This is a genomic window from Methylobacterium nigriterrae (genome assembly GCF_037106235.1).
GTDB classification, from domain to species: Bacteria; Pseudomonadota; Alphaproteobacteria; order Rhizobiales; family Beijerinckiaceae; genus Methylobacterium; species Methylobacterium nigriterrae.
The window spans coordinates 1-55,919 of sequence record NZ_JBAWTG010000024.1; the positions used below are offsets into that span (position 1 = coordinate 1).

The following is a 55,919-nucleotide window of genomic DNA, read 5'->3' on the forward strand; positions in this document are numbered from 1 at the left end:
CCTCAAGTTATGATCCGATTAACCTCACCATCTGGTAAGATCATCTTGTGTTAAGTGTGTCTGTTGAGGTGTCGCCTCGTTAACTGAACGAGTGGTTACACGACAGCGCCACGTCCCAGCTCAGCCAATCGAGGCCCGCAAAGCCAGATGCGGCACCAAGCGGGACACGGTCGAGCGCCGCCAAACGCATCCAGCCGCGAGACTGCCGCGCCGGCAGACGTGCAGGGCGCACGAGGCGTCGTGGCGGCCGTCGGGATCGGGCAACGATTCGATGCGGCGAAACTTTCGTCAGCGCGGGCTCGTATGGCCGCGTTCGAGGACCACCGGAGCACTTGGCATGAGCTTCATCGTTCGTGCGATCCGCGCAGAGCTCACGGTCATGAATGGGTGCACGTGCGCGAGCGCGGCCCTGCGCCTTGTCGCGGAGCGCCGCGCGACAGGATTTCAGGAGGTGCAGGTGCGCGCGCCGGATGGGCGGCCGCTCGACGAGGCCCTGCTAAGGGCGATGGTCGGTTTCTCGGAACCTCCTCTCGCCGAGGCTGCCGTCCGCGGGAGCGGGGGGCGTCTGGTGCTCAGAGTGTAATACCAATTCTCATTGATCAGCACTCGTGAGCCCAGTCGCGCCGCCCGGTCGGATCAGATCAGATGGCTCTCACGCGAGGTGCCAGCCGAGTTCGATCTCGCTCACGTGGTACATCCGAGCCTCGGTGCTCTCACCAATGGCAATCGCGACGGCCGCACGTGAGGCGCCGTGCTCGAATTGGTTTGTCCAATATGTCAGACTCGCGGCTTCCATATGCCGCCCTAAGGCATTCCCGTAGATCATGTCCACGTACTGCGCGTTGGCCAGGCTTCCCGTCTTCGCCTGTACTTCGGGCGCGGTCAGAAAGGCTTGGGCCACCGCGTCGAGGGACGCCCCCTGTTTCACCTGGTTGGTCCATGTGCTGAGGCCAACCGCGTCGGGTGCGCGATCCAAGACGGCGTAGTAGAGGCGTGCCACGTTCGCGGTGTTCGCGTCGGGCACGAAGACGCCCGCGTTGAGCGCACTCTGAACATTGACCACATGCTCGGGCGAGAAGGCGAAGCCGAGCGCCACAGCGGCCCGAGAGGCACCTTGAACGAGTTGACCGGTCCAGTAGCTCAGGCCAGCCACATCCGAGTGCCGATGCAGGGTCGCGCCGTAGAGTTGCTCGACGAAAGCGGTGCTGTCGAGAGCGCCCGCGCGCGCTTGGCCTTCCGGGGAGGCGAGAAGCGCCTGAGCCAGATCGCGGGTCGAGCTGCCGGTCTGGAGGCTCGCTGTCCAGCCCTCTAGGCCGAGAGGATCCGGCGCGCGCCCGAGCAGTGCATCGTAGAGCGTATAGACCTGACCGCCAGGGCTCGTGGTGTCGTGGACAACCGTGCCGAATGTGGCTGCGCTGCGGACGACCGCCGGCACGCCAAGATCCTGCAGCATCGCGACGTCGAGTCGTGAGATCGCACGGGTCTGCCCTGTCAGCAGACCTGTCCCTCCGAGAAGATCTTGGGCTGCGGCGTCCGCACTGGAGTTGCCGACGTGGTAATATTGCTCGCCGTTCTTCACCGTCGTGACAGGAACGGGGCCGCCGTAGACAGCCTGGGCATGCGCGCCGGTGAAGACAGCGCTTCCGTCTGGGCGCACGGTGACGAGTTGATCCCACGTCGATTCCGTGGTGGCTGCAAGTGCGCCGGTGGTCGAGTCGCGGCTCCCGACGATCCCGAAGCCATGCGCGATTTCGTGGGTGAGCACCGTGATCGCGTCGTAGCGGCCCGCCGGGACTGTCGAGGGCTGGGAGGGGTCAGGATTGAGATAGAAGCTGCTCGTCAGCAGGGTGCTGTTGACATCGATGGTGATGTCGGGCGCGCTCCCGTTCGGATCGATGCCGCTGATGAGTTCGGCAACGGCGCCGCTCTGGACGATCGTGCGCGCCCCATCGGTGCCAGCGAACGCCATGGTCCCGGGCCCGCTTTGCGCGAGGATTCCTGCGCCGAGTGACACAACGTTGACTGCGACTTCGACGGAACCTTCGCCGTCGATGTACTGAGACCAGGTATTGAGCGCAGCCTGAACATTGCTTAGCAGCAGCACATCCTGCGAGCGCTGCTGTGGGTCGTTCAGCGTGACCGTGTAGGTGAAAGACATGCTTCGCGCTCGCGCCGGGAGACGCGTCTGACGTCTCTCGAATCGGCAAGCCTGTCAATTCGAATGTCCGGCGACATACAATGCCGGCGTTCGCCCATTCGGCCTCGGATTGGTTCATGATGAAGGTGGTGCGGGTAGGGCGACGAGTTCGATTTGCGCGGGCTGCCTCGAAGCACAACCCGGTCGGCAGGCGCAGAGCTGCCACAAGCCCCTCAGCGAGCGCGTGGATGAGGATTAGGCCCCCGCAATCCATCGGCGGACCTGCGCGAGGCAGTGACGCCGGCTCCGCCCAGCCGCCCTTGCGGCAGGCGAGCAGAATGGCGGCAGCAACATGAGGATCGTTCGTCGAAAGGGGAGCAAACCTGCCCGGTCGCTCGCAATCACAGGGAATTGCTTTTGGCCGAAGGGCGGTGTCAGTTAGATAGCTCGGCTGCAGTCATCCCGGGGGCGACCCGATCCGCGTGTTAAGGCCAAGGCCCATCCCGAGCCTCGTGTTCGTCCTGCTGGCGCTTCTCGCTGCTCTGGACGGCTACGTCGGTCTCCAATTCCCGAGCATCAGCTCCCAGGCTGCTTACGAGCGGGGCTCGGGGGAGGGGCCTTGGTTTGCGGTGCTCAACGTTGCGTTGAGCGACGATGACGAGGATCGGCTAGATCTCGGCTTCGGCCCGCAGGATGCAAGTCCAACCATCTTACCCGCCGAGGCGCCAAGGCTTGATCTTGGACCGGATGTCTTACACAGAGTTGGCAGCGCCGATGCGTGTCGGTGTGTAGGCCACGGCATCGTCTCTGCCGGTCCGCGTGGGCCGCCTGAGGACCTCAGACTGACCTCTCGCACATCCTGACGCCCCTCAGGCGCTGCGTGGCCAGGGCTGCCATTCGCGGCGCGGTTTGGAGCAGACACATGCAGAAGCTCTCTGACGATGCGCATAGCGTTGCGCTCATCTCCCTCACCAATATGGTTCGGCTGCTCAGCGCCGAGCTGGTCGCTGGAACGCATCGCGATGACGTTCGCCGGCTTGAACAGGCGATCCGCGCGAAAGTCGGCCGCATCGACACGACTGCCTTCACGCCCGAAGCGGCGGACAAGGGGCTTGCTGAAGCCCGTATGCTGATCGAGCAGGTGCTCACTCAGGTGCGCGCGCAAGCCGCTGCGGCGAGACGAAAGGTTGCCATCCGCTCGCCCGAGCGGCCCTTGGCGACAACGCTTCACTGAAGCTCGCAAGTCGGTCAAAGTCCCTCATTGGCCGTCTCCTGACGGCGGCCTCCATGGGCCGCCGCTTTTCCTGGGTGACACACCGATCTTGGGCTGTCGCCTCGCCAGGCTCATCGCGCCGTTTCAAGCCGGGCGAGGCATGCAGGGAGCCTTTCCCACTTACGAAGCGGCGAAGACGAGGGATGCGAGCAGGCCAACGGTCAGCGTGTGGCTCACCCACAAGGGAACCGCAGCACAGGCGGGCGAGGCGGCACCTCCAGAGGGGCGCAACGCCCCGCCGTCGGGGCTGCCGGAAGTCTTGGTCTTGAGCGGGGCGCATGGAAGAGTCACGCGGTTTGCTAAACCTGATCAGCGCTTGGCCGGCGCATTAAGGAGCCGTTTGCCGAGGTGCTCCAGACTGCGCAGTATGGAAAGCCTGCTGCTGTTCGACGAGGGTGATGGTGTGTTTGATTTCGGCGCCAGCGCGCCGTTGCAACCGGCTGTTCGGTTCCCGGCGGCAGGTGCTGCGGCTCTCACTCTCGATCCTCTCACGACCGGTGAGTTCCAGCGGGCTGCGCTGTGGTGGGCACAGGGCGGGCAGGATGACGCTGCGTTCGAAGCTCCGGAGCTCGGCGCTGGCCCGCTGCCGGGCGGTTGATAGCCCGAGATTGAACCTGGGCGGTCTGACCGAGGTATGGTGAGGATCACGATCAGTGGCTTTAATGAGGTGGCTGGTCCCCGCAGGCAATTCCGATGCCCTTCACCATCATCGCGGACGTGCGAGGCGTCCAGATCATCAACCTGAAGAACACTGCGCGCGATACGCTCTCGCTCGCTTGGGCGCGGCGTAAAGAGGGGGCGGAGCGCGTCCAGGTCTATGACGCGAGCTCTGCCTTCGTGAGCGCGACGGCACTGACCCATGCCGTGCGTCTGGAAATCGGAGAGGCCGGTCAGAAGGCCGTCGAGGAGGCTCTCGGAGACCTGTCCTGGCTCGACGAAGCCTTGGCGGGCGATGAGGAACTCGCCAACCTGCCTCGTGCGGATGGGATCTTCCCGAACCCGCAATAGGCGGGGGTTCGTCCGGGGACTCAGGTCAGACCGATCCGCGCGGGGCCTGCGCGGACGAGCGCATCACAGGCTGCAAACCGTGCACCCTCGGTCGGCGGCTGATTCGCCTGTGTAAAGCGGGGTCGACTACGCACCGGAGGAAAGGTTAAAAGTGCGCTAACGGAAGCTCGACGGTAAGCTTGGCCGCTTCCTCGTAAGCCAAGGAGTCGCTCGCATGTTCAAGATCGCCGCCGAGATCCATGGCGTTGACAGCTCGGTGCAGCGGGATTCCGCGCGCGAGGCGCTGTTCCTGGCTTGGTCCCTCCGGAAGGAGGGCGCCGCGCGCATCTCCGTCTCGGCAGAGGATGGCTCGATCGTGAGCGCTGCTGCTCTGGCCGAGGCCTTCCAGCATGACGTCGGTCGGTTGGAGCGGCGGGCGATCAAACAGGCCTTGCGGGAGCTCGATTCATGCGACCGGCCGGAACTGACCGCGCCGAGTGGCCGCGCTTTTCGGCTGTCGTGAGAACAACTCGCGCAATCGCGGCTCCCCCGTTTATACCACGCGTCCAAGGCCGTTGAGGCCCGTCTGAACGGGGTGGCGGCGTACAGTCTCGCAAGACTCGGGAGTTGCGAAAATGCCATAGCTGTCGCGCGAGAGAGGCGCGATAACGAGGCGATCTGTGGGCTCCAGGATCGGCGATGGCTATCTACTTTGCCAGCTTTGACATGAAGGCGATGGCTCATGATTACAGCGGTCTGCTGAGGCACCTGAGTCAGATCGGTGCGCATCGGGCGCAATCGTCGGCGTGGTTGATCGACAGCGACCGCGAGGTGAAGGTTCTGAGCGATTGCCTTCTGGGGTTCCTCGACCGCGGCGACAGCTTGTTTCTGCTCGAGGTGCAGTCCACCACGCCTTGGGCGGCAACACGGTTAGCGCCTGGAACGGGTGAGTGGCTGAAGCAGCGGCGGCCTTAAGTGTGAAGGTGCCATTCTGATCACCTGCTCGCTTTTGGTGCCTGTCGTGTGTGCACTCACGTCCGCCAGGGCTCCGCTCCTGTCACTGGCCTCAAGGCAGGCGTGTCTTTCGACCTGAGCGCGGTGGTCGCCCAGTTCGAGCGCCGCGGCCACAATTCCGCAGAACGCGTGCTGCGCGGCCGCGTGGCAGACCTACTCGCGAAAGCCAATCGCCTTTCCAACAGGCTGGATGAGCTTCTGCCCGATCTCAATACCGCAGCCCGCGTTCCGCATGGACGGTCATGATCCACAGATCACCGAGGCGGGCAAGTAATCAGCCCGTTGCCAGCTCCGCCACGAGGCCGCCCGCGCGCAGATGGTCCGGCAGATCCGAGAAGTCGTAGTAGCCTGCCTCGTGCGCCATGGCGTCGAGCGCCGCGATCTCATTGAACGCCGCGCCCACCCACAAAATGTGCCCCGTCGCGCATTGCCGGACCTGAAACCGCCTCATCAAAATCTCCCGCGCCGCTCGAGCCGCTGAGGCGAGTATCGATCGGATCGTGCGTTCCGCGCTGTGAGGCGGGTCACTCCAACTGTTTGGAGCCTGACATGGCCGCGGCCCTCGGCCGGAAGCCGCGATGTGGGCCAACCTGCCGGGCTGAACGCCGCGGCCTTGATCCTTCACTCGTTTACCAAGCGGCAGCGACAATCACGCCTAGCCATTCGACGGCAAGAGCAACGGCCAGGAAAACCGCTGATAGCTGCAGCCGATCCGACCAGCGTTCGAGATCCACATCATGATCGATCGTTGAATTGGCTTGCGACATCGCAGCCCCCTTTTTTTGATTCGTTACTGCCAAGCATCGGCAATCACGCCTCCGCCGCACAATCGCGCAAAGGAGGTAGGGCACTGATTCCTTCCTTGCCCTGTGAGGATGCCGGTGTTCGCCTCTGCAAACACCTGAAAACTCACGCGCTCGCCGGACAGACCGCGCCGCTGGCGGTCGACGAAGACTGAAACCCGCGCCGGCCGGGCCAGCCGCGCACCACCTGACATCGAGAGGTCCTGATGACCAGGACCACCACGGCCGCCCAGCTGCAGACGATCGCGGGCGGCCGCGCGCCGCTGGCCGCCAAGATCGCGAATCGTTCAACCCGCACGCCGCAGCGTTTGGGCCCGTTACGCCGCCGAGGATGGCCCACTTCTTCGCGCAGCTCGCACATGAGAGTGGCGGCCTCCGATACGTGCGCGAGATCTGGGGGCCGACTGCGGCGCAGAAGCGCTATGACGGGCGGACCGATCTCTGCAACATCCCAGCTGCCGAAATGCGCGAGGAGAGGTTGGCGTGACGGGGCAGGAGGCGGTGATCGGTCAGGTGAAGCGGACGCCCGCGTTGAGCCCTTGGCGCCACACCAATCTGCACGGTCGCATGGGCCCGCCGGTGCCGATCAGTAGGTCGAATGTTTCCGGTGTCTTCGTATTAGGGCGCACAATCAGCATCGCACCGGTCGTCGTCACGTCGCGCACGACGCACTCTGCGAGCTCTAGCTCGGGACCATAGGCTAGACGGCCATACAGCGCGGCTGCTTGCCGTTTGATTGACCGACGCTCAACCATTGGTGGCCTGACTTCCTGCAATTCGACAGGGATGAGGTGCTAAGCAAGAGCCGAGGCTCAGCACAAGGCAGTCGCAACCCGTTCGAAGCGAACGCCCAGTTCGTCGAGCGAACGCCAAACGACACGGCAGGCTTGGCGGTCGTCGCTCGGGTCGATCGTGAGTTCAAAGTGGTCCGGCACCCCAATAACGCTCGGCACCCTCAGCAGCGCGCCAGCGTGCGTGACATTCCGAACCTTGCAGGGAAAGGCGGATGACCGATCAATCTCGATCTGGGCGGCCTTTAGAACGTGGCGCCGTGGCAGTGAGCGGCGTTCGGTCATCATGCCCTCCCGTTTATTGCTACCTAGATGGTATTCGGGAGCTGCAGATAGTAAAGTTCGATCCGATGATAAGCCTAATAATTCTGGTAAACGTCCGCGCTTATTAGCGCATCTGCTAGTTTTTGCGGCCACTCGTGCCAGACGCGAGAAGCGCCAGTTTGCCGATAGCCTTATGCAACTCGTTCATGGCGTGCGGGCTTCCGCGCAGATGAGCGACCACGATGCGCTTATTCGCTACAGTTCCATTTGGGCCCAGATCGGGCACCATCGCGGACAGCATCACCTGCCCGACCCCGTTCGCGACGCCGATGGTCTCAACTTCATCGAAGTAGATGACGGGAGCGGCAAAAGAGCCTTCGACTGCGGGGCGCGTAACGCTCTCTACCTCTCGACTTTTTTGCCTGTCGTCTGGAGTGCTCACGCTCGGGACCCTGTGCTGATCCGGTCTGCGCAGGACATAGCACCTGCCCACAGATCACGCACGCGCGGAGTTCTGTGTATCAACGCCGATGCGCTCGACAGCGGAGTTGCAGCATGACGTTAGTTCTGCGCGTCGCGCTCCGCGTCCTTTGCGACCTCATCGGAGAGCAGCATATCGCTGGCGATCATGACGAACGCTGTCACCGCAATTCCGAGACAAATCACATCGAAAGCGGCTTTGAACATCAGACACATCGCATTGCCACCGCAGCTGTCGGCGCACGTTAAGGGCCGCCCTCTTTCGTAAAGTGAGGCCCCATGGCGAGCGGCATGTGAACTCAGGACGCCCGCCGCCACCGCTACCAGCGGCCGTCGTAGTGCCACCCGGCGAGCCCGAGCCGCACAAGCGCGCAACAAGCCTGCGTGGTCAGTTCCCTCCGATTTCGGGTCGACAGGCCCGCGCGCACCGCGAGCTCGCCCGGCGGTAGGAACTCGTCGGTCAGGGCGGCGAAGGTCGTGTCCCGGTGTGTGGTGTAGCCACTCCCTTTAGCCTTGAGGTGCAGCCGATCGCCGGTAAACAGGGGTATGGGCCTGGACTTTCCGCAGGCATGTGCGGACGCTCGAGCGCTCCGACCGCCAGCATCCCTCGGAGGCGCAGGCCGCAGAGGCGCTTTGGCGGTCATTGAGCGGCAGCTGAAGGGCATGACCGCTTCTGACGGGTTGGCGGCCTACCTGTATGGGGGCGGTGAATCCGGCTTTGCCGGAGCATCCTCGGCACGGGAGAGACCACCCGGCTCGCCAGACCCGAGGCGATTGAGATGGGCGAAGACGTGCTCAAAGGCTTGGATAGCCGCCTTCTCGAACGTTCCGTCGTTCGTGCCTGCCGCCGCCCTGAGCTTGTCTAGCAAGTCGCGATGCGTCTCGATGTCGGTCGCCATGCGTCCACTCCGGATAGCCGCATCGTGCGTGGCCTGAGCGTCAATCCGAGACAGAGACGGTGGGTTCCTACATCGCCAAGCGTACCCTCCGTGGACGGACAGGGGACAAGTTCCCGTCCCAAGCTCCCAAACCGGATCGCGCTCGATTCGCATCAACCTCCCGATAACCGTCAGGCGTTCCGATCAAAGGATCACGGCAAGGAGGTCTCGCTTGAGCATAACGATTCTGGATCCTGTCAGCGGGCAGATCATCACAATCCCGAAGCCAAAACCTCGACCTCACGCCATCCGGCGTTGGCACCTCCGACCGGACGTCTCCGCACAGTTCCGGGAACGCTGAAGCGTGACCTAGGGTTGTTCGAGCATGAGAACGAGCTTGGCCATTGTTGGTATCTCTGCGGTGGCGGCAGCCCTGCTGACGGTTGGCCTGCGTTCCACGCCCTCTGACGGCCCGGGGACGGCCAAGGCGGCTGCGCCCATCTCCGGCAGCGGGGCACTCGAAAGCGAGGTATCTCCGGCGTCTGTGCAGGCATGGAGAGATCCGTCCACATCTGTCCAGCGAGTGGACGAGGTCCGCGTCATCCCGGCCTCACTGGAGGTCACGACCCCTGAGCCGATTGTAGCGAGCACGCCATCCCCGCCACCGGAGCCAACCGCAGCCATTCCACCGGTTGCTTCACCTTCTTCGTTGGCGGGAGCTCGCCAACGTTCAGATCGAACCAGCCGCACGGAGAAACCTGGGCGAAGGAGCGTCCCCCATGCAGCGCGACATGCGGAAGCGCAGAAGCCGAGTGTCGCGGCCCCAGGCAAGACGGCAACGGTATCGGCGAAGTCTGCGCCTGCTAAGTCACAGCCTCAATCGACAGCTTCCGATGGAGGGCCGCTCGGTGACATCCTGCGTGGCCTGGGATTAGCTGACGGTCCTGTTCAGCAACGCTGACGCGCTCCTCTTATCCCAGAAGGCACAGATCAGCCATAGAGTGTCCGTGCTCTCGCGGAATTCTCCAAGAAGGCGCGTCTCTCAGCGTCATTCGCGGCACGAGCCAGAAAGCTGTCTTTCGCCGTGAGGCAAGCCGCCGTGCTCACCGCGATCCTGCTGTCGCGGCCGGAGAAGCGATGAAGCCTATCACCGCCACCGCGATCATCGGCTTGACTGCTCTACTGACAGGCTTGGTCCTGTTGGACAGGTTCGACGATCATCCATGGTGGTTTGCGGCACTCACAACGGCGATCATCGCGGGCTATGTGCGGTACCAGGGCCCTGAATGAGCCATAGCCTTAGGCGCACCGGATCCCGCGATCATGCCCGTGCGCGCCTGTGGATAGAAAAAATGGTGAATGCCTGTCGAGGGTTGCCGATCGGACTGGGTCGTTGACTTGCACGAGCGCAAGGGCGGACACGGTGCCACGCTGAGTGTTGGCGACTGCCGGCAGCAGCGTGAGGACACTTCGCGCCGTAGGTCGTCCGACCCTTCACCATCCACGTGGTGAACTGCGGATCCCGGATTTCCGGTGGGCATCAGGCCGTAGCATGCAGCCGACGCGAATCGTTGCGGGAAGAGCTGGCAGTCATGGAGGTGATCGTAGAACTCGCCATGGTCGGCGGGCTGCTCGCCATGATGGCCTACGTTCTGCTGACGCTCATCGCGGCATGATCGTCAGCAGCGGGTCGAGCGGTTGATGCCCTCGTTGCGTAGGAAGGGAAGCTGATCGTCTGGGCGACGGCTGAGCGCCGCCCTCGGGGCGCGTCTCGCCCAACGAGCCGCCGCATCGAAGCCGACGGATGTCACCCTCAGAGCTCAAGCTGAAGGTCCGGATCGACAGTACGCCTCACGGCTTGGAACGCCTCGGCGAACTCATCCTCCACCGCAATGTTAGCCAGCGCGTACTCAATGAGCTGGGTATCGGATGTCAGACCCGCCCGTGCCCTCGCTTGCTCGATGAGACGCTTGCTGACGCGGCCCGCGATGCGGCCGTTCTTGTCGCCGAATAGGCCAGATTCACTGGCGCGTGCGATTACGGCGGCAACTCGGTCTGAAGCCTCGCTCTGCCGCCATGGCTGACGCGGTTGCGACGTGGCGCCATGACCCTTGCGCGCCGTCTCACGCTGGGCGTCTGTGGGAGAGGGCATCACCACATCTCCGTCTGTTCAACAAAATCTTTGATCTGACAACATGCGGTGAGGCGCCGAAGATGCAAGCGAGCTCCCTCCACGATTGGCGTGATCGGCGCGCTTCCCGCGAGATCGGCCGGCGGAGTTGCTTCCTGTGAAGTGCGGGCGGTGTTTCGCCCTGGAGGACCTCGATGCCCGGCGGGAGTCCGGGCCCATAATGCCGATTAAGACATGCGCAAGCGATCTCAGGGGCCGCATCCGTCGGAGCTGACCTGTGTCTCGCAGTCCTGCCCTGCTGACCTGCCCCGGTATGCCCTCCTAGCATCCCGCCGGCCGACGCCTGCCCAAGAAAGCCGGGCATCGAACGCAGCATAGGCAATCACGGGCCGACTTAGGGATGAGGGGAGGGGCACTGACCGCAGCATCGTGTGGATGGGTGAACGTGCCCGGCCGGCGCCTGCCACCCTGCGCATCATCAAACAGGGCGCACAGGGATGCTGCGCCTCAGTGCGGAGGCCAGCAAGCGTTTGCGGCGGACCGACTGAAAACGAAAAAGCCGGCCGATGATCGGGCGAGCAAGGCTCCCACTCCCGATCATCGACCAGCTCTCAAGTGCCAGGAGGGGCTGGCACGATCAGGTGGACATAGGCCTGCGGGCGAACGCCGTCCGTGCGCTGGCTCACATCGCTGCAGAAGGCGAGGGCGGCGGCACCGGGCCAACCGCCCTCAGTGACTGGAGGGTGTACCGGCAACGGGCGTTCACCGGCAGGCTAAGCTTAGCTCTAGGCAGAGTGTTCGCAACGGCAGCCTGCGTACGCGCCGTGGATGAGCATGGAGGGAAAGGCGAGGACGGCGGCACGAAGCCGACCGTCGTCGCAAGTCGCAAGAAGCAGATCTCACCCGCGGTGGAGGCCCTTGGGAGAACCGATCCACCGTTCAGTCAGCCTGCGTGCTGCCACCGGCTCAAATGAGGCGAGCGGGCGATTGTACGATCCGTGGCGTGGAGCAGGGGCCACCGACCGCAACAGGCTCCATGGCTGGCAACCACGTCTGCGGCCGGCGCCTGCCACCCTGCGTGTGCCTCAGGGCGCGCAGCGATGCTGCGCCTCAGGGCAGGAGCCAGCAAGCGTTGGGAGAGGACAGACAAGGGGGTCGCCGACTGCAGCCAGGCCCAAGGGCCCCTGCACTCCGCGGCCGGCGACTGCCCCCTGGTCCGCTTCGCAGGGAACAGGATTATGCTGCGCGCCGGGATGTGTGCCGGCAAGTATCCGGAGCGGACGGACAAGGCGAGGGCGGCGGCACCGAGCCGACCGCCCTCCAGTCAATCGAGACAAACCGCAGTGAACCCACAAGGGGAGCGATCCACCGCACGAGCAGCCTGGACGGCTCCACCGGCTCAAATGAGGCGAGCGGGCGAGTGTACGGTTCCTGTTAAGAGCGCATGGGTCACCGGCCGCGGCACGTATGGGGGCATGAACGCGTGCGGCCGGTGCCTGCCGCCCCGCTCGTGTCAGGACGCGCCTCTCTGCGCAGCTACCTTGGCGGTCGTGACACGGACCAAGGAGGCCGAGATGGAGACACCCGATGATCTTACCCAGGCTCGCATTCAGGCGTTGGAGTACCTGCTACAGCTCACGCTGCTGCGGCTGTTCCAAGCCAACGCGCTTGATCGCGACGCGCTGATGCTGGAGGCCCAACGGACGGCGGAAGGGATGCAAATGACTGCGGCGGAACGGCCGGTGGGTGAAGCGCTGGCTCGGTTCTTGGCGGAATTCTGAGCCGGAGCGCTGATTGGCTGACGAAGCCCTCGTGGCCCGTGCTGTGGAGCGCTGTCGTTCGCGCATTGGGCGTTATGGAGCTGCCGGGCTCGCGGCCGTTCATGGATGGCCGGTTACGTCCGATGCATCAGCATCTTGGTCCGCCGATCATCAACTCGGCAAAGGGAACGCCGCGGGGCGCTTCACTCAGATCGACGTCATGGCTGACGAGCCCGCATCGCGTGATGACGAAGCCGACCTCCCGGACTGCCTCGTAGAGATCCGCGCAGGAGATCCGGTTCAGGCTCCGGTACTCCTTCATCATGTAGTCGCCCAGGAAATGGCGATCGGCCTGCGGGTTCGCTGCCAGGTAAGCCTCGATCTGCTCCTTAACCCAGGTCTGGCTGCGGGTGTGCTGGAAGAACGGCTCCTTGATCCATTCGTCCAGGTGGCTCCCCTGGCGCGAGCCGAACCATGGGTAGACCTGGATGAAGACCCGGCCTGCCGGCGTCACCACCCGGTGCATCTCCTTGAGCACGGCGTGGATGTCGTGGATGTGCTCGAAGGCCGACCAGGAGAACACGAAGTCGAACGAGGCGTCCGCGAAGGGGAAGTGTCGGCCGTCGTAGAGGCGGAAGTCGAGGAGCTCGGCGTAGTTGTCTGGCAGGCGCTTGTAGCCGGTCTTGCGCACACGCTGGGCCAGCGTGTGGAAGCCGTTCTTGTAGGGGAGAGGATTAACGTCGAGCCCGGTCAGCTTTCTGGGCCCGTGCCGCAGGTAGCCCATGTCGGCCAGCATGTCACCGCAACCGACGTCGAGGATGCGCGCACCCTTGATGGCGTCGGCACCGCAGAACTGGATCGTCTCCCCAGGGATCTGGAACAGGTGGGCCCTGCTCCACTCGTCCATAGGTTGCGGCTTCCGGCCGATGCCTAGCTTGGATGCAAGCGCATTGAGGAGCACGCGCAAACCTCGGCGTTATTCCGCGGTTGCGTACACGCCATACCGTGTCAGTGGCAAGATGGCAGCCGGTGATTCAACAGCCCGGTCCATAGCCAACCTGTCAGGTCACGAGCGGGAAGCGCCGATTATGCAGTTCCCGCTGCATCATCTCGCAGCCTTCTCATTGATCTTTCGCTGCTTCCAGATCAGCCACACGCGCGCTCAATGTAACGAGCGCAAGGGCGCCGGTGTGGGCCGCTGAGGCACGATCCTCCTCGCGGCGAAGTCGCCCGCACCACCCCGCCTCTGCTGAGCAGCGACCAAACGCGCGTTGTCCCACGTCAGCTCGGCTGAATGCTGCAACCTGCTCACGGCCACCGGATACAACGCAACACGAAGAAAGCCTAATTAGCCTCGCATCAGCCGCGTTAACTCTTTGTTAACCATCAAAAGACACAACCCCAAAAGACAAGCGGCGACGGTTACGGAATACGCACGCAAGTGCCCATGACGAGCTCACAACAATCGGTCCCACGGTCCGGCTGGCTGTCGGCCCGCGAGCAGATTCTTGCTGGTCTCCACGAGGGCCACGGGTGATCAAATTGCTGCCAGGTCACTGACCCGGCACTGGGCAATCGTCTCAACACTAGAGGCATCTTAGGAGGTTCGGTGACCCAACTCGGCTTTTACACCAGCAACGACCCGGCAGCTCTCACCGCAGCCCAGAAATGGCTCGGCCGGCCGGTCGACAATGTCCTAAACTATCTCAACAATGATAGTTGGGCTGCTTTCGATAGCTCGGTGCCCCACGAAACGGGGCTGTGGAGGAGTGCCGCCGCCTCGACCATTTGGTCCGTTCCGCTGACGGTCTGGGGAACCTCGCTCGAGCAAGTCGCCACCGGCGCCTATAACAGCCACTTCCTCCAGGCCGCCCAGGCGCTCGCCCAGTGCAAGCCGAGCAGCGACGGCTCGATCTATGTCCGGGTCGGCTGGGAGTTCAACGGCACCTGGATGCCGTGGTCGGCTCCGGGCCACGAGGCGGCTTTCATTCAGGCCTTCCACAACCTAGTCGATACGTTCCGCTCCGTCTCCGGTCAGTTCAAGTTTGTCTGGGATGTGAACGAGGGCGGTGGCAGCATCGATCCGGCTAAAGCCTATCCAGGCGACAAGTATGTCGATGTGGTTGGCATGGATAGTTACTATAATATCGCCTGGGACTCGAAGGACCCGGCGGCCGCTTTCCAGAACAACGTCACGGAACAATACGGCCTCCAGTGGCAGCAAGATTTCGCAGCGGCGCATGGCAAGCCTACCGCCATTTCCGAGTGGGGTATCCAGACCGACAATGCCGGTCCCTACATCCAAGCCATGGCCAAATGGCTTGCGGATCACAAGGTCGTCTTCGCGAATTACTGGGACTCCAACTTCGCTGCCTACAACGGGCAGATCGACAATGGGCAGTATCCCAATGCAAGCGCGGCCTTTAAGGCAGCCTTCGCTGGAGTGACGAGCGACAGTCATGCACAACCACCTGCCTCGACGCCTACGGCTCCGCCTGCTCAAACACCCGATACCCTGGTTCTGCGTGTGTCGGGCGACAGCTGGCAGGGCAGTCCACACTTTACCGTGAGCGTGGACGGCAAGCAGGTGGGCGGCACGCTGACGACCAGCGCCGCGCACGCCGCTAATCAGACTCAGGATATCACGCTGACGGGCTCCTTCGGGCCGGGTGCGCACAACGTGGCGATCACCTTCCTGGATGACGCCTATGGCGGCTGGCCTGCGGCCGACCGCAACCTTTACGTCCATCAAATCAGCCTCGACGGAACGGTCTACGCGGGCAGCACCGCCGAGAATGCAGCCGGCTACAACAGCAACGGTGTTGCCAACCTCTACAGCAGCGGAAGCGCGACTATTCACACGCTTGCAGTCTCTGCACCGCCTGCCTCGGCGCCTACGGCCCCGCCTGCTCAACCATCCGATACGCTGGTTCTGCGTGTGTCCGGTGACAGCTGGCAGGGCAGCCCACACTTCACCGTGAGCGTGGACGGCAAGCAGGTGGGCGGCACGCTCACGACCAGCGCCTCGCACGCCGCCGGCCAGACTCAAGACATCACGCTGACCGGCTCTTTCGGGACGGGCGCGCACAAGGTGGCGATCGCCTTCCTCGACGATGCCTACGGCGGCTCACCTGCGGCGGATCGCAACCTCTACGTCCACCAAGTCAGCCTCGATGGAACCGTCTACGCCGGCAGCGCCGCGGTGAACACGGGAGGCTACAACAGCAACGGCGTCGCCAACCTCTATAGTAACGGAAGTGCGGATTGGCAGTTTCTGTAGAAGCACGGGCAGAGCCGACGTCAATTCTGCAGAGTCGGAGCGGTGCTCATGTGGTTTCGAGGATCGCGCATTTGCCGGCGGCTGCGTTAGGTGTTGGCCCGGGCGATCCCGATGCCGTGCGCACCGAGCGGCTCCCGAATGCTCGGCAGCGGCCGTTGCGCTCGACGCCCTCTTGAGGTGCGTTCTCGCTTTGCGGCCGTCGAATTTGCTGGCCTATCACGTTCAATGTGTTGATCAGACACGCGAGCATCGGATCATACGTAGCGCTGTGAACGCGAAGCTTGAGTCCTTGAGGGGGACGACATCTGACCCGGGCCTTTGCCGAGCTTGCTCAGGCGGTGCAGTTTGCCACCGGCTCGACGGTGAGCATCGGCGCACCGGCAGGGACGATTGCAGCGGAAAGGCCTGTCATGCCGCCGAGATTGAATGCTTGGCCGCGCGATCGGACTTTCCGCACCTGCAAGTCGGCGGCAGCCTGAGCTGCGCGTTCGGCGGAGCTGACGCTGAGCGGTGCGCCGCCACATCATCGCGAGCCTCATGGGGAAGTTGCTGTCGTTGCAGGATTTACACCGACCGGACCTTAGTCGAGGATTCAGGGACCCTCGCGCAACGATCATCGTCCGGTTCGATCCAGTCAGAGCGCTCTTCCCCAACGCTCAGGCTGCCCAGGGATCCACGAGCCGAATTCTCGCGTCCGCGAAGTGCCGTCGGTTTCGCGTTGCGAGAGCCGCGCGGCGGGCTAGCACGATCCCGGCGATCGCGGTGTCGCGGAAGTCAACAGGGGTGCCGGTGCGCTGGCGCTGCGCCCCCAAGATCGCGGCCTGCTCGGCTGCAGATTGATCAAAGGGCAGCACCTTGCCGACGAAGTCCTCCCGCATCATCTGGTCGAACGCGTGCTCAAGCTGCTGCCGACGGCGTCCTGTCGGGAGGCATTCAAGGCCGAACTTGACCTCGAACGCAGTAACCGAAGTCAGCCAGATGGATTCCGACGGTTGACGGTCGAGCCAAGCGAGCACGATTTGATCCGGTTCGGCTCTCATCATGGCTGAGAGGACATTCGTGTCGAGAACGATCACTCGAATGCTGCCGGTTGGGCCGGGGTGCCTCGGTGCTCGCGGATCTCCTCGTCAAAGCCGACTCCCGCGAAGCGCGCTGCGATGCGGCTGCCGAGCGGTAATGGCACCGGGTTCTCGTCGCTGACTGCGGCTTGCAGGATCGCCCGGACCTCCGCTTCCATCGTTCGACCGTGCCGTTCGGCCCGCCGGCGCAGGCCGACCTTAACGCTGTCGTCTAGGTTGCGAACGACGAGTTGGGCCATCCTTGTACTCCGGTCTATGATATCATGATATCGATGCGCGAGGGCGGTATCAAGGCGTGCGCATCACCCTCCTTGTGTCGGCCCACGCAAGGAGGTTGAGCGCGACGTCGGTCGCCGCAAGCCGGATGGAGGCGCTCGCGCCTGCGACCGGGATGGATCCTCATCCTCGGGGAGAGTTGCCTCGGTATCGGGGCGCGGGTCTTCGGTCCTCACAGTTCGTCACCCCGATGACGGGTGACCGGCTCAGGCGACCGAGACAGGCATAGCCCGGCGGTCAGCCAGAGCCTGCCGAATCCATTGCGCGGGCATGCGTCTGCGCGGTTCACTCGGGTGTCCTTCCCTGAGCGCGGCACTGTGTGTGGGCGGCGAGTTCCTCAAATTGCCGAATCGCGGACTTACGCCGCGAGAAGGCATTGTCTCAGCGCGGCGCCGCGGCCGTGCCGAGGGGCGCGTAGCAATGGAAATGGCTTCGTTCCGCCAAAACGTCGATGCTGGGCAGCTTCGGGCTCGACTTCGTGTGGTCTTCCGGAATCGTGATGACGACGTCCGACACGGATGCGTGTGCCGCCCGTCCCTGTCTGCTCCGTTTGTCGAGCGGGAGGCCGGGAGGGGGAGGGGCTTTCTTCTTCCGCTTCGCGTTGCACCACTCTCGGTACATCTTTCCGCCTGAAAGCCACCCGAGGACTAGACCTGCAAAGCTCCCGACTCCAAAAGGCGAAAGGTGATTTGAGACCGCAGGGTTAAGATGTGAGCGCTCCCCGAGAGCAAAGGTATCGCTCGCTCAGGCCTGGTGTTGCAGTGCGGCAACGCGGCTAACAAAGTATGAATGCATCGTTCAAATGGATGATGCTGCGTCCGGCGGACAAACGTAATGCTCCCCGCCCACATGGGATTTGGATGCTGTTGTAACGGAGCTTCAGAGGGTATCTCAGCCGATTGAGAGACGGCGAACTCGGTCGTGTGACAGATCTGTCGCCGGTCCGGTGCTGCAATTGCTGGCAGTTCTACTCCACAGAGCTGTTCCGTTAGGCCGCAAAAATCTCGCCAATTCGCGCGATACCTGAAGCCGGCTAATACTCGGACGCAGAAATTCTAAAGCATCCGGTTTGAACTGAGTAAGGGCCGAACAGGTGCGACCGCATTCGGGCTCAATTTCGGAAGTTTGCCGTCAATTAGGGGTTAAAAGTGGACGAGATCTCCGTCAAGTCGTCGTTTTACTACACAACGAGCGGTGCTTTTAATCGGCCCTCTCAGTATGCAACGCTTGTGACGTCGCTGCCTGGAGACGGAGTAAAGGGAGGGCTAGACTCTGCCCTGGGAGAATTCGTTCAAAATAAAGTCACCGTAAACCTGTACCCAATGCAGTCTTTTTTGCCAATGCAGGCTGTCGGAGTATTCGACCTTGGCGCTGTGCTGAGCGCGGAGCAAGGAACGGTGAGTGTTAAGGTGAGTTTTCCGGGTTGGAGCCTGGATCCGATTAACCTCATCTCGCATGCATCCGGTACGAGTTCCGTGGTCTATGACCCAGCGCCCGCAAGTAGCGCCCTGAACACTGGCGGTTTCTTCAGCGACGGAGTGCAAACCGCCTCAGAGATTGGCATTTCGCCGGCGATCTCTGGTCCAATAGGCGGTCCGATCTCCATCGTAACCAGCGCGACTGCCGGCGGGCCATTCGATCCAGCCGCCTCTCAATATACGGCCGCAATCGTCGTGGAAGGAGAACAGATTTACGCGCCAAAATCTACTATAGACTATATCAAGGACGAATTGCGAACTGCCGTCGTCCAAAATCCGGGGGCATCTGACTACGACGTTGCCGAGGCTGCCCTCAGCCATGTTATAACAATGCGAGAGTCGGATGCGCAAACTTCGTCACAAAACTTGAATTTGCGTGATGCAGAGTATTTTCTGCGCGGATATGCGGGAGGACTAGCCGATGTTCAAGGGCAGCAGATCGGCGGCGATGCAAATCTTGGGACTTTCGTGTCCGAGCTCGGTAATCGAGGCGGGCCGGCGGCCTGGATTGCCTATGCAGGACTCAAGTTCATTGCGACCGTCAAGCAAGACGTGGCGAACGTGCTATCGGGCGATGGTCTTCCGACCGGCACTTTAATTGGTACTAATGGGCTGCCTTCTTCTCCCATTGGCGGTTTCACGCAAAATGCTGTTGGCTTTGAAAAAGGACTGGCGAACTACACGGTACAAGACATTCTCAATGATGTGAATCCTCTGTCTTCCCACCTGCTGGACGCCGTATTCGGCGATCAGAGTCAGGTTAACATCGATTCGAACCAGCAACTCTTTGGCGCTCCGATAGGCCAGCCGCTGCTTCCATCTAACGCCGCCCAGCCAAGCTTCACCATCACCGGTCCGACCACGAGCACGTCGTTCTTCGATGTAAATATTTCAGAGCCTACTAAGCTTGCTTACTTCGACCCGTCTGGCTCGGACACGTACAGCTTTGCAGCGCAAGGTAATTCTTATTCGGGTCTTCTGGTGCCGAAAAGTTTGTCGAGCGGTCCTGTTATTCTCGACGCGGGAGGCCGCGAGTTTTCTATCGCGCCGGACCAGTATTTCGACCTCCACGCTGCCGGCCTGTCTGCTGTTTCAAGTTTAGCGCTTTCAGTGCAGCCAGGCGCCTCCCCACTCGTCGTCGGCTTTACATTCGACGTCCAGGGCGCAACGACGGTCGCAGAAACTCAGACAGCCGTTGATCTTTCTAGTATTATCACCTCCAGCGGCACGCGCATGCCGGCTGGGGCGTCCGTGCCGGTAGCCTCGTTGAGCGCAGTCTCTGCGACTGCACAGGTTGTGGCGGGCCAGAGTACGACAGGTTCGGCGGGTGTCGCCGGCACCGGCGTGTTGGCCGGCGAAGGCAACCCGAACGGCGGAGCGCTTGCCGTCTCGGCGATCCAGAGCGGCGCTGTTGGTCAGCCCGTCGCTGGAACGTACGGCCTCCTCACGTTGAATGCTGACGGCTCGTACAGCTACACAGCCGACAATCTCCTTGCTGTCTCCGAGGCTCAGGCAGCCAACCATGTATTCAGTCAGATAGAGCTGACCGGTACAGCTGCCGATATTGCCGCGGTCCAGCAAGCTGCGTCTACAGTACCGCTTCACGACCGATTTAACTTCATTGTCAGTGACGGCAAAGGTGGCTCGGCTGCGAGTACGTTAGACATTGCGGTGACCGTGCAGGACGAGGGGACGCCTAACTCAGACGTTACTCTGCCCGGCCCCGGCAGTGCGATCACCGTCGTGCACTACGACGCTGGCGGGCTCCTCACCTCGGTTACACAGAGGAACCCGGACGGCTCGGTCGATTCGCTCAGCTACAGTGTCACCCCAGAGGGTAAGCTGGTTCCGGTCGAGACCCATCAACCTGCGCCAGGCGCTGGCTCCGACGGGCCCGGCGCCACAGCCCATGCATCGGATCTCTCCGTCCCGAGTGGATCGCAGGTTGACCTCGGCGCCACGGGCAGCACCATAGGAGCGCTGGTGGGATCAGGCACGCTCACCAGCACGACCAGCGATGCCAACCTGACCCTTTCTCCGGCCGCGGGCTCGTCGAGCACGTTTGCCGGCCAGATCAAGGAGGCCTCCGGCCATACGATCAGCCTGACGCTCGACAGCCCAGGCATGCAGGTCTTGGCCAACACCAACACCTACTCCGGTCCGACGACCATCAAGGCCGGGACTCTGACTCTGCAGCACGCCACGGCGGGAAGCGTTGACGCCGTGGGCTCCGGAATCGTCGCGCTTCAGGGCGGTACGCTCAGCATCAGCACTGGCCAAGGCGCAACGCTGACAAACGGGCTCGAGCTGGGCGCAAGTGTTAGCGCGGGCGGCACCATCGCCAGCATGGACCCGAAGCTGGTGCTCGCCGGCGAGATTAGCGGCGCAGGTTCGCTGACCCTGACGGGCACGGAGATCGATCTCACGCACAACAACCCCAACTTCACCGGCACCGTCTATCTGAACAGCGGAACGATGGTGCTTGGCACACCTGGTGCTCTGGGCAGTGCTGTTACTGCGCATCTGGTTGACCCGACGATTAAATTCGCGGCCACAGGCACCTACGCGAGCCCGATTTCTCTAGACGTGGCAGCGGCTGGATCCGGCGCGGCTCAGACCACCGCCAGCGACCCGGCCTTCATGCAGATCGCCGGCGGCATTACCGCGACGCTGACCGGCCAGATCATGACGGGAAGCGGTGCCAACGCCCTGGGCTTCGCGATCGACCAGAGCCAGCCCCTCGTCATCTCCGGTCTCGGTGTGGGCGCAACTCTCGTTCTTTCCGGTGCCGGCGCCAACAGCTACATGGGCGGGACGACTCTGCAGGGCAGCATCACCCTGGACCTCGCCAAGGCTGGTGCCGCGGGAACTGGCGGCATCAGCTTCACCGGCTCTGGCCAGACCCTGCAGATCGAGACAGCGGCCGTGGGATCCGACAGCGGTCATACGCTTGCCAACCAGATCACCGGGTTTGCCGCGGGTGACGTGATCGACTTGAGCGGTATCGGCTCGGCGACGGGCGCGACTTACGACGCCGTGGCTCGCACGCTTACTATCGCCAGCGGCACACAGACCGAGACGCTCAACATCAATGCCGCGCCTGCCGGCTATCAGTATAGCGTGGCTGCGGACGGGCGCGGCGGTACCCAGCTAACGCTCAACGCCACGGTGGCGTCCGGCGGCGGTGGAGGAGATGGCAGCACGCCGACCTCGACCGGCGCGGAAGGGGGAGGAGCGGGCGGTCCAGGCCTCGTACCTGATCCGACGCACGCTCCCTATTTCGGCTCCGTCGCACATGATGCGAGTAGCCCAGGAGGCGAGATCTACGCGCTTTATCATGGCCTGCTCGGGCGTGATCCCGACCTGCTTGGGCTGGAGGGCCACGCTGCCGAAATGCAGGCTGGCCTGAGCCTCTCAGACTTGGCGCAGGCTTTCATCGCCTCGCCCGAGTACCAGGCGAACCACTCGGCCGACGAGACGAGCACCGCCTTCGTGCAGGGCCTTTACCGTGATCTGCTGCTCCGGGATGCTGAGCCGGATGGTCTGGTCTTTTTTACGACCGAGCTCGGTCACGGGATGAGCCAGGGACAAGTGGTCGCTCAGATCGCCACCTCGGCGGAGGCGCAGCACTTGCTGCAGGAGGGCTTTACCTCCGGCATCTTCGTGCCCGATGCCGCAGCGAGTGAGGTCGCTCGCCTCTACCACGGCCTGCTCGGGCGCGCGCCGGACGCGAGTGGTCTGCAGGCCTTTGCTGGCGGCGTCCAACATGGAGCAGGACTCAGTGATGTGGCGCAGGCGATGATCACTTCGCCCGAGTATATGAGCGCCCACGCAGACTTGAGCGATGCAGCCTTTGTGGAGAGCCTCTATAGCGGCGCTCTGGGCCGCAACGTGGATGCGGCTGGAGCGACGTTCTTTGCGGACGAGCTAGCACACGGCACGTCTCGAGCGGCCGTTGCGCTAGCCATCGCGGAGAGTCCCGAGGCGCAGTGTCACCTGCTCAGCCAGATCGAGGCCGGCTGGCACCTCGTGGGTTGAACAGAGGGCACACCGGCCGAACAACTGGCAGAGTGGGGGCGCGCCCCCGCTCGCGGCACGGGCGTGCCCCGGTGGCTTGCTGGAAAAGCCGACAGACTCGTGTGAGGGACGCAGCGGATCATAACTGCGGCTCCTCGATCACACCGCCCCGAATATTCGGAACGATGGCGAGATCGCACTTCGTTTGCCATTGACGCGCATTTCTCGAATGCAGCATTTCTCAACGCACTGCGGATCGAATCCAGAATATTTTAAAGGGCGCAACCGTGTCGTTTGCTTATACCGTCTCACTCAATGATCCAGCCAACTCCCTCCAAGATGGTGACCTTCTTGCTGATGTTCGTGCGGCTGCCTCGGAGTGGGCAGGTTACCTGAATGGATTAGGATCCCTGGATATACAGGTGAATGTTTCCACGACGTCGGTCGGCCGAGCAAACGGCGGCACGGCAACGGTTGTGCCCCTAGGGGCGGATGGATCAAGGCAGCTCATTGAGAATGGAACCATCCATGAGCTCAAGACGGGCATAGACCCAAACGGGACCGCCCCCGATCTCATTATCAATGTTGACCCAAACTATTTGAAGACACTCTGGCTCAATCCGAGCAGTATCGCAGCGATACCCAACGACAAAATCGACGGGATTAGCGTATTCACACACGAAATAGCTCATGGCCTCGGAATTCAGGGCTATCGCGATCTTTCGACTGGTTCGCTGGGAGCCTATGAATCCACATGGGACAAGTTGGTTACGACCAGCCCGGACGGCAGCGCTTCTTTTACGGGAGCCAATTCGGTGGCTGTCTATGGCGGTCCGGTTTCCGTAACAACCACCAGCAGCACCCAGAATTATTTTCATCTCGGTAACTCCGTCAATGAAGCGGATGGCCAAGACTTGATGAACGGCATTGTTTTCAAATACGGGGTTCGTTACGACATCTCTAAGCTTGATCTCGCAATCATGAAAGATCTTGGCTTGACAACTAACGGGTCAGATCTAAATTCTGTCTATCGATTCTTTGATACAGCCACCCAGGATCATTTCTATACGACCAGTGCTGTAGAAAAAAACCAGATCTTGGCCACACAGCCCAGTTATCACTATGAAGGTGCGGCCTGGGCTGCTCCTGACAAAAGTGCCGCCACCATCGATGTATTCCGTTTCTTCGACAGCGCGCACAACAGCCACTTCTTCACGACAAGCGTAACCGAGCGCGACCACATCCTCCAGACGCTACCGAGCTACAAATACGAAGGAGTGGCGTTCCAAGCATATGCTGACGCAAGCGCGGCAGGCCCGGGCGCACTGACGCTGGAGCGCTTCTTCAACACGAACACCGGTCTCCATCACTACTCAGCCAGTGCCAGTGAGACCTACGGCATCAACCATGGCACCGCCGGCGCGGGATGGATCGATGAGGGGCCAAGCTTGGTCGTGCACGCCCCCACGGACGGAATGCTCTTCGCCTGATAAGGAGTCGAGACCAGGGGTTCGGGCACAAGCCAGGGATACGCGCTTGTGCCCGCATGGCCGGTCAGCCGCTCGATTGCGCCCAGTTCGCGGGTACCGTCACGCCGTCCTACAAGCAGGCTGGTCTGCCTGTCAGGCGCGGAGGCATGGGATGGAGATCGATATGCTCAGTGAGAGGCGGTCTGCGTCAATGCCATGAACTCGACCTGCACTTGGTTGAGCTTTTGTCTTGCCCCAGTTGTAGCTCCGCACGGTGTTTCGAACTGAATCGGCGCGGATGCGTCTCGCTGCCTTTGGAAGGGCCGAAAATGCCGTGTGAGGGACGCGGCGGATCATGGGCGGCGGCCCGGGGACAGGCACCTTTCACCGCCAACCCGAGCCGTGAACCGGCGCGCCGCCGACTTGCGGCGTGAGAATCTCGGCGCGCACGGACCAACCATCGCCGCTTTGCGGGTCGCTCTGGAGCGCGCCGGCATCGAGTTCATCCCCGAGAATGGCGGAGGAGCCGGCATCCGATTCCGGGCGAGACGCGATGCCAAGACGGAGAGATGATTGAGCCGCCTCAAGGGAAAGTCACGGCTGCGACGGCCTTCCTGTCTCGTGAGACGCCGCGCCAACCTTTCGAACGGGCGATTACCCCTTGGACTCTACCAAGGCGGCATCGAAGGCACGGATTGCGAACTTGCGACGAGAGAGGGCCCGCCGCTCGTAGCGGTCGAGGGCTGCCAGTTCTTTGGCGAGATTGGCAAGGATGTTCGCTTCGCGTTCCTCGGCGGGGAGAGGGGGCCGCGGTTCAAGCCGAGCTGCGCCTGCTCCCGGATGAGCTCCGCGTGCAGGCTTGGGGACGAGCCCAGGTACAGTCCCAGAGCACAACCAAGTGGAGCGGATTTGGCTCGATCTGCGCGAGCACTTCCTATCGCAGCGTGTGCTCGACGGCTACGACGCCATTGTCGCTGACTGCTGCGAAGCTTGGAACGCATTTATACCGGCGCGCCTCAATTCTGATCGGTTGTTTAAAACCGCTGAGCGGTGCGAGGACGAGGAAAAGCGGAACGCGTCAGGGCGCATGCGCGCCGGTATATGGGGCCAAACAGGAAATATACTTGCAGGAAACTCGGCCTTCCCGCATAATTTCTCATATAGGGAGGGGCGCAGATCCATCATGATTGTGAAGCTTTCCGGTTCCTTACCGGCCTAGGTTCCGGACGAGAGCAATCTTTAGCCGCCAGCCTAAGAAGCCTCTGCCCACTCCTCAAATAGACCATGCGCCGCGTGAGTCTCTATTCCTGGCACTCCAATTCCCGCACCGGCAGGGGGTACATGCAGTTGTAGTCCAAAGATCAGGCCTTGAATCTGACGAGAAACTTCCACAAAGCAATCGCGCACTCATAAAAGCGGCCTATGCAAATTTGGAACCGACCCAAAAACACTCAACGATATAGGGCTTCGACCGTGCGAGCGGCGTTATCTCGGGCGAAAGAGGCTCCTGAAATGCAACCAATGGAGCAATGCCATGGAAATTGCTGGTAATCCCCCGATCCAAGGCGGGGTTGGGTTTAGCCCAGCGCACCCAGGGGCTGAAGCCGCTACGTCGAACATCGCGGGCCGGCTGGAACGCCTGCCAATGACAGCCTATCAGCGCAAGATCTTCGCCATCATCGCCTCGGCTTGGCTCGTCGATCAGGTTGACGTCGCGCTCCTCACGTTCCTGCTCGGCTCGATCGTGGTCGCCTTCGATCTCACCCCGACGCAGGCAGGCCAACTCGCCGCCATGACGTTCGCAGGTCAGCTGGCCGGCAACATCCTGGCTGGCACCGCCTCCGATCGGTTCGGACGCAAGATGGTCTTCCAAGTCACGATGATCGTCTGGGGCTTGGCCAGCCTCGCGGCGGCCGCGGCCTGGAGCCTCACCGCCCTGATGGTCTGTCGCTTCCTGATCGGCGTGGGTGTCGGCGGCGAGGCGCCCGTCGCGCAGGCGATGGTGTCGGAGATCGTGCCCGCCAATGTGCGCGGCAAGTACATCGCCTTCATGGAGGGCTTCTGGGCGATCGGCTATGTCCTGTCCGGAGCGATCAGCTACTTCATCCTGCCCTATCTCGGCTGGCGCTGGGCCTTCGTCGTTGTCGGCCTGCTCTCTGGCGTCGTGCTCCTCGTGCGCCGCGCCATGCCAGAATCGCCGCGCTGGCTTGCCGATCACGGCCGCCACGCGGAGGCTGATGCTGTCATGACGATGATGGAGACCGAGGTGATGCGCCGCAGCGGAAAACCTTTGCCGCCGGTGCCGCACCTCGCTGCCGCAGCGATACCCACCCCGCACCAGAACCCGATCGCGACGCTGTTCTCGCCCGAGTACCGGCTGCGGACCGTGATGGCCTTCGGAATGTGGTTCTTCGCGCTGATCGGCTTCTTCGGGATCAACTCGTGGATTGCCGTGCTCCTCAAGGAGAAGGGCTTCTCCATCGTGGGGTCGGTCGGCTTCGTCACCCTGATCACGATCGGCGGCATCCCAGGCTTCTTCACCGCTGCGCTGCTTCTGGAGAAGATCGGCCGCAAGGTGACGACGGCGGCTTTCCTGATCTGCTCGGCGGTTGCGGCCTACTTCTATGGCAACGCCGTCGACCAGACGACGCTGTTCATCACCGGGTTCATCATGCAGTTCTTTATGTTCGGCATGTGGAGCTGCCTCTACGCCTACACGCCGGAACTCTATCCGACTCGGGCTCGCTCGACGGGGGCAGGCTTCGCCTCGGCCTTCGGGCGGATCGGGGCGATCCTGGGGCCGATGATCGTGCCGGTTCTGGTGCAGAACTATGGACCGCCGGTCGCCTTCCAGGTCGGCGCGGGCGGCTTCCTCATCGCCGCCGCGCTCGTGCTGACCCTCGGCGTCGAGACACGCGGAAAGATCCTCGAGAACGTCTCGCACTGAGCCTCGAAAGCCTGGCGCGGGGTCCCTATCCCGCGCCGGTATCTGGGAAACAACGGGGATTTTCTTGTGTCAGAACCTATGGTGGACATGCGCGGCCGCCCGTCCTTTCTGCAGCCATTCTTCGGAGCAGACCCAGAGACGCCCTGACCTGACCGGTATTTCGAACCGAGCCGAGTGAGAGACTTCTGCCTGGCGACGGCCCTGGGTTAGCCGGAGGGCCAGATCCGGGGTGGTGACAGGCGCAGGCGGCCTGCCGTCCGTGCCTGCCCTCACCCCGAGGGCGCCCCTCCGCAAAAGCTCCGTCTTGACCGCGAGAACGCGCCGGAGATGGAACTGCGCCTCGGACACAGCGCGGGCTGCTTCGTGGAGCCCTAGGACTCTCTCCGGTGCTCATCCGGAACCATGCGAAGGCGCTGCGCTGGCATCCCTCAGACGCATGATGTGGGGCGCTCCCGATTCGCATAAGCATGCGGTGCGGGCTCGGCAGAACGTAAGGTGCTCGACCTTTGACCTGGCCAAGCCGCAAACGGTGGGCGCCCATGCGCATCAGTGTGAGCTTCGAGCCAATCCGTGCTGCGACCCGAGAGGCCGACGAAGAGGCGCGCTTGGTCTTTGCGAATGAGCGCCTCGTCGCTCTGCTGGTGCCGGCCAGGGAGGGCTGGTTCCTGCAGGTCGGCCTCGGTCCCTGCGAGCGTGAAGGTTTGCTGTTCGGGAATCTCGGAGGGGCGGAGGCCTGGGTGCGCGCATGTCTCGCGACCTGCCCTGCCGAGCAGGAGCGTCGGGCCGAGCCGTTGGTGTGAGCGGCCGATATGAGCCGCGCGGCTAGGGTAGGGCTGAGAGGCGCGTGACCAGCATCACGAGGTCGGCTTGGCGATTGGTGCGGGTCTTGGCAAAGATCGCGCCGAGTTGCGTGCGCACGGTCGCGATGCTCACGCCCTGCATCCGTGCGGCCTCGGCCGTGGTTGCGCCGCCCGCCAAGAGTACCGCGAGCCTCGCCTCGGCGGGCGTCAAGCCGAAGATCCGCTCCAGCGCCGCTTGCCTCGGTAACGGCGTCGCGTCGAGGTCGATCAGCATGAGAACCGTGTGCGGACCGTCCTCGCTCAAGGCGGGAACCGGCACGGCGTTCATGATGAGCGGGCGGCGGTCCTCCCGCTCGATCAGAATCCAATTCTCGCAATTGAGCTGAATTCGGGTTTTGCCTTGGCTGAGCAGATCCTTAATCAGCTCGCGGCCGAATGCTTCTACACTGCCAAGACGCTCATCGGACAAACGGAACATCTCGCCGACAATCCGCCGTGCGCCATCGTTGGCCGCCAGAACTTGACCCGAGGTCGCCAGAAGCAGGCCGCCGCAGCCCATTCGATCCAGGATCTGCAACAGCGGCATGCCGATGAGCATCAGTGCTTGATTCCCGGCGTGCCGTGCGATCGGTCGGTTTCAAAAATCTGCTTTACCGTCGGATGAAATCTGTGTCCATTTCGTGAATCGCCGCATCCCCCATTTGGGGGATGAGGCGCCGCAACGCATGAGAGTGCTGCGAGAAGTGCGTCCTGAGCGGATCGAGGGTGGGCGATGAACGCGGCGCTGGAGCATGCATTCGGGCTGCAGAACCGTTCGGTAACATCACGGCCTCAATCGTGCGGCTCTCCACCTTGACGGCCGGTGCCCTGCCGAGATGCCGAGTATGTTTGTACAGACTGTGCGCCTCGGCCAAGGCCCGGGCCGCTTCGGCAACGGCGAAGTCTACGCCGTGTTTGCCCGCAATCAGCACAGCGAGGCGCTCGATCTCGGCGTCGGCATGAGGATCAGGGTCTGCGGCCAACAGGCCGTGCTTGCGGGCATTCTGACCGGAGCGGCTCTTGCCGGCGGCCGTGTGCAGGCCGGTGCGCGCCTGCGCATTCCGGCGGTTTGCGCGAATGGCTCGATCGGAGGTCATGTCAGGTGCGGGAACGTGCGACGGCCATCGTGTGAGCCGGCTGCTTCGCGTCGATCACGTCCGCGGTCGCTGGACGAGGCTCGGGCTGTGGCGCCGCCTCGGCCAGCGCCTCGCTCTTGACTGGAGGCGAGCCCGCGGTGACGAGGTCGTGCCCTCGGCGGTAGTGGTCGACAGCCGCTCCCTGCGCTCGACGCCGAGTGCGTGGGTTCGGGGCATCGACGGCGGCAAGCTCGTCAAAGGCGTGAAACTGGTAGCCGTCTGCGACAAACACGGCTCGCTGCTCGACCTCGCTCTGGGGCCCGCCAACGTGGATGACCGGGCCGGCACCCTGCCGCTGCTGCCGCGGTTGGCTGCACTCGGCTTCCAGGGCGATCTGCTTGGCGACAGTGGCTTCAAGGGAGCGCCGTTTGCCGCGGCGGCGCTCATGCACGACATCCACGTCTCGGTCTCGCCCAGCGGCACACAGGACGGCCGGTTCTTGCCGTGCGGGATCAGGTGGGTGGTTGAGAGACTTTTCGCTTGGTTGAGCCGCTACCGCCGGCTCAACATCGTCTACGACCGCCAGCCTGAACTCTTCGCGGGGCACGTCTGGATTGCGATGATCTCAGTCATCTCGCGGCGGCTTGTCGCTCATATCCAGACGCAGCAGGCCATTTAATTGCGTACAGCTTCTTAGCGACGCAGTCGTGATCGGCGCGCTGAAACCGCTGTGCAACCGACACAGATACCTGGATCCCAGAGCTGTTCTCTCTGTCCGGTGACACGAAGCTCAGGCAAGCTTGCTGACGCTGCGCTTGCGCCACGGCTTAGCCCTTCGGCTTGAGTCGACAAGCTCGCCCCCGGGGGTGCCGGAGCTGTCTCCAACGCACAGGCCGCGTATGGCGCGAAGCCCAAGATGCCCGCTGCCAAGCACGGAAGGTGAGCAAACCTCAGCATCCGCGGCAGATTGGCTGAGCTGCATCTTGGCCACTCTTCATCAGGCGGTTCATGACGATCTCCGAATCGTTCATCTGAACGACCGTTGGATCCGCTTTCTTGTTTGTGTTCGACCTCGACACACTGGCTGTCGTTGCCGGCTCTGCTGTTTGCGCAATTGCGGAAGGGTTCTGGGGCTTTCCGGCCAGCGGCGGCGCTGCAAGCTCGTCTGGGCGCAATGGCTTCCAGTTCGCCCGAGCCAGCTGCGCTCCTCTGAGCGCAGCAGTCGGCTCCACGCCGGGACGTCGCTCATCGAAGCGCATCGCCGTGATCTGACCTGGAATGATGACGGCTGGGTACGCCGTGCTCCCGGACGCAGCAGGCAAGTGGGCGTATTGCGCGGGAACGCCGATGAGATGCGAGCAGCCGCTCATGCCCACAAGGATAAGGCCGCTAGCCGCGACGCGTCTCGGAATCATGGCTCACTTCCGTCTTAACCTAAGCCGTTATCATATGCCTAAGTCAAGGCACAGTGTGTGGTTCCTTCTACTCCGGCTGAATTAGGCAGCCGATCGAATTTTCTCAATACGCGCGGTGGTTTGTACGAAATGTACAGGCGAGTACAGAACAGATCTACCAAGCGCAGCTGAGACTCGAACCCGCGGGAACTAGGCCGCGCTAAACGAGCTGAGCCCTTTACCCCGCCGCCCGCACGCTCCTCGACATTGTCGCGCGAGCGGAAGCCGCCTAGCGCGCGCTCAGCAAGGTTGAATGCCACGGCGCACGCCTTCTGAACCTACCCGCGATCGAACGCATCGACCGCATGGTGGCGACCGCCGATCATCGTCGCGACACGCTCCTGCGCGAGATTGAACGCAAGCGCGCGAGCTTCAGCCAGCAACTCCGGGCCCCGGGCAAACGCGCTGTGCAGAGTGGTGAAGGGCACGCCGGAGAGCCAGCCCGCGAGGCGCCACTGCAGACCGCCGAAGGTCAGGGTCCAAATCAGCCCGATCAGGCGCCGGCGCAGGGCGAGATCCGGTTTGCGCCCACGGCGGTGCACGCCAACTCGCTCGCGTTCCAAGGCCTCCAACTCGGCCTCAACGGCGAAGACGAAAACCCTGATGTCGGCCAGGGCATCCCAGCCATCGCCGCGGCAGGACCCGGGAACGCGGCGGGCAGAAGGTGCGGGTGGATTGGCGGTGCGCGGAGCGTGGAGGCGAGGCATCAGCCCGATAGGGTGAGCCTGCGCTCGGCCAAGTCCTTCTATGAGGCAGAGCAGCCGCTACCGCCCAGCCTCATTTCGCGTACAGCCTCTAAGCCCCTCATGTGGCTTGTGGAGTCCTGCCGTCGCTGCAGTTTCCTCGAGCTGTCCGCCGTGGTGGGCAATTGATTAGGCGGCGCGCGTGTCGTCGATCTCCGAGAGCGCCATACGCCCAAGTGTGGAGATGGTCCAACTCCGTGTTGTGGGCTGAAAGTGCGTGTATCCCAGCCGGCGCGCGTCCTGGCGGGCCACACTCTGTCGAGCAGTGCATCCAATCCCGATTTCCTGGACTGGAACAGGACCGTCCCGATTGGAGAGAGCCTGCAGAAAGCGTCTCATTTCATTGTTCATGGTCGGGCCCCTAAGCGCACTAATCAATACAGCTAGGGAGGGAGCCGCAAAGTCCATGCTTCTTTCCGAGGCAGGGCATCGAGCCGCGTAGTTATGCGCATTAAACACAACTCGTCCGCCTTGTTGATCCAGCCGTGGCGGCGCCTGCATCCGTTTGACGAGTGATCCGAGACAGTCCAGCAACGGCTGGGAGCGGAGGCTTCTTGGCGCGGTTTCTACCTTGCATCTGAGAGCGTGGAACCTCTCAGCGTTCGGCATCTTGGCTGCGCAAGCTCTATGGCCTTTGGCGAGACCGCATGCCCTTCGTCCTTCCGACTCCGACGCTTGTCATGCCCGACGGCCGGCACCTGCCTCGTGTCATCGTGATCGCGAAGCCGAAGTCGCAGTAGGCGCGGCGCTCTTTCGTGCGCCTCGCACTTCACTTTTGCGATGGTGGAGATCTGACCAACGACGAGGCTGATGATGTCGGTTTACGGCACCGACAGGCCCCGTCGGCAGAATTCACGCCCCCCTCGAATGACGTTGGCAGGGCCGATCCTGACCTCCTCGTGTGCACTCCTGCCTCGCAGCCTCGGCTCGCGGGGCTCTTTGTTTCTGGCCGCGTTTCACCTGCGTGAGTGTCGGGCTCGGCGTGCTGGCGCAGGATGCGTGAGTCGAAGTCTCCCGGTTTCGACACGGCCCTGCCACTCTCCCACTCCTCGGGACTCAAGGTGGCGGGGCCGTCCTGACCTCATCGGAACACTCTCGCCCCGCAGCCTCACAGCTCGCGGGGCTTTTCGCACGCACCAGCTTGACTGCCGGTAGCCTCTTCATAGACGAGAATGGCGAGTGGAGATCGAGGCGCCCGCGATTGTTGAAGGTAGCGCTTTACGAACCTCGGTAGGCCGATCTGTCCTCCGCTTTTGCGGGCTCCTCGACATAATGACCCTGCTTCGGCAGGGCGACGATGTCGAAGTCACGGGCCAGAGTGTGCAGCGCCTCGCGTAGAGCAGCCCCCTGCAGAGGACGCCCATGCCCCGTGATCGCGAGTTCCGGCTCGAGGTCAGCCAAAGCTTGGACCGACCGCCGGGCGGCGTCCCAATCAAGCGTGAAATACATCGGCGGGCCATGCAGTTCGGGTTCCTGCACGGCGACAGCGTAGGCCGACTCCTGTGCCGTCGTCACAAAGGCGTCGGCCGCGATCAGGGTTCGATCGGCGTCGCGCCAGAGAGCCACCTGACCGACTGAGTGACCGGGCGTGTGAATCCAACGCCAGCCCGGCATTGGTGGCACCGAGCCATCCTCGGGCAAGGTTGCGAGGTGGGCGGATACATCGACAGGTGCGCGGGGAAATAGTGGGGAGAGCCGCGCTACTAAGCCGCCACCGACGGTGGGGTCCGGGGGCGGGTAGGCGGCTGATCCGTTGAGATAAGGGTGCTCAAGCGGATGGGCCCAAACCGGGACCTGCCACTCGCGTGAGAGGTCCTCAACCACGCCGACATGGTCGAAATGACCGTGCGTAAGCACGATCGCCGACGGACGAGCTCCAGCGCCGAAGCGCTTCTCTGCGGCCTTTACGATGGCCGCCTTGGAGCCCATCACACCCGCGTCAATCAAGACCCAACCGCGATCGCCTGCGCCAGGGCGGCCGTAATAGATCACGTTGACGATGGCATGGCGTTGGTAGGCAAGGTCGCTCCCAACCTCGTGGGTACCATCTGATCCGAGCGGCCCATCAGCGCGCGCATCAGGATCAATGGGGATCTGCTGTGACATCAGGCGCCTCTAAGGTGGGCCTCGGACCGGCTCCCTGGTCGACCAATCTTGTCGAAGAGGTCGAAGTTCCAGCTCGCGCTGGCCATCCTCAGCATGCCACGGCCCGCGCCTCCGGCGCGCAGTCGCTGCGCCGCTCCGCCGCGATCTGCACCGCCCCCCGCCCGACCAATCCGGACAGGTCTTGATCCGGTTGCCGCCGCAGTCCGAGTAGAGGAGCTGCGGGGCAACAACCGGCACGATCGCATCAAGCCAATGACGTGACGCCAAGCTGCTGAATGGCGGCGACGAGAGCGGTCGGACGGCACGGCTTCATCAGCGTGAGGCTGTTGCTGACCGGGCGCGGCCTCTCGGCGGTGTAGCTCGTCACATAGATGACAGGGATGTCTGGAAAGCGGCTACGCGCCTGCTCGGCGACATCCCATCCGATGAAGCGATCGGGCAGACGGACGTCCGTCAGCAGCAGGTCGATCGGCTCACCTGAGTTCAGCAGAAGGTCCGCAACTTCGTAGGTCTCCGCCTGCAGCACATTGAAACCCCCTCGGACAGGCCGCTCGACACCACGTCCAACAGTGGCGCCTCATCCTCTACAACGAGGATCGTCGGGGCGTCACAGCTCGGGCGGCTGCGTTGTTCGTCGCCCTCGCTATGAAGGCGGGACGCCTCTCTCAACAGCGACTCTCCCTGCTCCTGAAGGGCTTGCGCGACATCAAGCTGGCCTTGGCGTTGGAAGAAAGCCGCCGCGGCGCTCAGCTCGAAAGCGATGGTCTCATCAACCAGGGCCGCAGACTGAAGGTCGGCAGGGAAACGCGTCAACGCAGCCTCCTTTCCGCTGTTCAAGCGCGCTAAGGTCCGAAATCATACTATGGTGTAAGCGCTTAGAAGCAATCTGCAACTAACGGAAACCTTAGCCGGAAACAATTAGAATTTTCCTCATATAGGGTCATCTCTAATCCTACACGATGCTCGCTGACGCGCACCGTTTGTATGGCATTGGACGGGTGTTCCCAGATTTTGACACCTTTAACTGTTCAAGTGCCTTGCTAAGCACGTGCGAAATGTGGAGCGGCCTGGAAATATCCGTGACGTGAGGGGGAGCTTGCAAGACGTATCTCGCTCTTGGGTACTCGCGCGATGACCGCCGCTCTCTATGTCACGGACGCAAACGGCTGGCTGACCTACTACAACGAAGCCTCTGTCGCCCTGTGGGGGCGTCGCCCCGTGATCGGGAAGGATCGCTGGTGCGGATCCTGGCGCCTCTATGAGACTGACGGCACGTCCGTACCGCTCGATCAGTGCGGAATGGCGGTCGCTCTGAGGGAAGGCCGCGCTGTCGAGGGTGTGCAAGGCCTAATGGAGCGGCCGGACGGCACTAGGGTGCTGACTGTGGGACACTCGACTCCTCTGCGCGATCCTGCTGGGACAATCATCGGTGGCACCAACATCACCCTGGTTGTCGACTTACCGTCTGAACCGGAGCAGGACGCTCCGATCGCACCGAATGGTTCGCATTGAGCGCGATCCGCCCGCAACATTCCAGCAACAGCACCGCGCGACCATCAGGCGCCGCGCTGTTCACCCCCTCAGACAACGCGGCCGGCGGGTCGGGCCGCGAGGGCGATCAACCACTCGACCCGCCGCGTCCGATCACGCCGCGATGAGCGACAGCAGAACATAGGTCATCATGGCGAGCAGGCTTACGATCGCGGCAAGGCCGAAGATCGTTTCCATGGCATCGATCTCTTACAGTGATTTGCATGACTGCACCCTAGCGATTGAGGCTGTCTCGCAATCGAAATCGGCAGTCCGCCGCGTAGATAATGCTACGGTTGAGTAACCTCGGCAGGATACCAAGCTGTGTCGCGCGCGCACTGCCCAAGTCGCCGCTCGACAGGCGGGTCGAGCTGCATGAGGGCTTCGGTAGCTCGGCCCGTCGGCACCCGCCGCGCGGGCCCTTCGCACTTCAAGCCAACCTCAGCCCCATCGCCTCCTGCAGCGGCTCGCGCAGATCAGGCAGCATCGCGAACGCCTGTGCGAACTTCCGCGCCTCCTCGCGCGACATGCGCTGCATCGTGGTGCGGCGCTCGGGATCGTCCGCGAGATAGAAGTAGGCCATCGACATGCCGGCCGCGTCGACCATCTTCACGCACTCCTCGAGTTCGACGATGCGCCAGGGCGTGGGGAAGTGGCGGGGCTCGGCCATGCGAACAGCCAGATCAGCACCATGCCGCCGAGGATCATCGCCGCTAGTCCTACTGCAACGGTCAGCATCAAACGGGTGCGCACGTCGGCGGGGTCAGGGGTCATCCTTCTCTGGCGCCTCCTGACGCGCCGCGCCGCGCCCGGGACGGAGGCTCCATCCAGAACCTTGGTACCATACATAGCCCGCGATCATCGCCGAGGTGAGTGCCGCAAACCACCATGGGTGCTCGTCGAACTCGCCCATCAGGACCAAGCCCGTCAGCAGAGCAACCAAGCTGTTGATCGCGGAGCCGGTGATCGCCTTCATCGCCGCTGGGGCCGCGCCAGCAGGATCGCGGTGTGCACGGCAGCAAGATTCAGCAGGTACCCCGCCGCGATCGGGGATGCCGCCTGTCGATCGCGCACCGCAGGCGGCAGTGCTGGAAGTCCGGATCGAAACGCTGCTGGCAGCGCCCCCCACGTGGTCCTACACACAGCAAATGTATAAATTAGAACATAAGGATCGTAGTCTTTAATACATTTCGTAAACAACCTTAGATATTGATTTATGTTTGCATCATGTATACCAAGGCATAGTTAAGTGATTCGCCGCGTAATGGCGAAAGCAACCTTCCCAAAAATCAGGCTATTTCGAGGGCGATGCTTCATGGCGCGGTACTTCTTTGACCTAGGTGATACATCGTTGTTCGCTTGCGATGACGTCGGCGTCGAGTGCGCAGATCAGGCAGGCATCTTTGACGAGGCGCTTAGAGCACTCTGCGAGATCGTGGCACAGCGGCCGGTTCGATACATGGCTGAAGGGCTCTCGCTTGCCGTGCGCGACGCGGCCGATCGCGTCATGCTGACCGCTGCCGTGAACCTGCGGGCCTCGTGGCATGGCAGTGAGTCCGCTACTGAGGCCGCGTAGCAAGCGGCCCATCGCTTCAATCTTTGCGGGACATCCTGTTGGGCGGGCAGCGATGCCCTGTTGGTTGCAGCTAAGGCAGCCGGCGGGACTTGGTCTGCAGGGCGCCTACGCGCTGGCCTCAGCGGTTCTTGCTTGGCCGCGGCGCCCCAGACCCGTGGCTCCAGCGATCTTGGAGCGCTGAGCAGCGTAGTTGGCGGCTACCATCGGGTAGTCCCGGGGCAGGCCATAGCGCTCGCGATAGCTATCTGCGTCCAGCCCGTGCTTCTTGAGGTGGCGCTTGAGCATCTTGTAGGGCTTACTGTCGACGAAGCTGATCAGCGCATCCGGCGTGACCGACTTGCGGATCTGCGCAGCTGTCGGCTTCTCAACGTCGGGCTCGGTTGAGACTGGCCCGTTCGCCATTCCGTTCAAGGTTGCATGAACACTGGCGATCAGCCAGGGCAGATCGGAAACTGGAATAGAGTTGTTCGAGACGTAAGCCGAGACGACCCCGACGGCAAGTTCGATGTGATTGCCTTGAGCAGGCTGTTCAGCGTCGGCCATACCAATCCTCCTACATGAGGGGCAATTCCGACAAGAAAATCCACTCAAGCACCGCATGTTCCTCATCTGGATCAGGTGCGCGGAGTCACCTGCCGCACTTGCATCGACTCAGAACGCCGCACGCAATTGCAAATTTGGCGGCCCATTCGCATTGTCTTGGTCACATAGACGGATTTAGTCCGAGATTCTTACATGATCCCGCTAGTTCTGGTGGCCCTGATTGGCGCACCTGTTACTGCTGCGCTGATGTGGTCGCACGGTGTAACAGACGCTGTACTCGCAGCCCCATTCAGCGGAAGCCTCGCGGCACTTGGTGTAGCGATCCTGCTCGGCTGGAACCGTAGTGCGAGCCAGCCGCCTCAAGCCTTCTCCTACGCTCGCGTGGGCGGGAATTTCGGGGCGGAGTGGCACGCGTCCACGCACGGCTAAGCCAAGGCGAGGCCAGCATCATCACGCACGGGGAGCCCCGGTCGCTCAGGCGGTCCGGGGCTTCTCACTGTATGGCAAGCTTTCCAGCCATGAAGTCTGCGCCGGCCGCACCCGCAGCGTACGAGTCGCCGGCTCTCGGGTGTTTGCCGCCACCTGCCGAGTGGGCGAGGCCGCCCTGTCTCAGAGACGGCCTTCGCAAGCAGGCAGGTCAGCAATGGCGGACTTCAGGGGGCGGGTTGCGCCACCGTGGTCGCTCGCAGTCGCTGCGTCTGGCGGACCCGTTCTGATGCACGCAGGAAGGCCGCGTAGTTTTGGGCGTCGTCGGGACTGAGGCCGACGACAATCACCTTGTTGCCGCGGATGACCGCATGGGTGCCGTCGCGGGATGGCTGCACGGTGACCTTCTGCATGGCGCCCCTCCCTAGGGGTTGCGCCCGCCGAGTCCAATTCGTGCTCGCAAGCGCCTTGCGCCTCTAACGCAAGCACTCGTCCTACGCTCCGTCATAGATCAAGAAGCCAGTGGATAGCCGCTCAGTGACCGCCGTTGAGGCGGCCGCCGCGAGCGAGGCCAAAGAGACGCTGCAGAGCAGTCTCAACGAAATCAAGGAGCTTGGCGTCTCTCCAGCGCGGCTTGAGCTGCCCGCCATCCAGCCAGCTTGGCCGGTTGTCCTCGACCAAGAGAATGAGTTTGCCGCGCCACGTCTTGCGGAACCAGAAGCGACCGGTCAGCGCCATAGGGCACCTGCAGAGCGAACTGTCACGCTTTCAACAGCCGCGCTTGCAAGGTGTTCCGTGCTGCCAGCGTACCGTCCGTCTGAGTGCGCCTCTGGCGATAGCGCTCGCCGATTGGGCGTTATGGAACGAGCGCTGTTTGTTGCAAACGAGCGTTCGGTCAGCCAAGCGTGTGATCCAGAGTGCGGTTTGGACGCCGATTGGCGTGTTAAGTGCCTGATCCAAAAGGAAGTGGCTGGGTCCCTTTTGGGGTTCATCCGCACTTTCGGTGCAGGCGGTAGAGACCTCATGACCGCCAAGGCCCTGCTGGGGCATTCTTTTTTGCGCTGGCTCGGCGTCCGAGCGATCACCGCCTCATCGGCGTCCGAGGGGCAAATTTCGCAGTAAATCGAAGATCTTACTCTGCGGTGCTGACCGTAGCCTGCACCGAAAGCGCGGATGAACCCCTTTTGGATGCTGATTACACTCCGAGGAACCGATACACCGATATGCCGACGATCATCGGAGGGCCTGGTTCGTGAAATGTTAAGCTTCCGAGGTTTCAGAGCTCATGTTGCCGGTCCCATAGGCACGCCTGATCGTGATTCCGAGCCGCTGCACCTCGGTATAGAGGGCGTCCAAGCGGACGATTTCGGTGGGCGTGCTGCCCGCGAGACGGGCGAATGCCCGGTCGTAAATCGCGACGCACTTGCCCGTCGTCAGGCGAGAGTTGAACAGGATCCCATCGAAATCCGTCTCGGCGTGCAGGGCCTCCGAGAACGTCTGACCCTTGCTGTGTGCCCGAGAGCGGCTGGTATCTGTATCGATGCCGAGCTCGTAGGCACCACCGTTGGTCAGATCGAGCAGCTTCAGTCCGGCCGTCGAGCCGATGTTCGTGGCCATGAGGGCTTCGAGCTGCGGCCGGTAGAGGAAGCGCAACTGCTTGCCCTCCATGCGGTCTCGCACAACGGCTTCGCTGAAGGCGGTAGGGAAGTCCTCCGCGGCGTAGAGAACGCGGAAGCTGCGGCTCGGGCTTGAGAAGCGACTCGACCCGAAGCCTGCACCTGCAGGCGTCTTCTTGTGGGCTGACGGGATGATCCTCGGCCATGCGCCGAGGGTCACCAGAGTTGTGCGAGACTGAAGCCGCCGGAGTGGGATCCTCACGCGAAGTCTAGCGCGCCTTCTGCGGCCCGTGCGACCTCGTCCACCTTCCCGCGCCGGAGCCGCTCCAACGGAGGCTTTCCACTAGTGTGCGGGTTACCCGTCACGAGCCAAGCCCAGGCGTCCTCAGGCGTCGCGAAGTGCTCTAGGACAGGCTTGATGCCTTCCACCGGGCTGAAGCCCACGAATTGCGCTGCCGGATAGATGTAATTCCTCGGCCCTTTCCTGAGGGCGATTGCCATTCCCTGTTTCCGCCAACTGTCGAGAGTGGTGCGAGACACCTCGAGCCGCTTCGCCATCACGCCGGGCCGGAGCAGGTCCGATTTCGCCCAATCCGCGGAGGTGTCGTCCACCGTCATCGCATCTAGGCGCTTCAGTCCCTCCTCGTGGGAGAGCACCGTGCCCATACCGGCCCCGCCGAGGAAACGAGAAGGTGTCTCCTGCTCCGCCTCTCGGGCCTCAGGAGCCCGTTGGCGATGCCTGTGATGCGTGGCCGCCCCTGACCTAGAGCCGGGTTCCAAGACGCGCACCGTGATGACGCCGCTCCTGCCCCGCTTCCTCGCCCGGACCTTGAGCTCGAGGGCGTCATCCAAGCCCTGAAGCTCGTCCAGAGTGAGAATTCCGAATTTACGCGTGATCCGGTCCTGCAGCCTGTGGCGCGTGTCCTTAGCAGGCTTCGGACGGGCAGGCGTTCGCTGGTTCTGCGCTGCGCTGGCCATGGCTCACTCCTACGCTACAGATGGCCAGTCTGTCCAACTTGTCCAGTATGTAAGGAGGCATTTTGGCGGCCGTCTGCGCGGTTCACTCGGGTGCCCTTCCCTGAGCGCGGCACTGTGTGTGGGCGGCGAGTTGCTCGAATCGCCGAATCGCGGACTTGCGGCGGGAGAAGGCGCGGCGCTCGTAGCGCTCCAGGCGCTCGAGCCCGTGGAGCAGGTTGAGTGCGCCGGTGGCGAGAACCGATGAGGCGTCGACGCTGGCTTCTCCGTCCGGATTCGGAGCGCTGTCCCGCATCAGAGCGTGCTTGACGGTGAGGACGCGCCGGAGGTGAAACTGCGTCTCGGCAATGGTGCGAGCCGCTTCCCGGATGGCCGGATCTGTGCCGAGATCACCCGCGATCAGCGCCACGAAGTGCTCGACTTCCGGTGCGGCATCAGAAGCGGCCTCCGTGGCCGCCAAGCCGTGTTTGCCGGCGTTCTGGCCCGAGCGCGCCTTGCCGGCCATTGTGCGCGGGCCGGTGCTGGCACGGGCATTCCGGCGATTGGCCGTAATGGCGCGGTCGGAAGTCATGTCAGGTGCGGCTCTGCGCAGCGACAACCGCCTCGGTCGCCGGCGGCTCAACGTCGATCACGTCCGCGGCCGCAGCGCGCAGGTGCCGGCCGAGGCCCGCCCGCTTGCGCTCGACCTCGCGCAGGAGCGCGTCGCGGCGGTGATCGGCGGAGGCGATCATCCGCTCGATCCGCTCGATCTCGGCGAGCTTCAACCGGAAGGCCTGCGCGGTGACATCCGTGACGGTCAGCCCCCGCGCCCGAAGGAGGTCCAGCAGCGCGTTCGCGTCGTCCGCCCCGCCGTTCAGCCATCCGAGCGCGAGGGCCTCGGCTTCGCGGCGGTGCTCGAAATCCGGCGTAAAGGCGTTCTGGTTCTGGGCCTCGAGGATGGGCATCACCAGCGTTGTGGCCGCCTCAAAGCGCGCTTGGGTCAGGAGCTGCACCCGCCAGCCGCGGAGCCGCTTGGCCTCCCAGATCAGGTCGACGATGTCCTTGACCCAGATTGCCTCGATCACATCCGCAGGCTTCACCTGCGTGACGACGGTGCGGAGGAGCGTGTCGTACTGGCGGGAATCCTCACCCGGGAGAAGCGGGCGCTCCTCGAACAGGAAATCGAGATGGCGCGGGAGCGCGGGCCGGATCTCGCCCGAGGCAGCGGATGCGTGATGGTCCTGGACAGGCGCGGCGGTCTCGGCGGCGTTCATAGACGTAGATCCGGCAGCTTCTGCTCTCGATCCGTTCTCGGCGCCCGAAGGCAACGGCCGAGTTCCGAAGGGGGGCCGTGCGCACGTGGCACTGCCGCCCTCTGCGATTCGGGCAGTGGTAAAGGGACTAGGATCGCCCTGAGACCTTCGCCATGGCTGGGGAGCGTCGCCGCGCAACACGACCGTGCCGTTGAGCTTGCGTTTGAGGGCGGTTGAGCGGGAGCCAGGAAGCGGGCGAGCTGCCACCGTAGCCCCGAGGTGACGGGCCTTCTGTCGTTTGGCCAGGGCGGTGCGGGCGTGGTCGTCCCGGGTCTTTTCTCGGCCGCAGGCCTCGTGCGCTGGGCCCATGTTGGTGAGCTCATCGGCTCCGCCGAGTTCGAGCGCGCGGATGTGCTCAACGATCCAGCGCTCGCGGACGCCATCGATGGGCTCCTCGCAAATGACGCAGGTGCCCCCGGTGCGCTCCCAGGCCTGGAGCCGGCGCTTCGCCGAGAGCGAGCCGCGGGGCGTGGTGCCGACGTCCTCAGGGGTGACGAAGGGCATGGCGGTGCTTGGGCTTGGGATGCGAGCGGTCGGCGAGTAGCTTGAGTGCGCGGTAAGACAAGGCCTCCCAGTCGCAGAGGAGCTGTTCGTAGCGCTCGATGAGGGCCTTCAGCTCGGCGTCGTCGTCTCGGGCGACGAGCTTCACCTGAAGGCCCAGGGAGGCGACGGTCGGGCGTGCGGGATCAGCCGCGCGCATGCGCGGGCGCTTCTCGGGCATGGTGTGTGCCTTGTGGGATAGGGGAGGGGAGGGACTATGAGCGGAGCGTGGGTCTCGCTCCTGCCACCGGCCTTCGGTTTAGCGCGGGGCCGGGAACGTGCTGAGAACCGTAGCGGGGCGGAAACGGGCCGGTTCTTCCAAAGCGTCAGAGCGGTGCAGCTTCGGGCTCTGCTTCGTGTGGCCCTTCGGGAAGCGTGGCGGCGACGCGCGATCCGGCCCCGTGTGCCGCTCGTACCCGTCTGCTCCGCTTGTTGAGCGGGCGGCTAGGAGGGGAGGGGCTGTCTTCGCTCGTTGCGCGTTGTGCTGCTCCTGGTACTGCGCGAAGCGGCGGGCCTCTTTTGCGGCTTGCCAGGTTCCTCTGAGGGCGGCGGAGAGGCAGATGTTCCAGGGCTCGCCTGTGACGGTGCGGCGGGCCTTCGCTGAGATGATCGCGGCCGACATAATGGCGCGGCGGTCATAGCCGCTCGAGTCGGCCAGCGGGCGAGTGTGCGCTGAGGCGAGGGCGCGTTTGGCGGCGATCTTCGCAAAGATCTCGCGGCGGCTGTAGGCACGGCGCTCTTCCGGAGCAATGGTAATGCGGTCTGCACGAAGATCGCGTAAGGCAGCAGACCACGAGAGAGAGCGGCGATGGGTCATCTAAGGCGTCCATCCAGGATAAGGTTGCCATAAAAGTGTAACCTGGCCTCCCTTGAAGTCAACCAAAAAAGTGTAAGGTTTTACAAAAATGGCAATCACGCGGGATCAGTGCCGCGCCGCGCGTGCCCTTCTGGAATGGACTCAAGACCGGCTGGCTGACGCGTCGTCGATTTCGAAGAAAACGCTGGTCGACTTTGAAGCGGGCAGACGCACACCATACGACCGCACCATTGCTGACATCAGACGCTCCCTTGAGGCAGCAGGAATCGAGTTCATCCCCGAGAATGGGGGAGGAGCCGGTGTCCGGTTTCGAGCGAGACGAGATGCCAAGACGGAGAGCTGATTGAGCCGCTCCATAGGAAGGTCAGGACTGCGAAGGCTTCCTGTTCTCGTGGGGCGGCGTGCCGGTCGTTCGAAGGGGCGCTGACCCCTTTGACTCTGCCAACGCGGCATCGAAGGCGCGGATTGCGAACTTGCGACGGGAGAGGGCGCGCCGCTCGTAGCGGTCGAGGGCTGCCAGTTCTTTAGCAAGGTCGGCCAGCAGTCGGGCCTCACGTGCTTCGCCGGATTTGGGGCCTCGGTTCAAGTCAGCCTGCGCCTGCCCGCGGACGAGCTCCGCGTGCAGGCTCGGGTACGAGCCGCGGACAGTCCCAGAGCACAACCAAGTGGAGCGGATCTGGCTCGATCTGCGCGAGCACTTCCTATTGCAGGGTGTGCTCGGCGGCTACCACGCCATCGTTGCTGTCTGCTGCGGAGCTTGGAACGCATTCATGCCGGCGCGCCTCAGTTCTAATCGCCTGTTTCATACCGCTGAGCGGTGCGAGGCCGAGGAAAAGCGGAACGCGTCAGGGCGCATGCGCGCCGGTATATGGAGCCAAACAGGAAATATACTTGCAGGAAACTCGGCCTGCTCGCATAATTTCTCATACAAGGAGGGGCGCAGATCCACCATGATGATGAAGCTCTCCGGCCTAGATTCCGGACGAGAGTAATCTTTAGCCGCCAGCCTAAGAAGCCTTTGCCCACTCCTCAAATAGACCATGCGTCGCGTGAGTCTCTATTCCTGGCACTCCAATTCCCGCACCGGCAGGGGAACATGCAGTTCTAGCGCAAAGATCCGGACTTGAATCTGACGAGAAACCTCAACAAAGCAACCGCACAACCATAAGAGCAGCTTCTGTAAATTTGGAACCGACCCATCAACTCTCAAGGATTTAGGGGTTCGACGGTGCGAGCGACGTTATCTCGGGCGAGAGAGGCTCTTGAAATGCAACCTGTGGAGCAATGCCATGGAAATTGCTGGTAATCCTCCGATCCAAGGCGGGGTTGGGTTTAGCCCAGCGCACCCGGGGGCCGAAGCCGCTACGTCGAACATCGCGGGCCGGCTGGAACGCCTGCCGATGACAGCCTATCAGCGCAAGATCTTCGCCATCATCGCCTCGGCTTGGCTCGTCGATCAGGTTGACGTCGCGCTCCTCACGTTCCTGCTCGGCTCAATCGTGGTCGCCTTCGATCTCACCCCGACGCAGGCAGGCCAACTCGCCGCGATGACGTTCGCAGGACAGCTGGCCGGCAACATCCTGGCTGGCACCGCCTCCGATCGGTTCGGACGCAAGATGGTCTTCCAAGTCACGATGATCGTCTGGGGCTTGGCCAGCCTCGCGGCGGCCGCGGCCTGGAGCCTCACCGCCCTGATGGTCTGTCGCTTCCTGATCGGCGTGGGTGTCGGCGGCGAGGCGCCCGTCGCGCAGGCGATGGTGTCGGAGATCGTGCCCGCTAATGTGCGCGGCAAGTACATCGCCTTCATGGAGGGCTTCTGGGCGATCGGCTATGTCCTGTCCGGAGCCATCAGCTACTTCATCCTGCCCTATCTCGGTTGGCGCTGGGCCTTCGTCGTTGTCGGACTGCTCTCCGGCGTCGTGCTCCTCGTGCGCCGCGCCATGCCAGAATCGCCGCGCTGGCTTGCCGATCACGGCCGCCACGCGGAGGCTGATGCTGTCATGACGATGATGGAAGCCGAGGTGATGCGCCGCAGCGGAAAACCTTTGCCGCCGGTGCCACACCTCGCTGCCGCAGCGATACCCACGCCGCACCAGAACCCGATCGCGACGTTGTTCTCGCCCGAGTACCGGCTGCGGACCGTGATGGCCTTCGGAATGTGGTTCTTCGCGCTGATCGGCTTCTTCGGGATCAACTCGTGGATTGCCGTGCTCCTCAAGGAGAAGGGCTTCTCCATCGTGGGGTCGGTCGGCTTCGTCACCCTGATCACGATCGGCGGCATCCCAGGCTTCTTCACAGCTGCGCTGTCTCTGGAGAAGATCGGCCGCAAGGTGACGACGGCGGCTTTCCTGATCTGCTCGGCGGTTGCGGCCTACTTCTATGGCAACGCCGTCGACCAGACGACGCTGTTCATCACCGGGTTCATCATGCAGTTCTTTATGTTCGGCATGTGGAGCTGCCTCTACGCCTACACGCCGGAACTCTACCCGACTCGGGCTCGCTCGACGGGGGCAGGCTTTGCCTCGGCCTTCGGGCGGATCGGGGCGATCCTCGGGCCGATGATCGTGCCGGTTCTGGTGCAGAACTATGGACCGGCCGTCGCTTTCCAGGTCGGCGCGGGCGGCTTCCTGATCGCCGCCATGCTCGTCGTGACCCTCGGCGTCGAGACACGCGGAATGGTCCTCGAGAACGTCTCGCACTGAGCCTCGAAAGCCTGGCGCGTGGTCTCTATCACGCGCCGGTATCTGGGAAACAACGGGGATTTTCTTGTGTCAGAACCTATGGTGGACATGCGCGGCCGCCCGTCCTTTCTGCATCCATTCTTCGGAGCAGACCCGGGGACGCCCTGACCTGACCGGGATTTTGAACCGAGCCGAGGTCGCGGCCCGCTCAGCGGGACAGGCTACAGATAAGGAGATCTCCGAGATGAGGACGATCGTACTCCTGTTTGCAGCTGGCTCGCTCGGGCTCGCCCCGGCTGCATGGGCAGCGGAAAGCGGCACACCGGCAGCAGATCCCGAGAATGATCGTCCGAGCGCAGGACATGTCACGAACTCGCCTGGGCCGAAGGATGCGAAGGGCACCCCTGGCGCAAGCCTCGAGACAGGCGCCAGCCGGACGGAAAAGTCTGACAGCGCAAAGCCAGGCGAAGCCGGCTCGACCGGACCTCGAAAGTAGCGGCAGAAACACTGACTGTTGATGGTGCTTCCGAGATCGGCGAGGCTGCGCCCAGCTTCGGCGCGCAGAATTGCCGGAAAGCTGCTATAGTGGTCATTTCCTTCACTCTGTCCTTGCCGTCGAAGGTGCGGTTGCCGACCGTGGTTGGAGGGGACTTTTGCCTCTCCTTAGTTGCCGGCACAGCCTTCGGCTCGCATTGACAGGTTCGGTTGGATCGAGAGCCAGGCACAGCATCTCCGTCCTCAATTTGGTCTTTCTGATGAGGTCCACCTTGTATCGGAGGGGTCATCATGTCCGACAAACTCAGGGACTACGCTCTCGGCCATGCCGAGCGGGAGTTGGTCCGCTTGAGCTTGCAGGATCAGTTGCTGGCGCCGTTCACCCGATCCGTGTTCTCGGCGGCCGGTATCGGTCCAGGCACGCGCGTTATTGATCTCGGGTGCGGCGGCGGGGATGTCAGCCTATTGTTGGCGGAAATGGTCGGCCTCACCGGACAAGTGCTCGCCGTCGACGGCGCGCCCGAGGCGCTGGCAGCCACAAAGGCGCGCTTCGAGCGAGCCGGCCTATCGCAGATCGATCTCGCCCAGCGCGACCTGTCAGATCCAGAAAGTCTTGATCTGCCACAAGGGTTCGACGCGGCGGTCGGGCGCTTGGTGCTGCATTACGTGCCCGAACGTGCGGCCCTCATCCGCCGCTTGACCGAAGTGGTGCGGCCCGGCGGAGTACTCGCCTTCGTCGAGATGGATATCTCCGTCAACGGCGGGGCCGATCCGTCGCCTCTCGCCATGCGGATGCTCGACTGGATGCTGAAGACGTTCCAGCGAGGTGGGTTCGAGCCGGATACCGGCTCACAGCTGTTCGCGCTGTTCAGGGGAGCCGGGCTCCAAGCTGAGCTGATGGCCACCTCGATCGTGGGCGGAGGCGCAGATAGCCCCGTAGCCCTGATGATCGTCGAAGTCATTCGCAGTCTGGCGCCCCGGATTATCGCTGCCGGAGTTGCCACAGCCGAGGAGATCGACGTCGACACCCTTGCGGAGCGTCTGCGGAGTGAGCCGGGTGCGGCCGGCCGATCCTTCTACTTGCCCCGTCTAACCGCCGCTTGGGCGCATACATCGGCAACTTGATGCGCTGTTGCCCTGTCTACCAGGGGACGGCGCGGGGCGCGTCACCTGGGGCTCACTGCCTTGGTTCCGCCAAAGCAGCATCGAGGGCGCGAACGGCGAACTTGCGACGGGAGAGGGCCCGCCGCTCGTAGCGGTCGAGGGCCGCCAATTCTTTGGCGAGATTGGCAAGGATGTTCGCTTCGCGTTCCTCGGCGGAGAGGGGGCTGCGAACAAAGCCGAGCTGCGCCAACCCTCGGAGGAACTCGGCGCGCAGGCCTGGATTGGCGTCGATATAGGGCAGGACGCTCTCCAGGATCTTGGCCTGGCGAGCGTCCTCCCGGTTGTTGCTCGATGTGTTTGGATCCTGCAGGGACCGGCTCAAGAGTTGCTGGCGGGCACGGCGCACCCGGGTGAGGTCGACTTGTGCTGGGCGGGTCCTGGCTGCGCGATCCGCTACGCTGTCGGCAAACTCGATTAGCGAGCTAGGGTCTTTTCGTGACGGGTGGTCTGCGCCCGAGACCAGGAAGCACCTCGATTTTCGAAGTCGGGTAGCCGTGTCCCGTCAACCAGCGCGCGTCATCGTCGGTGGTGACGAGCAAATTGTCAGTCGCGTGTTCGAAGGCCAAGATAAGCCGGTTTTCGCTGCGCTTCCATCCAGTTGATGGCTGGAGGACGATCGTCCGCGTCCCATGGGCGCGCCACTCGGCGAGCAGCGGGAACAATCGTGGGACCGTGACGATGATCGTGTCAAAGCCTGCCAGGACTCCGCGAACCTGTTGCCAGGGCCTGTCGTTCGGCGGCGGGAGATCGAATGCCTGACCTAAGAAGCGGAAGCCGTGTTGCCCGCTCTGAGGCAGCGTTAAAAAATCGAGGCTGTGCACACGCCGCAACACCGACGCGTCGGGATTGTTGGAGTTCCCGACAGCCACAAGGTGTAGTTGCACATGCTCCATCGCCTGGCCACAGGCGAGCGCTTCCGCGGCGGAGACCACTTCGTCCGGATCGTGCTCGGTTACGAGACAATACGTCGGGATCGCGTTCTCCCGCACCACGTTCGAAAGTGGTGCGCCGCCGATCTCGGAGCGTAACGTCTCGACGAGCTCGCGACTGTCCGGAAGGGTGATGGTTTGCCAGTGCCAGCGCGCAGGCTTTTCCCAACCTTCTCGCTCACTCCGGCAGTTCTGGAATGTCTTCTGAACCGAAGTCGCGGCAGAGGCCGGACGATCGTCGACGCTGGCCAAGTCGGCCGGAAGCGTGAGCCCGACGCGCGGCATGTTCTTGAGCAGAGCATCAAATTCCGCTGCGCGTGCTGCCGAATCCGCTATAGATTGCGCGAACAAGGGGGTTTGAATCAGGATCGCTGCGGGTGCGTCTTCGCGCGATACAGCCTCGTCAAACGCCATGTTCGCGCCGACGGAAAGCCACAGCCCTGCCAGACCGCCTCCCGCATCAGCAGCGGCCTCGAGACGCCAAAGCGCCCCCTGAATGAGCTTGGCGGTGACCAGAATGGACATGGCGCTTGGAGTGAGCCAGAGCAGGTACGGAGGCAATCCCGTTCGCTCCGGTTCGACGAGCGCCCGCCACAAGTATTCCGTAAAGGCAGGCCGCGCTGCTTGAGTGACGGCGCCCATCGGATCGGTGAAGTAGGTGAGACTTTCTTCGCCAATGCATGCATAGCGAGGATGATGGCTCTGCTCGAACGCCAGCATCCCTCGCGCGGTATACAGGACGGGATGACGGCGTCGCAGTTCACCAACGAGAGCCTGGCGCTGACGCGCCGCAACCCTGACCATGCTCTCCGGTCTGTAACGGTAGTCGAGACCCATCTCGGGCAAATAAGTGCCGTGAAACCCGCGAGCGAAAGCCTGTAGCCAGAACTCCCAGTCCTCGAAGCCCGCACGCAGGGTTTCGTCGTAGCGCAGGCCCGCATCGAATACGCGTCGATGAATGAGCGAGCTCGCCTCCATGAAGCTGCCGGCCAATAGGATGTGCAAGGGCGAGGCTGGTACCGCGACATGGCCGGACCAAGTCATGCCGAACTTGTTCAGCTGCGGATAGACCCAGCTGATGTCCGGGTGGGCTGCGAGGACTGCGAAGCCGCGCTCGACGCTTCTCGGCGTCAGCCGATTGTCGGCATCGAGCATGTAAAAGGCCTGAAGCTCCGGCCAGACGCTCAGCGCATAGGTGACGCCAGCGTTTCGCGCTGCACTCAAACCGCGATTCCGGGTTCGGACGTAGCGGACGCACGGGTTTGCCAGAGCGAGAGCCAAGCCGAGTGACTGGGTCTCAGGCATTGGGCAGCCGTCGTCGACGATGACAACGCGGCAGTCGATGGACGGGGTCTGCCCGAGCGCGGAGGTCACGGCTTCCGCAAGGAATTGTGGCTGCTTGTAGACCGGGATGACGATCACGACGGTGGGGCGATCCGGCGGGATCGGCGAGACAGGCCGACGTCGATCGACGGAACCGTGCCGGGGGCGCGCGGTCAGGGCGCTCATGTGTAGACGCGAAACTTGGTGAAGACGGCCCAGGTTCGATCTGTGCTCGACTCGTCGAGCGCCCGGACCGCGATCCGGAAATCCTGAGGCTCCGCGGCCGTGTGCGGCAGCAGGATCGAGATCTCGTCTGTCCGTTCGGTGGAGAGCATCAGGCGCTGAACGCGTTGCTCTGCCTCGGATGCGGCAGCCTCTGACCGCGATGCAGCTTCGGTCCTGAGCTCGACTTCGAGGCAGCTCGGCACCGCGGCGTGCACCGTTGCCTGCAGGATCAAGCCGAGACTGCCTGGCGGGAAGATGTCCGGGATGACCGCCTGCGCACCCGAGCAACAGAGGACCGCCTCGACCTCGGGCAAGTACAGCACGCGCGGCGTGGGCGACGCCTGCGAGCCTTCGTCGCGATCCTCCCCAGCGCGGGCGAGCACATCCGTTGGCACGGCACGGAGTGCGTGGGGCGCAGCTGGCTGGGCCTGCGCGCCGAGCGGCAGCAGCGTCGCCGGATCGTGTGGCGGCGTCGTTCCCGGCAAGGCCGCGTAAGCGCGGAAGGCCAGCGCGTGCGGGCCGACACTGAGACCGGTTTCCGCTTCGCACACCTGCGCGGCGACAAGAGGCTGATAGCCACTCAGGCCGAGTGTTCCGCACACGGCTTTCGTGGAGGCAGATTCGACGATGAGCGCGAGCGATCGGGCAAGACCGGCATAGGCGCGTGGCAGACCGAGCCGGATCCAGCCGTTACGATCAGGCGGGGGAACGTGCCACTCGGCTAGCACGGATCCCTCTTCGATGAGGACCAGGGCGACGCGCAAGGGTGAGTGGCGCTTGGGCGCGGCTGCGCAGGCGAGATCGATCGCGGCAAACCCCGTGCTGGCGACGGGGAGGAGCTGCCGCAGCGGCACGCCGGGGGTCAGCTCGATCTGCGTCTCGTAATCGGGTTCAGCCGTCGAGAAGGTGCAGGCCAGATGGGCAAGGCCAACATCGCCGATGAAGCGATCGAGATCAGCCCGCACGCTTGTCAGGGTCTCGACCTCGGCCCGAAGAGCAGCGACGTGCTGCGCGTGCTGGCTGGCCGCACGAGCGAGCGCTTCCGTGTGAGCGAGTAGGGACCCCAACAACGCGCGCTCGACGGGGGCCGCTTGCGGCACATCGAGGAAATGAATTTCTGGAACCGTGTCCGTCCCTTGCTGCCGTAGCCAGTTTTGCGCGTCCTGCATCAGGGCTGCCGACCGGCGTGTCGCAAGGAGCCCCAGGCAGGGCCGTGGCGCGAACGGCATCAATGCCGCTGCCCCCTCAGAGCCGCGGCAGATTAAGCCGGCCGCATCAACCCGCAGAACCTCGACGACATCGATGGCCTCTGGCAAGCCAGGACGGTGCGCTTCGGCGTCGGATGCGATGAGGATAGAGGCCGCCTGCGCGGTCCGCAGCCGCTCGCGGGTCGGGATGTTCCCCGGGGCGCCAGGTGGCGAGAGAGTGAATTCCGGTGACCCGATACCCTTGGACCCCACAGGGTCTTCACCGTCGTGACGCGAGGCTCGAGCCGCTCTCGCTGTCGTCCGTGGCTCGGAGGTGGCCTCGCGGGGGCGGTAACGCTTGCTCATGCTGACCCGGATTGCCTTTGGGGGAAACGGGTCTGGAACGCGTCCATGATCCGGCGCCAGAGGGCGAGACATTCCTGGTTCGTCGCGCCGGACCAGTCGCTCTCGCTCGGCACCCGTCCCGCTGCCAGGTCGTAACTGATGGCGCGGCGCTGCGTGAGTTGTCCCTCCCAGAGCGCCGCGCCCAAGTCGCCGAGATCGGCGCGCAGATTCTGAAGGTCCGGGGCTTGATGTCCACGGCGCGACGTGGGCACAGCGGTCGGCACGACGAGGAACGGCTTACCTGCCGCACGCACGGCCTCGACGGTCTCTCGCACGGCCCAGCGGTCGGTCGTGTCGCACCGCGTGGGAATGGCGACGATATCGGCGGCAGCGAGGGCGGAAGCCGTCATCGCCGTCTGGCCCGCCGCCGTGTCGATGATGCAGAAGTCCATGGCGATGGTGCGCTCACGGGCGTGGGCGATGAGAAGTTCGAGCTCCTCGACCGTCTTCGCAGCCACGGTCATCGGCCAGGGGGCGGTCCGCCGGGATGCCCAGGCCATGGCTGTGTGCTGTCCCTGGTCGGTGTCAATCAGGAGAGAGCGCAACTGGGCATGCGCGAACAGGGCCGCGAGCAGAATGCTGAGTGTGCTTTTGCCCGCGCCGCCCTTGCGGGCCGCCACCGTCACGATGTGCATGCGCGGTTGCCGGGATAGGCGGCGACTGCGGAGCCGCGGCGCGGCTCAACCTTGCTCGCCCGCGCAGTCTCACCCAATGCACGCAGTTCGAGCGGCGCCATTTCGGTGGTTGCGTGGGGCGCCATCCTCGCTCGGGCTGCCGGACGGTGATGCATCAGGACGGTGCCGCGCCGGCGGCGGCCCGGCGCGCGTCGATCCGGCGCGCGAGCGTGGCCTTCGCGTTCTCGGAAATCTCACCGTCCGTCTTGCTCAAGGCTCCGCAAACGGCGTCGGCCCTTTCGCGGTCGTCGGGCAGATGGCCGTCCGTCTCCAAGATGATCTTGCGCCACGCACAGCTGATGATCTCGGAGCGTGGAAGCGGCGGGCATCCATCGACATAGCAGGCGGCCAATTTCCGTTGGCTGTAGATGTCGCCCGAGATCGCATTCGTCACCAGGGCTGAGGCATCGTCCTCGTCGCGTCGTGCCTGGAACGCGTGATGAATGATGTAGCCCGTGCCAACGACCGAGATCAAAGCAGCGCAGATCGCGAGGACGTTGATCAAACCATTCGCGAACTTGCCGTCGAATTTCATGCGCTGAGAACCGGGGGAGCGTCGCGGTGCGAAGGAGTTGACTGCGCTCGACAGATCTTCCGCCCCGTTCGAGACCTGTGCGTGCGCCGACCTCTTCTGCCTTGATGCTGTTGGGTTCGCAAGCGCCCGAGCAGCCTTCCCAGCAAAGCCGGCGGGTGCGGCCGACGGCTTCTGGACAGCCCCCGGGTGCGGGAGGGCAGGGCGGTCTGCCAAGATCACCGGATCAAACGACTCCGTCGTGGGGATCCGACATCGCCGCATGGGGGCTGAGATCGGGAGCTGTTTCCCATCATCCCGGGCACAAGGCTCGCTTTGGCCGCGAGCGTGGAGAAGCCGGCGGCCTGCGCTACAGTCAATTTAACGAATCCGTCGTCCAGATCGATCGGACCAGGCGGCCCTCATGCGAGGTGCCAGCCGAGTTCGATCTCGCTCACATGGTACATCCGAGCCTCGGTGCTCTCAGCGATGGCAAGCGCGACGGCTGCACGTGAGGCGCCGTGCTCGAATTGGTTTGTCCAATATGTCAGACCCGCGGCTTCCAGATGCCGCCCTAAGGCATTCTCGTAGATCATGTCCACGTACTGCGCGTTGGTCAGGCTTCCTGTCTTCGCCTGTACTTCGGGCGCGGTCAGAAAGGCTTGAGCCACCGCGTCGAGGGACGCCCCCTGTTTCACCTGGTTGGTCCAGCTGCTGAGGCCAACCGCGTCGGGTGCGCGATCCAAGACGGCGTAGTAGAGGCGTGCCACGTTCGCGGTGTTCGCGTCGGGCACGAAGACGCCCGCGTTGAGCGCACTCTGAATGTTGACCACATGCTCGGGCGAGAAGGCGAAGCCGAGCGACACATCGGCCCGAGAGGCACCTTGAGCGAGTTGACCGGTCCAGTAGCTCAGGCCGGCCGCGTCCGAGTGCCGATGCAGGGTCGCGCCGTAGAGCTGCTCGACGAAGGCCGCGTTGTCGAGCGCGCCGGCCCGGGCCTGGCCCTCCGGCGAGGCGAGAAAGGCCTGCGCCAGATCGCGGACTGTGGCGCCGGACTGGAGGCTCGCCGTCCAGCCCTCTAGGCCGAGGGGATCGGGTGCCCGCCCGAGCAGCGCGTCATAGAGCGTGAAGACCTGACCACCCGGACTCGCGGCATCGTGGACAATGGTTCCGAACGGTGCTGCGCTCCGGAAGACCGCTGGCACGCCGAGATCCTGCAGCATCGCGAGGTCGAGTGGTGAGATCGCACGAGACTGTCCTGCTGGTATCCCTGTTCCCCCGAGAAGATCGTGGCTGGCTGCGTCCGCGCTGCTGTTGCCAACGTGGTAATATTGCTCGCCGTTCTTCACTGTCGTGACGGGAACGGTACCGCCATAGACGGCTTGGGCATGCGCGCCGGTGAAGACAGCGCTTCCGTCCGGGCGCACGCTGACGAGTTGATCCCACGTCGATTCCGTGGTGGCGGCAAGCGCGCCGGTGCTCGAGTCACGGCTTCCGGCGATCCCGAAGCCATGCGCGATTTCGTGGGTGAGCACCGTGATCGCGTCGTAGCGGCCCGCCGGGACCATCGAGGGCAGAGAGGGGTCGGGGTTGAGATAGAAGCTGCTCGTCAGCATGGCACTGTTGACATCGATGGTGATGTCGGGCGCGCTTCCGTTCGGATCGACGCCGCTGATGAGTTCGGCAACGACGCCGCTCTGGACGACCGAGCGCGTGCCGTCGGTGCCAGCGAACGCCATGGTTCCAGGCCCGCATTGCGCGAGAACCCCAGCACCGAGAGATATGACATTGACCGCGACGTCGACGGACCCTTTGCCGTCGATGTACTGAGACCAGGCATTGAGCGCAGCCTGAACATTGCTTACGAGCAGTGCATCTTGTGAGCGCTGCTGCGGGTCGTTCAGCGTGACCGTGTAGGTGAAAGACATGCTTCGCACTCGCCTCGGAAGACCCGCCTGACGTCTCTCGTATCGCCAAGCCTGTCATTTCGGATGTCCGGCGACGTACAGTGCTGACGTGGCGCCGATGCGGCCTAGAATCGGATCAGCGTGTGGTTCGTTCGCGCCTCCGGGCAGGGGAGGCGTGAGGCCCATGCACGCGCCGACCTATCGGCAAGGACCGGTGTCCACGGCCTCCACGTGTCAGAACATCACCTTCTCGTTCATATCGAGCCAATCGAGCTCCGCCGGGGCAGCGGGCGGCACGTAGAGCGGCGCCGTGACGGCCGGACGGGTCTCGGGCTTCGGGCGCGAGGCGGGCAGGGTGACCTGAGCGGGAGCGACCCGCGGCAGGAACGCGCTGGAGAAGGCGGCCGCGATGGCGAGCTCGACCGCGCGCGGACTGCGGGCGTACCACTCCGCGGTCTTCGCACCCATGATCTCGGCGGCTCGATGCGCGGCGATGAAGGCGAGTTCGGGCCCCGTGCTGCCTTGCGGCGCCGGACGCATCTGCCCCACGCCGCCTTCGACCAGCGCGCTGGCGGCCGCTTCCAGCTCGGCGCGGCCGGCTTCGACCCGCTGAAGCTGCCGCTCGACGTCCTGCGCCTCCGGCGTCAGGGTCTGACCGTCCTGGGTGAAGGCGTAGGTGCCCGAGACGCCGACGAAGTCCGGGTCGAGCAGGACGCTGATCGCATCCGCCTCGGGCAGGAAGGGACGGACCCGCAGCCAGAACGGGACGTAACTGCCGATCCAGCGGCCCTGCTCGTCGATGAAGCGGTTGGCCTGCCCAGTCACGTCACCGAGATAGGCGACGGGGCGCCACGCGCCGGTGTCGGATTCAAACGCGACGGGATACTCACGCGCCGCCCGGAGGATCTCCGTGTGGATGAGCGGAACGGTAAGCCGCTGGCGCGCGAAGCTGAACGCCGTCGGGAAGCTCCAGCGGAGGTTTTGCAGGCGGTCAGGCCGCAGGGGAACGCGCGGGTGGCTCACGGCCTCGGCGCTCCCTGGGGCATGGAGGATCCCGACGCGGAGCCGCCGGCTTCGGCCCGCAGGCCACGCTCAGCGCGATGGCGGTCGACGAGCCTCTGCAAATTAAAGAGCGAGAGATCGTGGAGGGTGACGAGTTCGGCGAGCGGAAAGCCGTGATCGGTGACGAGCGCGGGAAGCGCCTCGCGCCGCGCCGCCGGCGGCGCGAGCACGCACAAGCCGTCGATCTCGACGCCCTCGTCCCCGATCCGCAGCCGCAGTGGCCAGTCGACCAGCAGGCCGCGCTCCGCCATGGCGCGCGTGTAGGCGGCCGTGCGGGCAGAATCGCCGGCGTAGACCTCCAGGAGACTGATTCGGCGCGTCGCGGCCGGAGAGAGGGCGCCATTCTCAAGGAAAACCGGTGCGCCGGCAGTGTCGGCACTTGTCTCGGTGTCCTCGATCAGGACCGCGCCCTGGGAATCGTTCGCATCTGCAAAAACAACCGAGAACGGATAAGCTTCCAACAACAGCGGCCTGGGCAGGCCCCGCTCTAAATCTCGCCGCAATGTCAGGTCATGGGGCGCGGATAACGAGATGAGCGCGACGAGCTCGAAAGCTTCACCGACGCGACGCCAGACCAAAGGGTAATGATGCGCGAGCGATTGTGCCTCAACGGCAACGATCGGCAGAAGCTGCACGTGGCCGAGGGCTGGATACTCAGTTAACTCGTAGAGACGAGCAGGGTCGTTTTGTTGAAGCGGGCGAACCGATCGGTTCATCGGGGCTAATCACCTCGGTACAGAGTCGTACCGTATTTCGGGG

At 63.5% G+C, this 55,919-nt stretch carries 58 protein-coding genes and 1 pseudogene; 21 read left to right on the plus strand and 38 right to left on the minus strand.

From position 1 onward, the window contains the following. Positions 1-337 precede the first annotated feature (337 nt). On the plus strand, positions 338-583 hold the full coding sequence (locus WDW90_RS14475) for a hypothetical protein (RefSeq protein WP_336488099.1): 246 nt from the start codon (positions 338-340) through the stop codon (positions 581-583). 69 nt (positions 584-652) lie between these two features. Here WDW90_RS14475 and WDW90_RS14480 read toward each other — a convergent pair whose 3' ends face one another. Next, on the minus strand, positions 653-2,158 hold the full coding sequence (locus WDW90_RS14480; protein WP_336488100.1) for a DUF4214 domain-containing protein: 1,506 nt from the start codon (positions 2,156-2,158) through the stop codon (positions 653-655). Between the two features lie 901 nt (positions 2,159-3,059). Here WDW90_RS14480 and WDW90_RS14485 point away from each other — a divergent pair. The 6 genes from WDW90_RS14485 to WDW90_RS14510 all read left to right on the plus strand — a co-directional run bounded on the left by WDW90_RS14485 (position 3,060) and on the right by WDW90_RS14510 (position 5,657). Beyond that, complete coding sequence (locus tag WDW90_RS14485) at positions 3,060-3,371, plus strand: hypothetical protein (protein ID WP_336488101.1); 312 nt, start codon at positions 3,060-3,062, stop codon at positions 3,369-3,371. Positions 3,372-3,777: 406 nt separating this feature from the next. Next, the gene (locus tag WDW90_RS14490; RefSeq protein ID WP_336488102.1) at positions 3,778-4,008 is read left to right on the plus strand and encodes a hypothetical protein; all 231 of its coding nucleotides are present in this window, start codon (positions 3,778-3,780) and stop codon (positions 4,006-4,008) included. A gap of 95 nt (positions 4,009-4,103) precedes the next feature. Next, complete coding sequence (locus tag WDW90_RS14495) at positions 4,104-4,418, plus strand: hypothetical protein (protein WP_336488103.1); 315 nt, start codon at positions 4,104-4,106, stop codon at positions 4,416-4,418. 214 nt (positions 4,419-4,632) lie between these two features. Next, on the plus strand, positions 4,633-4,920 hold the full coding sequence (locus WDW90_RS14500) for a hypothetical protein (RefSeq protein WP_336488104.1): 288 nt from the start codon (positions 4,633-4,635) through the stop codon (positions 4,918-4,920). A 176-nt stretch (positions 4,921-5,096) separates the two neighbouring features. Then, complete coding sequence (locus WDW90_RS14505) at positions 5,097-5,372, plus strand: hypothetical protein (protein ID WP_336488105.1); 276 nt, start codon at positions 5,097-5,099, stop codon at positions 5,370-5,372. 102 nt (positions 5,373-5,474) lie between these two features. Next, complete coding sequence (locus WDW90_RS14510; RefSeq protein WP_336488106.1) at positions 5,475-5,657, plus strand: hypothetical protein; 183 nt, start codon at positions 5,475-5,477, stop codon at positions 5,655-5,657. A 28-nt stretch (positions 5,658-5,685) separates the two neighbouring features. Here the strand turns inward: WDW90_RS14510 and WDW90_RS14515 are convergent, their stop codons facing one another. The 7 genes from WDW90_RS14515 to WDW90_RS14545 all read right to left on the minus strand — a co-directional run bounded on the left by WDW90_RS14515 (position 5,686) and on the right by WDW90_RS14545 (position 8,648). Then, complete coding sequence (locus tag WDW90_RS14515) at positions 5,686-5,862, minus strand: hypothetical protein (protein WP_336488107.1); 177 nt, start codon at positions 5,860-5,862, stop codon at positions 5,686-5,688. Between the two features lie 178 nt (positions 5,863-6,040). Beyond that, complete coding sequence (locus tag WDW90_RS14520; protein ID WP_336488108.1) at positions 6,041-6,178, minus strand: hypothetical protein; 138 nt, start codon at positions 6,176-6,178, stop codon at positions 6,041-6,043. Between the two features lie 142 nt (positions 6,179-6,320). After that, entirely contained in the window at positions 6,321-6,575 is a 255-nt protein-coding gene (locus WDW90_RS14525) for a hypothetical protein (RefSeq protein WP_336488109.1), read from the minus strand. A gap of 451 nt (positions 6,576-7,026) precedes the next feature. Further along, a complete protein-coding gene (locus WDW90_RS14530; protein WP_336488110.1) occupies positions 7,027-7,293 on the minus strand; it encodes a PilZ domain-containing protein in 267 nt (88 codons plus the stop codon). A 112-nt stretch (positions 7,294-7,405) separates the two neighbouring features. After that, on the minus strand, positions 7,406-7,711 hold the full coding sequence (locus WDW90_RS14535; RefSeq protein WP_336488111.1) for a hypothetical protein: 306 nt from the start codon (positions 7,709-7,711) through the stop codon (positions 7,406-7,408). 119 nt (positions 7,712-7,830) lie between these two features. Continuing rightward, a complete protein-coding gene (locus tag WDW90_RS14540; protein ID WP_336488112.1) occupies positions 7,831-7,956 on the minus strand; it encodes a hypothetical protein in 126 nt (41 codons plus the stop codon). A gap of 482 nt (positions 7,957-8,438) precedes the next feature. Continuing rightward, a complete protein-coding gene (locus tag WDW90_RS14545; RefSeq protein ID WP_336488113.1) occupies positions 8,439-8,648 on the minus strand; it encodes a hypothetical protein in 210 nt (69 codons plus the stop codon). Positions 8,649-9,764: 1,116 nt separating this feature from the next. On the opposite strand from WDW90_RS14545, the gene WDW90_RS14550 reads away from it, so the two are divergent. Beyond that, positions 9,765-9,917 carry a hypothetical protein gene (locus tag WDW90_RS14550; RefSeq protein ID WP_336488114.1) on the plus strand — a complete coding sequence of 51 codons (153 nt, stop codon included), beginning with the start codon at positions 9,765-9,767 and terminating at the stop codon, positions 9,915-9,917. A 523-nt stretch (positions 9,918-10,440) separates the two neighbouring features. Here the strand turns inward: WDW90_RS14550 and WDW90_RS14555 are convergent. Beyond that, positions 10,441-10,779: a hypothetical protein gene (locus WDW90_RS14555; RefSeq protein WP_336488115.1), complete on the minus strand. Its 339-nt coding sequence runs from the start codon at positions 10,777-10,779 to the stop codon at positions 10,441-10,443. Positions 10,780-11,324: 545 nt separating this feature from the next. On the opposite strand from WDW90_RS14555, the gene WDW90_RS14560 reads away from it, so the two are divergent. Then, complete coding sequence (locus WDW90_RS14560; RefSeq protein WP_336488116.1) at positions 11,325-11,732, plus strand: hypothetical protein; 408 nt, start codon at positions 11,325-11,327, stop codon at positions 11,730-11,732. A gap of 600 nt (positions 11,733-12,332) precedes the next feature. After that, positions 12,333-12,539, plus strand: coding sequence for a hypothetical protein (locus WDW90_RS14565; RefSeq protein ID WP_336488117.1), 207 nt, complete (start codon positions 12,333-12,335; stop codon positions 12,537-12,539). Between the two features lie 127 nt (positions 12,540-12,666). On the opposite strand, the gene WDW90_RS14570 is transcribed toward WDW90_RS14565, so the two are convergent. Then, positions 12,667-13,425: a class I SAM-dependent methyltransferase gene (locus WDW90_RS14570; protein WP_336488118.1), complete on the minus strand. Its 759-nt coding sequence runs from the start codon at positions 13,423-13,425 to the stop codon at positions 12,667-12,669. A 702-nt stretch (positions 13,426-14,127) separates the two neighbouring features. On the opposite strand from WDW90_RS14570, the gene WDW90_RS14575 reads away from it, so the two are divergent. Further along, positions 14,128-15,798 carry a carbohydrate-binding domain-containing protein gene (locus WDW90_RS14575; RefSeq protein WP_336488119.1) on the plus strand — a complete coding sequence of 557 codons (1,671 nt, stop codon included), beginning with the start codon at positions 14,128-14,130 and terminating at the stop codon, positions 15,796-15,798. Between the two features lie 656 nt (positions 15,799-16,454). Here WDW90_RS14575 and WDW90_RS14580 read toward each other — a convergent pair. The 3 genes from WDW90_RS14580 to WDW90_RS14590 all read right to left on the minus strand — a co-directional run bounded on the left by WDW90_RS14580 (position 16,455) and on the right by WDW90_RS14590 (position 17,669). Then, positions 16,455-16,874 carry a type II toxin-antitoxin system VapC family toxin gene (locus WDW90_RS14580; protein ID WP_336488120.1) on the minus strand — a complete coding sequence of 140 codons (420 nt, stop codon included), beginning with the start codon at positions 16,872-16,874 and terminating at the stop codon, positions 16,455-16,457. Next, positions 16,871-17,116, minus strand: a complete 246-nt coding sequence (locus WDW90_RS14585) for a FitA-like ribbon-helix-helix domain-containing protein (RefSeq protein ID WP_336488121.1) — start codon at positions 17,114-17,116, stop codon at positions 16,871-16,873. The genes WDW90_RS14580 and WDW90_RS14585 overlap by 4 nt, the downstream gene beginning before the upstream one ends. Before the next feature lie 418 nt (positions 17,117-17,534). Next, a complete protein-coding gene (locus WDW90_RS14590; protein ID WP_336488122.1) occupies positions 17,535-17,669 on the minus strand; it encodes a hypothetical protein in 135 nt (44 codons plus the stop codon). A 632-nt stretch (positions 17,670-18,301) separates the two neighbouring features. On the opposite strand from WDW90_RS14590, the gene WDW90_RS14595 reads away from it, so the two are divergent. From WDW90_RS14595 to WDW90_RS14615, 4 genes are all read left to right on the plus strand, one after another. Then, on the plus strand, positions 18,302-22,669 hold the full coding sequence (locus tag WDW90_RS14595; protein ID WP_336488123.1) for a DUF4214 domain-containing protein: 4,368 nt from the start codon (positions 18,302-18,304) through the stop codon (positions 22,667-22,669). A 266-nt stretch (positions 22,670-22,935) separates the two neighbouring features. Then, positions 22,936-24,138, plus strand: coding sequence for a hypothetical protein (locus WDW90_RS14600; protein WP_336488124.1), 1,203 nt, complete (start codon positions 22,936-22,938; stop codon positions 24,136-24,138). A 1,624-nt stretch (positions 24,139-25,762) separates the two neighbouring features. Further along, entirely contained in the window at positions 25,763-27,064 is a 1,302-nt protein-coding gene (locus tag WDW90_RS14610; RefSeq protein ID WP_336488125.1) for an MFS transporter, read from the plus strand. 605 nt (positions 27,065-27,669) lie between these two features. Beyond that, positions 27,670-27,864: a hypothetical protein gene (locus WDW90_RS14615; protein WP_336488126.1), complete on the plus strand. Its 195-nt coding sequence runs from the start codon at positions 27,670-27,672 to the stop codon at positions 27,862-27,864. A 22-nt stretch (positions 27,865-27,886) separates the two neighbouring features. Here WDW90_RS14615 and WDW90_RS14620 read toward each other — a convergent pair whose 3' ends face one another. Further along, on the minus strand, positions 27,887-28,462 hold the full coding sequence (locus WDW90_RS14620) for a helix-turn-helix transcriptional regulator (protein WP_336488127.1): 576 nt from the start codon (positions 28,460-28,462) through the stop codon (positions 27,887-27,889). Positions 28,463-28,514: 52 nt separating this feature from the next. Beyond that, entirely contained in the window at positions 28,515-29,000 is a 486-nt protein-coding gene (locus WDW90_RS14625) for a hypothetical protein (RefSeq protein WP_336488128.1), read from the minus strand. A gap of 31 nt (positions 29,001-29,031) precedes the next feature. Between WDW90_RS14625 and WDW90_RS14630 the strand changes: the two genes are divergently transcribed. Next, positions 29,032-29,658: a transposase gene (locus WDW90_RS14630; protein WP_336488129.1), complete on the plus strand. Its 627-nt coding sequence runs from the start codon at positions 29,032-29,034 to the stop codon at positions 29,656-29,658. A gap of 1,053 nt (positions 29,659-30,711) precedes the next feature. Here the strand turns inward: WDW90_RS14630 and WDW90_RS14635 are convergent. The 3 genes from WDW90_RS14635 to WDW90_RS14645 all read right to left on the minus strand — a co-directional run bounded on the left by WDW90_RS14635 (position 30,712) and on the right by WDW90_RS14645 (position 33,808). Continuing rightward, positions 30,712-31,140: a hypothetical protein gene (locus tag WDW90_RS14635; RefSeq protein WP_336488130.1), complete on the minus strand. Its 429-nt coding sequence runs from the start codon at positions 31,138-31,140 to the stop codon at positions 30,712-30,714. 1,254 nt (positions 31,141-32,394) lie between these two features. Continuing rightward, a complete protein-coding gene (locus WDW90_RS14640) occupies positions 32,395-33,282 on the minus strand; it encodes an MBL fold metallo-hydrolase (RefSeq protein WP_336488131.1) in 888 nt (295 codons plus the stop codon). A 244-nt stretch (positions 33,283-33,526) separates the two neighbouring features. Beyond that, on the minus strand, positions 33,527-33,808 hold the full coding sequence (locus WDW90_RS14645; RefSeq protein ID WP_336488132.1) for a response regulator: 282 nt from the start codon (positions 33,806-33,808) through the stop codon (positions 33,527-33,529). Between the two features lie 101 nt (positions 33,809-33,909). On the opposite strand from WDW90_RS14645, the gene WDW90_RS14650 reads away from it, so the two are divergent. Continuing rightward, positions 33,910-34,128, plus strand: coding sequence for a hypothetical protein (locus WDW90_RS14650; protein ID WP_336488133.1), 219 nt, complete (start codon positions 33,910-33,912; stop codon positions 34,126-34,128). Positions 34,129-35,242: 1,114 nt separating this feature from the next. On the opposite strand, the gene WDW90_RS14655 is transcribed toward WDW90_RS14650, so the two are convergent. Further along, entirely contained in the window at positions 35,243-35,482 is a 240-nt protein-coding gene (locus tag WDW90_RS14655) for a hypothetical protein (RefSeq protein ID WP_336488134.1), read from the minus strand. A gap of 93 nt (positions 35,483-35,575) precedes the next feature. Next, positions 35,576-35,788 (minus strand): hypothetical protein, encoded by a 213-nt coding sequence (locus tag WDW90_RS14660; RefSeq protein WP_336488135.1) that lies wholly within the window; start codon positions 35,786-35,788, stop codon positions 35,576-35,578. A gap of 339 nt (positions 35,789-36,127) precedes the next feature. Between WDW90_RS14660 and WDW90_RS14665 the strand changes: the two genes are divergently transcribed. After that, positions 36,128-36,388: a DUF6894 family protein gene (locus tag WDW90_RS14665; protein WP_336488136.1), complete on the plus strand. Its 261-nt coding sequence runs from the start codon at positions 36,128-36,130 to the stop codon at positions 36,386-36,388. Positions 36,389-36,493: 105 nt separating this feature from the next. On the opposite strand, the gene WDW90_RS14670 is transcribed toward WDW90_RS14665, so the two are convergent. From WDW90_RS14670 to WDW90_RS14710, 10 genes and pseudogenes are all read right to left on the minus strand, one after another. Continuing rightward, positions 36,494-36,931: a Ros/MucR family transcriptional regulator gene (locus WDW90_RS14670; protein ID WP_336488137.1), complete on the minus strand. Its 438-nt coding sequence runs from the start codon at positions 36,929-36,931 to the stop codon at positions 36,494-36,496. Positions 36,932-37,584: 653 nt separating this feature from the next. Then, positions 37,585-37,770, minus strand: coding sequence for a hypothetical protein (locus tag WDW90_RS14675; protein ID WP_336488138.1), 186 nt, complete (start codon positions 37,768-37,770; stop codon positions 37,585-37,587). A 121-nt stretch (positions 37,771-37,891) separates the two neighbouring features. Then, complete coding sequence (locus WDW90_RS14680) at positions 37,892-38,095, minus strand: hypothetical protein (RefSeq protein WP_431311041.1); 204 nt, start codon at positions 38,093-38,095, stop codon at positions 37,892-37,894. Between the two features lie 522 nt (positions 38,096-38,617). Next, a complete protein-coding gene (locus WDW90_RS14685; RefSeq protein ID WP_336488139.1) occupies positions 38,618-39,235 on the minus strand; it encodes an RES family NAD+ phosphorylase in 618 nt (205 codons plus the stop codon). Continuing rightward, on the minus strand, positions 39,232-39,951 hold the full coding sequence (locus tag WDW90_RS14690) for an antitoxin Xre/MbcA/ParS-like domain-containing protein (RefSeq protein WP_336488140.1): 720 nt from the start codon (positions 39,949-39,951) through the stop codon (positions 39,232-39,234). Before WDW90_RS14690 ends, WDW90_RS14685 begins: the two co-directional genes overlap by 4 nt. Positions 39,952-40,033: 82 nt before the next feature. Continuing rightward, entirely contained in the window at positions 40,034-40,519 is a 486-nt protein-coding gene (locus WDW90_RS14695) for a hypothetical protein (RefSeq protein ID WP_336488141.1), read from the minus strand. Between the two features lies 1 nt (position 40,520). Further along, positions 40,521-41,201, minus strand: coding sequence for a hypothetical protein (locus WDW90_RS14700; RefSeq protein WP_336488142.1), 681 nt, complete (start codon positions 41,199-41,201; stop codon positions 40,521-40,523). Between the two features lie 318 nt (positions 41,202-41,519). Further along, positions 41,520-41,744, minus strand: a pseudogene (locus tag WDW90_RS40710) (HNH endonuclease); the annotation flags it as partial. Further along, entirely contained in the window at positions 41,725-41,961 is a 237-nt protein-coding gene (locus WDW90_RS14705; protein WP_336488143.1) for a hypothetical protein, read from the minus strand. The gene WDW90_RS14705 and the pseudogene WDW90_RS40710, both read right to left, overlap by 20 nt. Before the next feature lie 78 nt (positions 41,962-42,039). Beyond that, positions 42,040-42,597, minus strand: a complete 558-nt coding sequence (locus WDW90_RS14710) for a hypothetical protein (RefSeq protein WP_336488144.1) — start codon at positions 42,595-42,597, stop codon at positions 42,040-42,042. 88 nt (positions 42,598-42,685) lie between these two features. On the opposite strand from WDW90_RS14710, the gene WDW90_RS14715 reads away from it, so the two are divergent. The 3 genes from WDW90_RS14715 (at position 42,686) to WDW90_RS14725 (ending at position 46,898) form a co-directional block, all read left to right on the plus strand. Then, the gene (locus tag WDW90_RS14715; RefSeq protein ID WP_336488145.1) at positions 42,686-42,940 is read left to right on the plus strand and encodes a helix-turn-helix transcriptional regulator; all 255 of its coding nucleotides are present in this window, start codon (positions 42,686-42,688) and stop codon (positions 42,938-42,940) included. A gap of 1,057 nt (positions 42,941-43,997) precedes the next feature. Then, on the plus strand, positions 43,998-45,299 hold the full coding sequence (locus WDW90_RS14720; protein ID WP_336488146.1) for an MFS transporter: 1,302 nt from the start codon (positions 43,998-44,000) through the stop codon (positions 45,297-45,299). 765 nt (positions 45,300-46,064) lie between these two features. Next, complete coding sequence (locus WDW90_RS14725; RefSeq protein WP_336488147.1) at positions 46,065-46,898, plus strand: class I SAM-dependent methyltransferase; 834 nt, start codon at positions 46,065-46,067, stop codon at positions 46,896-46,898. A 52-nt stretch (positions 46,899-46,950) separates the two neighbouring features. Here WDW90_RS14725 and WDW90_RS14730 read toward each other — a convergent pair whose 3' ends face one another. From WDW90_RS14730 to WDW90_RS14765, 8 genes are all read right to left on the minus strand, one after another. Beyond that, entirely contained in the window at positions 46,951-47,259 is a 309-nt protein-coding gene (locus WDW90_RS14730) for a hypothetical protein (protein ID WP_336488148.1), read from the minus strand. Positions 47,260-47,359: 100 nt separating this feature from the next. Next, a complete protein-coding gene (locus WDW90_RS14735; RefSeq protein ID WP_336488149.1) occupies positions 47,360-49,288 on the minus strand; it encodes a glycosyltransferase family 2 protein in 1,929 nt (642 codons plus the stop codon). Positions 49,289-49,371: 83 nt separating this feature from the next. Further along, positions 49,372-50,583 carry a DUF6212 domain-containing protein gene (locus WDW90_RS14740; RefSeq protein WP_336488150.1) on the minus strand — a complete coding sequence of 404 codons (1,212 nt, stop codon included), beginning with the start codon at positions 50,581-50,583 and terminating at the stop codon, positions 49,372-49,374. 380 nt (positions 50,584-50,963) lie between these two features. Next, a complete protein-coding gene (locus WDW90_RS14745) occupies positions 50,964-51,632 on the minus strand; it encodes an AAA family ATPase (RefSeq protein ID WP_336488151.1) in 669 nt (222 codons plus the stop codon). Between the two features lie 163 nt (positions 51,633-51,795). Continuing rightward, positions 51,796-52,215, minus strand: a complete 420-nt coding sequence (locus tag WDW90_RS14750) for a hypothetical protein (RefSeq protein ID WP_336488152.1) — start codon at positions 52,213-52,215, stop codon at positions 51,796-51,798. Between the two features lie 398 nt (positions 52,216-52,613). Further along, entirely contained in the window at positions 52,614-54,119 is a 1,506-nt protein-coding gene (locus WDW90_RS14755) for a DUF4214 domain-containing protein (RefSeq protein ID WP_336488153.1), read from the minus strand. Positions 54,120-54,332: 213 nt separating this feature from the next. Further along, the gene (locus WDW90_RS14760; protein WP_336488154.1) at positions 54,333-55,121 is read right to left on the minus strand and encodes a SapC family protein; all 789 of its coding nucleotides are present in this window, start codon (positions 55,119-55,121) and stop codon (positions 54,333-54,335) included. Beyond that, complete coding sequence (locus tag WDW90_RS14765; protein ID WP_336488155.1) at positions 55,118-55,876, minus strand: SapC family protein; 759 nt, start codon at positions 55,874-55,876, stop codon at positions 55,118-55,120. The genes WDW90_RS14760 and WDW90_RS14765 overlap by 4 nt, the downstream gene beginning before the upstream one ends. Positions 55,877-55,919: the final 43 nt, after the last annotated feature.

Excerpts from the sequence above, each read along its gene's own strand:
- WDW90_RS14475 (WP_336488099.1), top strand. The coding sequence starts at position 338 with ATGAGCTTCATCGTTCGTGCGATCCGCGCAGAGCTCACGGTCATGAAT.
- WDW90_RS14480 (WP_336488100.1), bottom strand. The coding sequence starts at position 2,158 with ATGTCTTTCACCTACACGGTCACGCTGAACGACCCACAGCAGCGCTCG.
- WDW90_RS14485 (WP_336488101.1), top strand. The coding sequence starts at position 3,060 with ATGCAGAAGCTCTCTGACGATGCGCATAGCGTTGCGCTCATCTCCCTC.
- WDW90_RS14490 (WP_336488102.1), top strand. The coding sequence starts at position 3,778 with ATGGAAAGCCTGCTGCTGTTCGACGAGGGTGATGGTGTGTTTGATTTC.
- WDW90_RS14495 (WP_336488103.1), top strand. The coding sequence starts at position 4,104 with ATGCCCTTCACCATCATCGCGGACGTGCGAGGCGTCCAGATCATCAAC.
- WDW90_RS14500 (WP_336488104.1), top strand. The coding sequence starts at position 4,633 with ATGTTCAAGATCGCCGCCGAGATCCATGGCGTTGACAGCTCGGTGCAG.
- WDW90_RS14505 (WP_336488105.1), top strand. The coding sequence starts at position 5,097 with ATGGCTATCTACTTTGCCAGCTTTGACATGAAGGCGATGGCTCATGAT.
- WDW90_RS14515 (WP_336488107.1), bottom strand. The coding sequence starts at position 5,862 with ATGAGGCGGTTTCAGGTCCGGCAATGCGCGACGGGGCACATTTTGTGG.
- WDW90_RS14520 (WP_336488108.1), bottom strand. The coding sequence starts at position 6,178 with ATGTCGCAAGCCAATTCAACGATCGATCATGATGTGGATCTCGAACGC.
- WDW90_RS14525 (WP_336488109.1), bottom strand. The coding sequence starts at position 6,575 with ATGTGCGAGCTGCGCGAAGAAGTGGGCCATCCTCGGCGGCGTAACGGG.
- WDW90_RS14530 (WP_336488110.1), bottom strand. The coding sequence starts at position 7,293 with ATGATGACCGAACGCCGCTCACTGCCACGGCGCCACGTTCTAAAGGCC.
- WDW90_RS14540 (WP_336488112.1), bottom strand. The coding sequence starts at position 7,956 with ATGTTCAAAGCCGCTTTCGATGTGATTTGTCTCGGAATTGCGGTGACA.
- WDW90_RS14545 (WP_336488113.1), bottom strand. The coding sequence starts at position 8,648 with ATGGCGACCGACATCGAGACGCATCGCGACTTGCTAGACAAGCTCAGG.
- WDW90_RS14550 (WP_336488114.1), top strand. The coding sequence starts at position 9,765 with ATGAAGCCTATCACCGCCACCGCGATCATCGGCTTGACTGCTCTACTG.
- WDW90_RS14555 (WP_336488115.1), bottom strand. The coding sequence starts at position 10,779 with ATGCCCTCTCCCACAGACGCCCAGCGTGAGACGGCGCGCAAGGGTCAT.
- WDW90_RS14560 (WP_336488116.1), top strand. The coding sequence starts at position 11,325 with ATGATCGGGCGAGCAAGGCTCCCACTCCCGATCATCGACCAGCTCTCA.
- WDW90_RS14565 (WP_336488117.1), top strand. The coding sequence starts at position 12,333 with ATGGAGACACCCGATGATCTTACCCAGGCTCGCATTCAGGCGTTGGAG.
- WDW90_RS14570 (WP_336488118.1), bottom strand. The coding sequence starts at position 13,425 with ATGGACGAGTGGAGCAGGGCCCACCTGTTCCAGATCCCTGGGGAGACG.
- WDW90_RS14585 (WP_336488121.1), bottom strand. The coding sequence starts at position 17,116 with ATGGCCCAACTCGTCGTTCGCAACCTAGACGACAGCGTTAAGGTCGGC.
- WDW90_RS14610 (WP_336488125.1), top strand. The coding sequence starts at position 25,763 with ATGACAGCCTATCAGCGCAAGATCTTCGCCATCATCGCCTCGGCTTGG.
- WDW90_RS14620 (WP_336488127.1), bottom strand. The coding sequence starts at position 28,462 with ATGCTCATCGGCATGCCGCTGTTGCAGATCCTGGATCGAATGGGCTGC.
- WDW90_RS14625 (WP_336488128.1), bottom strand. The coding sequence starts at position 29,000 with ATGACCTCCGATCGAGCCATTCGCGCAAACCGCCGGAATGCGCAGGCG.
- WDW90_RS14635 (WP_336488130.1), bottom strand. The coding sequence starts at position 31,140 with ATGCCTCGCCTCCACGCTCCGCGCACCGCCAATCCACCCGCACCTTCT.
- WDW90_RS14640 (WP_336488131.1), bottom strand. The coding sequence starts at position 33,282 with ATGTCACAGCAGATCCCCATTGATCCTGATGCGCGCGCTGATGGGCCG.
- WDW90_RS14655 (WP_336488134.1), bottom strand. The coding sequence starts at position 35,482 with ATGGCCGAGCCCCGCCACTTCCCCACGCCCTGGCGCATCGTCGAACTC.
- WDW90_RS14660 (WP_336488135.1), bottom strand. The coding sequence starts at position 35,788 with ATGAAGGCGATCACCGGCTCCGCGATCAACAGCTTGGTTGCTCTGCTG.
- WDW90_RS14665 (WP_336488136.1), top strand. The coding sequence starts at position 36,128 with ATGGCGCGGTACTTCTTTGACCTAGGTGATACATCGTTGTTCGCTTGC.
- WDW90_RS14670 (WP_336488137.1), bottom strand. The coding sequence starts at position 36,931 with ATGGCCGACGCTGAACAGCCTGCTCAAGGCAATCACATCGAACTTGCC.
- WDW90_RS14675 (WP_336488138.1), bottom strand. The coding sequence starts at position 37,770 with ATGCAGAAGGTCACCGTGCAGCCATCCCGCGACGGCACCCATGCGGTC.
- WDW90_RS14680 (WP_431311041.1), bottom strand. The coding sequence starts at position 38,095 with ATGGCGCTGACCGGTCGCTTCTGGTTCCGCAAGACGTGGCGCGGCAAA.
- WDW90_RS14690 (WP_336488140.1), bottom strand. The coding sequence starts at position 39,951 with ATGGCCAGCGCAGCGCAGAACCAGCGAACGCCTGCCCGTCCGAAGCCT.
- WDW90_RS14695 (WP_336488141.1), bottom strand. The coding sequence starts at position 40,519 with ATGACTTCCGACCGCGCCATTACGGCCAATCGCCGGAATGCCCGTGCC.
- WDW90_RS14700 (WP_336488142.1), bottom strand. The coding sequence starts at position 41,201 with ATGAACGCCGCCGAGACCGCCGCGCCTGTCCAGGACCATCACGCATCC.
- WDW90_RS14705 (WP_336488143.1), bottom strand. The coding sequence starts at position 41,961 with ATGCCCGAGAAGCGCCCGCGCATGCGCGCGGCTGATCCCGCACGCCCG.
- WDW90_RS14710 (WP_336488144.1), bottom strand. The coding sequence starts at position 42,597 with ATGACCCATCGCCGCTCTCTCTCGTGGTCTGCTGCCTTACGCGATCTT.
- WDW90_RS14715 (WP_336488145.1), top strand. The coding sequence starts at position 42,686 with ATGGCAATCACGCGGGATCAGTGCCGCGCCGCGCGTGCCCTTCTGGAA.
- WDW90_RS14720 (WP_336488146.1), top strand. The coding sequence starts at position 43,998 with ATGACAGCCTATCAGCGCAAGATCTTCGCCATCATCGCCTCGGCTTGG.
- WDW90_RS14725 (WP_336488147.1), top strand. The coding sequence starts at position 46,065 with ATGTCCGACAAACTCAGGGACTACGCTCTCGGCCATGCCGAGCGGGAG.
- WDW90_RS14740 (WP_336488150.1), bottom strand. The coding sequence starts at position 50,583 with ATGCAGGACGCGCAAAACTGGCTACGGCAGCAAGGGACGGACACGGTT.
- WDW90_RS14750 (WP_336488152.1), bottom strand. The coding sequence starts at position 52,215 with ATGAAATTCGACGGCAAGTTCGCGAATGGTTTGATCAACGTCCTCGCG.
- WDW90_RS14755 (WP_336488153.1), bottom strand. The coding sequence starts at position 54,119 with ATGTCTTTCACCTACACGGTCACGCTGAACGACCCGCAGCAGCGCTCA.
- WDW90_RS14765 (WP_336488155.1), bottom strand. The coding sequence starts at position 55,876 with ATGAACCGATCGGTTCGCCCGCTTCAACAAAACGACCCTGCTCGTCTC.